This is a genomic window from Aeromonas sp. s9 (assembly GCF_040907765.1).
Classification (GTDB): Bacteria; Pseudomonadota; Gammaproteobacteria; order Enterobacterales; family Aeromonadaceae; genus Aeromonas; species Aeromonas caviae.
Window position 1 is genome coordinate 1 of sequence record NZ_JBFOCK010000063.1, and the last position, 40,861, is coordinate 40,861.

Below are 40,861 nucleotides of genomic sequence, written 5' to 3' on the forward strand. Positions count from 1 at the left end.
TAAATAGCTGTTCCGAATAGTAGATCACCGGAGGAAGGGAACTCAGTCCAGTTTGTGCGATCTGATTAGTCGCTAAACAAAACAAGCCACACCCAAAGGACTGAGTTGATGCCTATCCTACCACCTCTGCCACGACCACAACGGCGCCGCATTCACAAAATCATCCATGCCACCCGTGATAAAGGACATGCTCGTCGCTTGATGGCCATCTTGCTGTTACATGAAGGACGCACGATCACCGATGTTCATCACCTTACCGGCGCTGCGCGCTCGACCATCGGTCGTTGGCTTCGGTGGTATCGAGATGAAGGCATAGATGCGCTAGAAGCCTTACCGGCTGGCCGTGCCCCAGTCTTACCTATCGCCAAGATTGTCACCCTACTGGTGCTGCTCATGCAGTTTTCTCCGCAAGATTTTGGTTATCAGCGCAGCCGTTGGTGTACTGAACTATTGGCTATAAAAATCAATCGGTTAACAGGGCTCAATGTGGCAGCCTCCACGCTCCGCCGATGGTTACCTCGTATGGGCATTGTCTGGCGCAGGCCCGTGCCGACCTTGCGGATAAAAGACCCAGCCTATCAGGAAAAAATGGCGAATATCGACGCCGCGCTGGCCCGCTGTGATGCCGATAATCCGGTGTTTTATGAGGATGAAGTCGATATAGACCTCAATCCCAAATTAGGAGCCGACTGGATGTTCAGAGCGCAGCAAAAGCGGGTTGTCACACCGGGGCAGAATGCCAAGCATTATCTGGCAGGCGTTCTCCACGCAGGCAACGGAAGGGTACTTTACGTCAGCGGGATCAAGAAAAACTCATCGCTGTTTATTGCCATGCTGGAAAAGCTGCGCCACCACTACCGACGAGCCAAAACCATCACGTTGATCCTCGATAACTACATCATTCACAAAAGCAAACAGACCGAGCGATGGTTGAAGAAGAATCCCAAGTTCTGCCTGGTGTTCCAGCCAGTTTACAGCCCTTGGGTTAATCACATAGAACGGCTATGGCACAAGTTACATGAAACCATCACGCGCAATCATCAATGCAGAGGGATGGCAAACCTGCTGGCCCGAGTGAAACACTTCATGGATACCGTGTCTCCTTTCCCGGGGAATGGCTATGGCACAGCGAAGGTGTAGCACTATTGGGATCAGTTATTTAGTAATAAAAAGCAATGTGTCAATGAGTTATTTGTATTCTGAGAATCATCTGTTGGCCTTCAAGGGCCGCAGGTTCGATTAGCGAAGCCTAATCGGACTTTCGCGATGGCGATAAAAAGGACGCCATCAGGCGTCCTTGAAAACAAAATAGGGTTAACTCCCCAGATGCAGTGCCAACCACACCGCAAGGGGGATCACCACCACAGAGAGCGCATTGCCGCCGAGCACGATGCTGGCCACCTTGTCGGGCTGGCACTGATACTGCTCGCACAGCATGTAGTTGAGCACCGCCGGGGGCAGCGCCACCGACAGCATCAGGAGTGGTATCCAGTCAGGTTCGAGGGGCAGCAGCCAGACGGCGAGCCCCAGGGAGAGGCCCCCCGCCAGCAGGTAGAGCAGGTTGCACTTGATGGCCAGCCCCAGGTGATCCAGCTCCCCTTCCATCAGCCTAACTCCCAAGGCAAACAGCATCAGGGGCACCGCTATCTGGCCGAGCAGAGCGGCGCTGGTCACCAGGTATTCCGGCAGCGGGATATGCAGGTTGGCCACCAGCAGCCCGGCGAAGGCGGCCCAGAGCACGGGGCTTCTCAGCCAGAGCCAGCGGGAGCTGCTGGCCGAGAGGATGAACATGCCCACCGAGAAGTGGAGCAGGTTGGAGAGCACAAAGAGGATGACGATGGCGCCGAGCTGCTGCTCGCCAAAGGCGAGCACCATCAGCGGAATGCCGAGGTTGCCGGTGTTGCGAAACATGGCGGGCAGGATCAGTGCGGCCCGCTCTATCTCCTTGAGTTTGAGCAGGGAGAGCAGCAAGCCGGGCAGCAGGATGACCAGGGCACCGGCCCCCACAAGGGGCAGGTGCGCCGCGAGATCCAGGGGGTATTTCACCAGGGCCGAGAAGACCAGCGCCGGGGTAAAGAGCTCGATATTGGCCCGGTTGACATAACCCAGGGCCCCGCCCGGTCGCAGCCGCCCATAGAGGGCGCCAAGGCCCACCACCGCAAACACGGGAATGACGATATTGAGCAGGGCGCTGAACATGGGTATCCCGTTTACAGTTCGCGGGCCGGGCGTCCCATCAGCACCACGGGGTCCAGCGTCACCTCCTGGCTGCCGTTGCTGACCCAGAGCTGGCCGTCGGAGATGGTACAGGTGAGCTGCATGGTGCGCTCCACCATGGCCGCCAGGGGCAGGGTCTGGCTGTCGGAGAGTTCGATGACGCTCAGGTTGTCGTGCAGACCGAGCTTGCCCTGGTTCTGCTTCCACCAGACGCTGGTGCCACGACCGCCATAGAGGTAGAGCACCACCTGGCGAGAGCGGTTACATGCCTTCTTGAGGCGGCGCTCGTCCGGCTGACCCAGCTCAATCCAGAGTTCAATCTCGTCGGAGTAGTTCTTGCACCAGAGCTCGGGCTCGTCGTCGGCAGAGAGCCCCTTGGTGAACTCCAGCCGCTCGGCGGCATGCCAGGCGAAGGCCGCGAGGCGGATCATCATGCGCTCGTCGGTCTCGGAGGGGTGACGGGCCAGGGTGAGGGAGAAGTCCTGATAGAGATTGCGATCCATGTCAGACAAGCTGATCTGGGCCTTGAAGATGGTTGCCTTGAGCGCCATAGAAGTCGTGAAAACCTGATAAAAGAGAAGGGGGCGGACATGCCGGGCGTCAGTGTAATCAAAATGGCCGCCGGGTTCGACCGTCTTGCGCTCCCTTTACCCCATCAGGGGCGGGCAAGTGCTTCAGAAGACACAAAAAACAAATGCCAGTCGTGAGACTGGCATTTGGCGGCATGAACGAGAGTGACTCACTTCTCGGCGGACTTGACCCCGAAGGCATTGAGCAGCAGGCAGCAGGTCACTGCCACTGCCACGAACCCGCTCAGGAAGATAAAGGGCATGGCCCCATACCCCAATACAGTCCAGATGGTGTGTTCAAGCAGACTCATAGTGTGTCCTTCATCCAGTGAAATGGGTGTCCCTTTCGTGACGGGGTCGCCCCCGTTCCTGATAAGACTATTTGACCTCAACCCGCGCCTGAGTCCTATGCCACCAAAGTAATAAATGGGGCACCAGTTTGCGCCAGATCAAGGTTTTACCCCTCCCCGCCCCGTTTTTCTTCGCCCCTCGCCCCAAACCGGAAAGGTACGCCCAACAAAAAGCGAGGCGACCTTGGGGTCGCCTCGCTAGATGCATGCCGTCGAGAGCCATCAGTAGAAGGTCTGCTGCTCCGCCGCCATCGCTTTCAGCCGCGCACAGGGGGCGAAGCGGTCGCCAAAGCGCTTCTGATGGTGCTCAAGACGCCCCACCAGATAGTCGATGCCGAGGCTGTCCATGTAGCGGAACGGACCGCCCAGGAAGGGAGGGAAGCCGATACCGAAGATGGCGCCGATGTCGCCGTCCCGGGCCGAGGCCACCACGCCGCCATCCAGGGCCATGGCCGCTTCGTTGAGCATCAGCAGCACGCAGCGCTCGGCGATCTCCTGCCTGGCCAGCTTGGCCTGGGGCTTGACGCCAAGCACGTCGTAGACGCTCGCGTCCACCGTCTTCTTGCCCTCCTTGCCGGTGAGCTTGTTGCGCGGGGCCGCCTTGCCATAGAGATAGAAGCCCTTGCCGTTCTTGCGCCCCTTGCGATCGTCCTCCAGCAGCTTGTCAAAGGCCTTGGGCGCCTGGAACTGCTCGCCACCCAGCTCTTTTTCGAGGATGGGGGAGATCTTGGCCCCCACGTCGATCCCCACCTCGTCCAGCAGGGTGATGGGGCCGACCGGGAAACCGAAGTCGAGCAGAGCGCCGTCCAGTACCTCCACCGGCTCCCCTTCCAGCACCAGGCGCGCCGCCTCGTTCATGTAGGGCGCCAGGATACGGTTGACGTAGAAGCCGGCCTCGTCCTTCACCACGATGGGGGTCTTGCCCTGTGCCCGGGCGAAGGCCAGGGTGGTGGCCACCGTCTCGGCGCTGGTACCCGCGTGGGGAATGATCTCGGCGAGCGGCATCTTGTCAACCGGGCTGAAGTAGTGCAGCCCCACCACCCGCTCCGGATGCGTCGCCGCAGAGGCGATCTGGTGGATGGGCAGGGAGGAGGTGTTGGAGGCAAACACGGTGTGCTCGCCGCACTCGCGCTCCACGTCCTGCACCATCTGGTGCTTGAGGTTGATGTCCTCGAACACCGCTTCCACCACCATGTCCACCCGGTGGAAACCGGAATAGTCCAGGGTGCCGGTGAGCAGGCTCATCTGTTTTTCCAGCTCGCTGCGCAGCAGTTGGCGACGCTTGAGCTTCCTCGCGAGGAGGTCGTAGCTGTAACGCATGGCATTGCCGATGCCGGCGCTCGCCACATCCTTGATCCGCACCGGTACCCCCGCCTTGGTGGCGGTGACGAAGGCGATGCCCCCCCCCATCAGGCCGCCCCCCAGCACGGCGGCATGACCCACCTTGCGCGGCTCGGCCCCCTGATAGCTCACCTCTTTTTTCATCTCAGTGGTGGCGAAGAAGAGGGAGCGCAGAGCGGCGGATTCCGGCGTCATCACCAGCTCGCCGAAGTGGCGGGCCTCGGCCAGCAGGCCGGCCTGCATCCCCTCCTCCACGCCGATGCGCACCACCTCGATGATGCGCTCCGGCGCCGGGTAGTTGCCCCGGGTCTTGGCCTTGACCCCCTTGCGGGCCTGATCGAACAGCACCTTGCGACCAAATTTGTTGGTCTCCAGCACCTTGCCCTGCAGATCCCGTTTCAGGTGGTGGCGCGGCTTGCCCTTCTTGGCAAGCTTGATGGCAGCTTCCAGCAAAATGGACGGGGGCACCATGTCATCCACCAGCCCGAGCTTCCTGGCCTGTTTGGCCCGCACCTGCTTGCCGGTCAGCATCAGATCCAGTGCCTTGGCCACCCCGATGAGGCGCGGCAGGCGCTGGGTACCGCCGGAGCCCGGCAGCAGGCCGAGCTGCACTTCCGGCAGGCCCAGCACGGTTTTACCGTGATCGGTCACCACCCGGCCATGACAGGCGAGCGCCAGCTCCAGCCCGCCGCCAAGGCAGGGGCCGTGAATGGCGGCGATCACCGGGATCCCCAGGGCTTCGATCTCGGCGAACACCTCCTGTCCGGCCCGGGACAGCGCTTCGGCATCCTGGGCGCTGGTGCAGGCCGCCAGCATGGCGATGTCGGCCCCGGCAACGAAGGAGTCCTTCTTGCCGGAGACGATCACCAGGCCGATCAGATCCCCGTTCCCCTTTACCTCGGCCAACAGAGTGCGGATCTCGTCCGCAAAGGAGGCCTTCAGGGTGTTCATGCTCTCACCGGGCACATCCATGGTGAGGATGCCGATGCCGTCTTTGCGAATATCCAGAGAAAAAGTCTTGGCACTCATCATTCCACCTCCAGCACCATGGCCACACCCAGCCCACCCGCCGCACAGGCGGTGTTGAGCCCCAATCCCCCACCCCGGCGCCGCAGTTCATGCAGGGTCTGGGTGATCATGCGCGCCCCGGTGGCGGCAAAGGGGTGACCAAAGGCCAAAGAGCCGCCGAGCACGTTGAACTTCTCCATGTCCACCTCGCCGATGGCCTGATCCCGGCCCAGCTTGTCACGGGCAAATTCGGCGCTTGCAAACATCTTGAGGTTGGCCAGCGTCTGGGCGGCAAAGGCTTCGTGCATGTCGATGAGGGTCAGATCCCCAAGGGTGATGCCGGCACGGTCCAGCGCCAGCGGCGTGGCATAGGAGGGGCCCATCAGCATGTCCTGCCAGACATCGATGGCGGAAAACGCGAAGCTGCGGATGTAACCCAGCGGCTCCAGACCCAGCTCGCGGGCACGCCCTTCACGCATCATCAGCACGGCGGCGGCGCCGTCGGTGAGCGGGGTGGCGTTGGCGGCGGTCACCGAGCCGTGAGCCCGGTCAAAGACCGGTTTGAGCTTGGCGTAACTCGCCAGATCGGAGCTTTCGCGGATGTTGTTGTCCCGCTCCAGCGGCGACTTGTAGGGGGGCACGTGGGCGGTGAACACCTCGCCACTCAATTTGCCCTGGGCCCAGGCTTCGGCCGCCAGGGTGTGGGAGCGGTGGGCCAGCGCATCTTGCGCCTCGCGGCTGATCTGGTGGGTCTTGGCCATCTGCTCGGCGGTCTGCCCCATGGAGAGACCGGTGGAGTACTCGGCCACGGCCGGGGGCACCGGCAGCAGGTCCTTCAGGCGCAGACGGCGCAGAATATTGAAACGCTGCTGGAGGTTGCGCGCCTTGTTGAGATCCACCAGGGCGCGGGCCAGAGACTTGCTGACCCCGATGGGCAGCACGGAAGAGGAGTCGGCACCGCCGGCGATGGCGATGTCCACCGTGCCGGCCATGATGGATTCGGTGACATTGGCCACCGCCTGGAAACTGGTGGCGCAGGCGCGCGACACGCTATAGGCATCGGTGCTGACGCTCATGCCGGTGCCAAGCACGATCTCCCGGGCGATGTTTGGCGCTTCCGGCATCTGCACCACCTGGCCGAACACCAGCTGGTCGATGAGCTTGGGGTCGAGATCGGTGCGGGCGAGCATCTCGCTCACCACCAGTTTGCCCAGATCCACCGCAGGCACGCCGTGAAAAGCGGTGGCCTGCTTGGCAAAGGGGGTGCGCAGACCCGCCACGACGGCTATCCGTTCGCCCTGGCGAGTCGTCAGTTTCAATGGCTGTTTCATCCTGGCTCCTTGGGTTAAAAAGGCAGAGGTCTGACCTCATTGCGCCACATCTTAACAATCCAATCACAACTTTCATACGGCTGATTGAAACTAAATTGTCCCCATCTTGCCACCCTCCCTCGCCCTTGTGAGCCAACTGGGGTATAAAAAGATCAACTTCCATAAAAACAACGGGTTTATCGCATGGCAGCGGCCGAGTTCAGAGCACTTGGAGACTATCTGGGCAGCCAGATCCTGGGACAGGACCCCCTCATCGAGGGGCTGCTGATCGCCCTGTTATGTGAAGGACATGTGCTGATCGAGGGGGCCCCCGGTCTTGCCAAGACCCGGGCGGTCAAGGCACTGGCCGGCGCCGTGGAGGGGCGCTTTGCCCGTATCCAGTTCACCCCAGATCTGCTCCCTGCCGATCTCACCGGCAGCGAGGTCTTCCATCCCCAGGATGCGAGTTTCGTGTTTCAACCCGGCCCCCTGTTCAATCACCTGGTGCTGGCGGACGAGATCAACCGGGCGCCGGCCAAGGTGCAGTCCGCCCTGCTGGAGGCCATGGCCGAGCACCAGATCACCGTGGGCAAGAAGAGCTGGCGCCTGCCCTCCCTCTTCATGGTCGCCGCCACCCAGAACCCTATCGAGCAGGAAGGGACCTATCCCCTGCCAGAGGCCCAGCTCGATCGCTTCTTGCTCAAGCTGCTGGTGGATTACCCCAGCCCCGCCATGGAGCTGGCCATCCTTCAACTCAACGCCCGTGGCGACGCCCTGCCGACGCCGCCAATCACCCTGAGCCAGTCCGACCTGATGAAAGCCCGCACCGCCGTTCAAGGGGTACAGATGCAGGGGCGCCTCGAGCACTATCTGGTGCAACTGGTGTGCGCCACCCGCCCCGGCAGCGGCCTGTGCCCCGAGCTAGACCCCCTGGTCGCGGTGGGGGCCAGTCCCAGAGCCAGCATCGGCCTCGCAAGAGCCGCACGGGCCCGGGCCTGGCTCGCCGGGCGCGACTTCGTATTGCCCGAAGACATCCAGCAACTGGCGCCAGCCGTGCTGCGCCACCGCCTCATCCCGAGTTATCAGGCGCTGGCGGACAACCTCGATAGCGAGGCGCTCATCGCCCTGCTGCTGGATGCCATTCCATGCCCCTGAGCCGGCCCCCACAGGCAGCCCTATCGCCATGACCCCCGTCGCCGAGCCCCGGGATCACCCCGACATCGCCCTCACCCTCGAGCGGCTGCTGGCGGTGCGCCTCTGGACGCGCCAGGGCGAGCGTGCCCGCATTCATCAGGCGGCCCAGGGGCGTATCGGGCGCCAGCCCGGGCTGCATTTCAGGGAGCTTCGCCTCTATCAGGCCGGTGACGAGGTGCGTCACATCGACTGGCGGGTCACCGCCCGCCTCGGCCGCCCCCACACCCGCCTCTACGGGGAAGAGCAGGATCAGGCCCACTGGTTGCTGCTGGATCTCTCACCTGCCATGTACTTTGGCTCCCGCGCCCAGCTCAAGGCCCGCCTTGGCTGCGAGCTGGCCGCAGCCCTGTTCTGGCAGGGGGAGAAACAGGCCAATACCTTGATCTGCCAGGGCGCAGTCCCCCACACAGAGCACCAGCGCGGCTCTCTCATGCCTCTGCTGGAAGCGCTCTGCCGCCATTACGAGGCTGGGCTGGATCGCGCCCCCCCACCCTGGACGCTGGCCCAGACCCTGGCACGACTCACCCTGCCCCACGGGGCCAGATTGACCCTGATAAGCCATCACCAGGCACCGGACCAGGCCCTCTGCCAGCAGTTGCAACGCCTTCGCCCGCGCCACGACATCCACTACTGGCAAATCCGCGATCCCCTGGAAGCCGCCCTGCCCGAACAGGGGCAGCTGGCAGTGCAGGCAGGCAGACACAGCGGTTGGCTCGCGGGAGAAGATCCCCGCTTTCGCGCCCGCTATCAGAGGGCGGCCGACGAACAGGCCGAGGCCTGTCGCCAGCAGTTGCTGCCCCTGGTGACGCGCCTCTATCGCCTCGACAACGGCGCCACCCTGCAACGCCAGTGGCAGGAGGGCGGATGCCGTCTATTTTGAGGGGGGAGCAGGGCGTGCCCGCACCGGATGCATATCGCCAGCCCTCGTCCAGCGAGTCCTTGCAAGCCATCCGTGCCGAGCTGCGTGACATCCACCAAGGCCCCGCTCTCGAGCCTGCACAGGATCCTCGCCTGATGGCCCTCGGGGGGCTGCTGATCGCGGCGATCGCAGCTTGCTTGATCGCCACGACGGCCCTCACCCTGTTGCGCCAGCGCCGCTGGGCGCACCGGATAGACTGGCAGGCAGACGATCTCGTCCCTAGGCTGCAGGATGCCCTGCGAGAAGCGGCCATGGCCCGCTGGCCCGAGGCGGCCCCCCTGCAAGGGGAGGCCTGGCTCGCCTGGCTGGACAGCAAGGGGGGGTGTGATTTTTCCCGGTTTGCCGCCCAGTGGCCACTCTGGCTCTATGGGGGCAGCGTGCCCGATGAGGCGCAGCGCAAAAGATTGCGCCTCGCCTATCTCGCCTGGGGGCGACGCTGCGTCAGTGCGCCGCGATTCCCGGCAAGCAAGCGAGGGGCACCTCCCCCGGAGGGTACGCGATGATCCTCGCCTGGCCCTGGTTTTCCCTCGCCCTCGCCTTGCCGCTGCTGGTGCGCTTCGGCCTGCCTCCCATGAAGGGGCGCAAGGGAGGAAACCGGCTCGTTCACGGAGGTTTTCCCCTGCTCCAGCCCCAGGCGGGGCAGCCCTTGTGGCGCATGATGATCTGCTGGTGCGCCCTGGTACTGGCCCTGTGCCGCCCCCAGTGGCAGGAGCCCCCGATCATTCACTACCAGAGCAGCCGGGACCTCATCCTGGCGGTGGATCTCTCCGACAGCATGCGCACCCAGGACATGCTGGATGACGGAGAGCAAACGGACAGGCTTGCCGCGGTGCGCCAGCAGATAAGCAACCTTGTCGCCTCCCGCCCGGGGGATCGCATCGCCCTCGTCGTCTTTGCCGATCACGCCTATCTGCTCTCCCCCCTCACCCAGGAGACCGGGGCCCTGCTCACCCTGGCCAGGGAGCTCGATTTCGATCTGGTGGGGCGCACCACGGCCCTGGGGGAAGCCATCCTGCTGGCACGCCAGCACGCCGACCCCACCCGCCCCACCGCCCTGCTGCTGGTGACGGACGGGCGCAATACCTCGGGCAATGCGGATCCCCTGACCGAGGCCCGGCTCGCCGCCAAAGCCGGCATCCGTCTCTATACCCTGGGGGTAGGCGCCGACCCCGACACCTTCGCCGCGCCCGCAGGGGACGCCGATCCCAGTGCCGAACTGGATGAAGCCCTGTTGCAGCAGTTGGCGACACTGGGAGGAGGCCGCTATTTTCGCGCCCGCAACCGGGGCGATCTCGCCGCCATCAACCAGGCCATCGACACCCTGGAGCCCCTCGCCCGGCCCCAGATCCTCTCTCGGCCCCACCAGGAGCTCTACCCCTGGCCACTGGCCCTGGCCTGGCTGCTGCTCTGCTGGCCAGCCCGCTGGCACATCTCCCTGTCACGGAGGACATCCCATGAGTAGGCAGGTCATGATGGTGGCACCATGGAGCTGACCTTGCTGCGCCCCCTCTGGTTGCTGGCCCTGCTCCCCTGGCTATGGCAGGGGTGGCGCCGCCGCCGCGATCCCGGCTTGCTCTCCCCGGCCATGCAGGCCTATCTGCTGCCGAGCCGCCATCGGGCCATCCCCTGGCGCTGGCTTGCTTGTCTGCCGGTGATCCTGGCGCTCTCGGGCCCCGCCCTGCGCCAGCAGAGTCTCCCCATACAGAGCCCGGCCCTCGATATCTGGCTGCTGGATCTATCCGACTCCATGCTGGCACAGGATCTGGCACCGGACCGGGCAACCCGGGTGAGGCTGGGATTGCAGGAGATGCTGGCCGACATAGCGCGGCAGGACGCGGCCCATCCCATCGCCCTCATCCTGTTCGCCGGGGATGCCTACCTCGCCATGCCTCCCACCCGGGATCATCAGGCCATCGCCCTGCTGCTGCCGGACCTGCGCCCGGCCATTATGCCTGTCCAGGGCAGCGCCCCCGAGCGCGCCGTGGCCCTGGCCCTCACCCTGATCCCGCCGGGCCAGTCCGCCCGTCTGCTGCTCGTGACCGACGGCCTCTCCGGGACAGCGCGCGATCGCATCGCCGCCCTCTGGCCCTGCCTTAATGACCTGTTCTGCAAGGCAGGCTCGGCCCCGCAGCTCGACATCCTGCTGGCCAGCGGGGGCAAGGAGACCCGGCTGCCCGGCGTGGCCGCCGAGCGCTGGCAGCTCGGCAGCCCGATCGGCCACACCTTGCCGGCACCCGACGAGGAGGCCATGGCCACCCTTGCCGCCAGTACCGGAGGCAGGCTGGCCTGGCTTGATTCCGGCCAGCCCCGCTTTGCCCCCCTGCCCATGGGCCAGGCCCTGACGCAGGGGCAATCCCGGGATCTCGGCCCCTGGCTGCTCATCCCCTTGCTCCCCCTGGCGCTGCTGGCGCGGATCGGCGCCCACTGGCTGCTGGTGATCCTCGTCATTGGCGTCGCGCCCCCTTCCCTGCAGGCGGCCTCCCGACAAGATGAAGCAGGCTGGCAGGCTTATCGCCAGGGACACTATCGGGAAGCGGCCAACGCCTTCCAGGATCCGGTCTGGCAAGGCAACGCCTGGTATAGAGCCGGGGATTACGCCAGGGCCGTCGCCGCCTATGGCAGGGCAAACAGCGCCACCGCCCACTACAACAGGGGCAATGCCCTGGTCTGGCTCGGGGATCTTGCCGCCGCGGAGCAGGCCTATCTGAGCGCCCTTCGCCTTGAACCTGGGCACAGGGATGCCTTGCACAACCTGGCCCTGCTGCGGGCCAACCCGCCGCAGTCGGCGCCCTCGGCAAATGCCCCGGAGCAGGCCGACACTCCCGACCCCGCCCGCGCCTCAGAGGCTCCCCGCCCCCCGGCGCCCCCCGTGCTGCTGCTGGAGCAGCGCCTTCGCAAGGAGGCCCTGCGCCGCCCCCTGATCAAGGTGGAGGAGCCCTGGTGATCCTCGTGCTGCGCTTGCTCTCCCCCCGGATCGGCTGCTGGCTGCTGCTCGCCCTGTGCGCCATGCGGGTGCAGGCCGCTCCTGTCGAGGCCGAGCTGTTGCCGGGGGCGAGCGAGCGCGACTGGCTGCTCGTCATCGAGGCCGACGGGCTGCACCGCGATGAGGATCTCAACCTGCAACCGCTGCTGCGCCAGTTTGCGGTCGGGCGGGTCAGTATCCAGCGGGTCAGTGCCCAGAGCCGCAGCCTGACCCGCTGGCAGATCCCCCTGCACCTGCTCGATACCAGCCCGCGCCAGGTGCCCTCCCTGCCCCTTGGCGCCGATCTCACCCCCTCCCTGGCGGTACCGACACGTTCCCTGGACGGCACCCTGATGCCGGCACAAGACCCGGTATTCTCTCCGGTCGAGCTGCAGGCCCGGGTGCTCCATGAGGGGAATCTCTATCCCGGCCAGCCCTTCATCTATGAGCTGACCCTCTGGCTGCCTGCCAACCTGGAGGCCCCCAACCTCGGAGAGCCCATCACCCCGGCCTTTACCATTCGCCGCCTTGGCGAGGACCGCTGGGACTCTCCCGCCAGCCCCGGCCTGCCCGGGCGTCTCACGCGAAAATGGCTGCTGCAGGCCAAAGGACCCGGACTCCATCCCGTCGAATCCCCCCGCTTCCAGGGGCGGTTGCCGCACCAGGACCAGGCCGGTGCGACCGCGCCGGGCAACGCGGGGGATCTGCTGTCCGCCAGGGCGACGACCCTCTTCATCAAGGTGGACAAGGCCCCCCTGGAGCCGGTGGCGAGCAGCCTGGTGCTGCGCCAGCAGTTCAGCCCGGCGCAGGCCAGGGTGGGTGAGCCGGTGATCCGCACCCTCACCCTGGTGATGGATGGGGGGGATGGCAACCGCCTGCCCCCCTTGCCGGCCCCGCCCCTGCCCGCCGGCCTCTCCATGAAGCCGGACGGCGAGCAGCAACAGGAGCGATTCGTGGCCGAGGGGGCGCTTCGCTTCGAGCGCCAGTGGCGCCAGGCCCTGACCACCGACGAGGCGGGGCGCTATGTGCTGCCCCCCCAGACCCTGCGCTGGTTCAACACCCAGAGCGGCCGCATCGAGGAGGCGCGCCTGCCCGCACATTCTCTGGTGTTCACGGCAAGGGAGAGCGCCACTCCCGCCTCCCCCGCACCAGGGGGCCAGTATCTCTATTGGGTGCTCCTGGCCATCCTGCTGCGGGCATTCATGCGCCGCTGGCCGCGCTGGCGCGCCTTTTATCGCCTGCAACGGGCCCTCGCCACGGGCTCTCCTGACGAGGCCAGGGAAACCCTGCTGACCTGGGCCGTCCTGCGCTGGGACACCCCCTGTCTGCATCTGGCCAGGCTGCCCTGTCACCGCGACCCCGCCATGGGGGCGCTGCTGGACGGCCTGGATCGGGCCTGTTTTTCCCCCAAGCGAGTCCCTGGCGAACACCTGCCCAGGCAGGCGCTCGCCAGGGAGTTGTGCACCTGGGAGAGCTTTGCGATAGCCTATGGTCTTCGAATACTGGCGTGGATGCGTGCATGATGCGCCCCTCATGAAACAGGACACCCCTTTATGGCGTTAGGTTTTTTCAGAAGAAAAAGGGCCGACACGGGAAAGGATCCCTGCGCTTCTCCGGTCTATGGGGAGATGGCAGACAAACAAACCAAGTACGAAGCCCTGGTGCACGCCCTGCACGGGGACATCTACCGCTACGCCTACTGGCTGTGCCGGGATCCGCAAATCGCCGAGGATCTGGTGCAGGAGACTTTCCTGCGCGCCTGGAAGGCGATAGATACCCTGCTGGACGACAAGGCTGCCAAGGCGTGGCTCATCACCATATTGCGGCGGGAGAATGCCCGCCGCTTTGAGCGAAAGCAGTTCGATCTCGTCGACCTCGACGAGCACCCCCTGCGGGATCAGGGTGTCCTGCCAAGCGAGCAGGAGATGGAGCACGAATGGCTCAGGCGCCACATCGCCCGCCTGCCTGCCGAGTATCAGGAGCCGCTGCTGCTGCAGGTTCTGGGGGGATTCAGCGGGGAGGAGATCGCCGAGCAACTCGGCCTGAACAAGAACACCGTCATGACAAGGCTGTTTCGCGCTCGCAACCAGATAAAAGAGGCCATGGAGTCTGCGAAACAACAGAGAGGACACACCAATGGATGAGCTTGAATTTCGCCGCCGGGCCATCACTCACCCCTCGGACAGGGATCCCGCCTTCTTGAAAGCCGCCGAGGCGTCACCGGTCAATCGCAAGCATCTGGACGAGATGCAGCAGCTCGAGCGCCAGGTGCGCAGCACTCTGGATGTGGACGTACCGGCCGGTCTTGCGGAGCGGATCCTGCTCAGGCAGGCGATGGCAGCCGAAGAGGAGCAGGTGGTCTCGCTACCCGCCACTCCTGCACGCACGCAATGGCGCGCTCTGGCCATCGCGGCCTCGGTCGCCTTCCTGCTCGGCATGAGCACCCGCTGGATCAGCTGGCCTGTGGCACCGGACACCCTGTCGCTGGCTCAAGTCGCCATGTCCCACGTTTATGGGGAAGAGCCCTTCATTCATGCGGTGGATGAGCGGGTCAGCCTGCACACCATCAACGCGAAAATGGAGAAATATGGCGCCACCCTGAGCGAGATGCCGGGCATGAAGGTAACCTATGTCAACCACTGCGCCTTCTATCAGGGACCGGCCCTGCACATGGTGCTGCAGGGCAAGATGGGACCGGTCACCCTGTTCCTCGTCCCCAAGCACCTGCCACTGACGATCCAGTCCGATTTTGCAGACGGGACCCTCAAGGGGGAGATACTGCCGCTCAAGGGGGCCAACATGGTGCTCATCGGAGACATGCAGGAGCCCCTCGCCCCGGTTGCCCGCCAGCTTGAGTCACGCCTGCACTGGTCCATTTAACAGACCTTGACCCAGGCTGACTCGTCCTCCGCCTCAGCCACATCACAGGCAGACATCCTCATTGTCTGCCTGTTCATCCCCACATCCCCGCATGTTCCCGCCCATTGCCCGCGCGAAGTCACATTTCTACGATTTATTTTAAATGACGCAAATGGCACCACTTGTGCTTTATTTATCCAACAATAGATAAATCAGCCTAATAAAACGGCAAGTTAAAACAAATGATTAACACAATGGAAACTTTTATGTATTCTGCTGTCACTGGTCTGATTTCTTACCTCCTACCAGATCCATAGAATCACGCCAGCAATGAATGGGAAGAAGCTGACATAACAACAGATCATGTCGTCAATAGCCGCCAAAGAGCCGCGATGTCGACAGAAAATCTGCTTACAAAGAGAGAACACTATGACAACTGCCTTTTTCAAGAAAAGCCTGATCGCTGCGGCCGTGACCCTGGCCAGCACCCAGACCTTCGCCGCCGCGTTCCAGCTGAACGAGCACTCGGCCTCCGGTCTGGGTCGCGCCTACGCAGGTGAAGCAGCCATCGCCGACAACGCGGCCGTGCTGTCCCGCAACCCGGCGGCCATGACCACCTTCGACAAGATGGCACTGTCTGTATCCGGCACCTACATCAAGCCCGACGTGGACGTGGCTGGCGACATTTATGCCGGCCCCACCAAGCTGGCTCCGTCCAGCGAGAGCGACATCGCCCCCGATGCCTTCGTGCCGGCCACCTACTTCATCCAGCCCCTGAATGATCAGTGGGCCTGGGGGATCGGCCTCTTCTCCAACTACGGCCTCTCCACCGAATATTCCAAGACCTTCGCGGCCGGTGCCGGCGCCGGTGACACCGAGCTGCTGACCTTCAACATCAACCCCAACATCGCCTATCGCATCAACTCCAGCTTCAGCGTCGGTGCCGGCATCAATGCCGTCTACGCCGCCGCCGAGCTGAACCGTTATGCCGGTGCGCTTTCCGCCGCCATTCCGGGCGCCAACTCCGATACCCGTCTGGCTCACCTGAAGGGTGACACCTGGGGCTTTGGCTGGAACGTCGGCACCCTGTACGAGATCAACGACAACAACCGTCTCGCCCTGACCTACCGCTCCCAGGTGGACTTGAGCTTTGACGGCGACTTCCAGGGTGCCACCTCCGGCAACCGCGTCGTCGATGGCAACCTGAAGCTGGATCTGCCGGCCCAGGCCGAATTCGCAGGCTACCACCGCCTGAACCAGCAATTCGCTGTCCACTACTCCGTGAACTGGACCGACTGGAGCGCCTTCCAGGAGCTCAAGGCCACCAGCAGCAACTGCGCCGGCGGCGTGTGCCTGCAAAAAGACGAGAAGTTCAAGGACTCCGCCCGTTACGCCCTGGGCGGTACCTGGTACGTCAACCCGTCTTGGGAAGCCCGTATCGGCTTCGCCTACGACAACAGCCCCATCGAGCCGGAATACCGCAGCCTGAGCATTCCTGACTCCGACCGTATCTGGTACAGCGCCGGTGCCACCTACCACATCAATCCGGACATGAGCCTCGACTTCGGCATGGCCTATCTGGACGGCAAGGAAGTGGACGTGAACGAAGGCCTGCGCAACCACAGCGATGCGCTGCGCTGGAAGGGCACCTCCCATGGCAACGCCCTGCTGGCTTCCGCCCAGTTCAACATGAAATTCTGATTTTCATGTCATCATCGAGAGCGCCTCTGGGCGCTCTTTTTTTATCCAACTTCGCCATCTGAGCGCACAGCTGTAGTAAACAACTGTACTCTTTTCTTTTTTTATCAAACTGTTATGGGTATTCCTTTCAGCATTTAATCCCGTTTTGCCCCACGTTCCCCTCTCCCCGTTGCCTTGCTGGTCATACCATATAAAATCCCGGCCCCAACCGAATAACAGAATGAACACCCAGTTCATCCCGAGGAAAGACCATGCATCCGACGTTCAAACCCTCCCTCATTGCCCTCTTGCTGCTGTCGAGCCAGGTGCAGGCTGCCGGCTTCCAGCTCGCGGAGCAATCCGCCACCGGCATGGGGCGTGCCTTCGCGGGTGAAGCCGCCATCGCCGACAATGCCAGCGTGCTCTCCCGCAATGCCGCCGCCATGACCCGGTTCGATACCCTGGCCTTCTCCGGCGGCGTCATCCACGTGCACCCCGACGTCAACATCGAGGGCTCCACCCGGGTGCCTACCCCCCAGGGGCCGGTCAGCCTGGATGCCGGAGCCCACGACATTGCGGGTGACGCCTGGGTACCCAACGCCTATCTCATCGTGCCCCTCAGCGAGCAATGGCGCCTCGGGCTTGCCGCCACCTCCTATTACGGACTCGGGGTCAAGATGCCGGAGAACTACAACGCCGGTCACTTCGGCAACGTCTCCGACATCAAGACCATGGATCTGGGGGCCTCCCTGGCCTATCGCATCAACCGTGTCTGGTCCGTCGGGGCCGGTCTCTCCGCCATTCAGGGGGAAGGGGAAGTGGGCGGCACTTTCCCCTCCAACAACCAGATAGCCAAGCACCTGAAAGGGGATGGCTGGGCCATGGGCTGGAACCTGGGCACCCTGCTTGAGTTGTCGCAGGCAACCCGCATCGGTCTCTCCTATCGCCACGACGTCACCCTGACCCTCTCCGGTGACGCCATCGGCATCGATCAAAGGGGCCAGCCATTCGCCGATACCGGCAGCCTGGATCTGCCCCTGCCCGCCACCGCCGAGCTGGCTCTGTTCCATCAGCTCACCCCGGCCCTGGCGCTGCATTCGAGCATCAACTGGACCAACTGGAGCAAGTTCGTGCAGCTCGAATCCGAGCTCGACCACCACGGCACCATGCACATCAAGGAGGAGCACTGGGAAGACAGCTGGCGCTATGCCCTGGGGATGACCTACCAGCTGGCCCCCCAATGGCAATTGCGCTCCGGTATCGCCTACGACCGCAGCCCGGTCCCGGCGGATCGCCGCACCATCTCCATCCCCGACTCGGATCGGGTCTGGTACAGCGCCGGCGTGGGCTATCAGATTGACCGCCACCTCTCGCTGGATCTGGGGCTGACCCTGATCGACGGCAAGAAGGTGGACGTGAGCGAAACCATGCAGCTCAGGCCGGGCATCCCCCAGACCACCTCCACTTTCAATGGCACCTCGGAAGGGGATGCCTGGCTCGCCGGCCTGCAGCTCAACTACCTGTTCTGACACCCCGGGTTTCCTGACAAATAGTATGCCAGTTGTTGACCTTCCCGACCGGTCGGCACTGGCATAGTGATCCGCTTCACCATAGAATCAAGCCTGTAACCATGGTGGAGAGATGCATGTATTCCTATGTAGCAAGGCAGCCCATTCTGGATCGGGAGTTGAACACCCAAGCCTATGAGCTGCTGTTTCGCGACAGCCTGGACAATGTATTTCCCTCCGTCTCCGCACAGCAGGCCACTTCCAGGCTGGTTGCCGAGCAGTTCTTGCAGCAGAACATCGATCAGCTCATCGGGGATCACCCCTGCTACATCAATTTCCCCCACTCCCTGTTGCTGGACGGATTGGCCGAATGCCTCCCCCGTGACAAGGTGGTGATCGAGATCCTGGAGGATGCCGAGCCCGACGATGCGCTGCTGGAGAAAGTGATCCAGCTCTATGGGCTGGGCTATCGGTTGGCGCTGGATGACTTCACCATGGTCTCAGACTGGGACAGGTTCCTCCCCTACATCCATATCATCAAGTTCGACCTGCGCAGCACGCCGCAACCCTGCATCGAGCACTTCATGGCGAATCATCGCCACCTGCCCCTCACCTATCTGGCCGAGAAAGTCGAGGATCAGGCCGAGTTCGAGCGGATGAAGCAGCTCGGCGTCACCCTGTTCCAGGGATTTTTCTTCAGCCGCCCCCAGATGGTGCAACAGCCCACCATACCGCCGGCCCAGCTGGTGGTGATGCAGCTGCTCGAGGTGGTCAATCAGACCGAACCGGATCTGGACAAGATTGAGCAACTGCTCAACCAGGATCTCACCCTATCCCTCAAGCTGTTGCGCTACATCAACCACCTCAAGCGCTTCCCCCAACCCATCGCCTCGTTTCGCCAGGCCGCAAGTTCCCTGGGGCACGCCCAGCTCAAGCGCTTCGTCGCCCTGATCGCCGCCACCAGTGCGGGGAGTGAAAAGAGCGCCGAACTCCATCAGATGTCCCTCATCAGAGCCCGGTTCTGCGAACTGCTGGCCCAGACCCATGCGCCCGCAGAGCAGGCACAGCAAGCCTTTGTCACCGGCCTCTTCTCCCTGCTGGACGTGCTCATGGGAGAACCGCTGGATCAGCTGCTCGGCTCCATTCCCCTGACCGATGACATTCGTGCCGCCCTGCTCACCCGCAAGGGCAAGCTCGGGTTCTACCTGGCGTTCTGTGAAGATTTCGAGAAAGCCGACTGGCAGCGGGTCGCCGCGAACACCGTCCGGCTCGGCCTCAACGAAGAGAAGGTCAGCCACCTCTATCTGAGCGCCACCGCCTGGGTCAACCAGCAGCTTCAGGCCATGGAAGAGCAACCGGTCCACTCCCGCCAGACATGACAACGTCCCTCTTGAAGGGACGTTGTCATGTCATCAACCCGCAGCAATCTCACCCACGCATTCAGCCTGCCTCGATGGCGATGGCCGTTGCCTCCCCTCCCCCGATGCACAGGCTCGCCACCCCTCGTCTGAGCCCGCGGGCACGCAGGGCATGGATCAGGGTCACCAGGATGCGGGCGCCACTGGCGCCAAGAGGGTGCCCCAGCGCACAGGCCCCGCCGTTCACGTTCAACTTGTGATGGGGAATGCCGCACCCGGCCATCGCCAGCATGCTCACCATGGCGAATGCCTCGTTCACCTCGAACAGGTCCACCTCCTCCACCGACCAGCCCACCCGGGCCAGCAACTTGTCAATGGCGCCGACGGGGGCACTGGTAAACTCCGTCGGCAGGGCGGCATGACTCTGGTAACCCACTACCCTGGCCAGCACCGGCAATCCGAGCCGGGCAGCGGTCTCCCCCCGCATCAACACCAGGGCTGCCGCCCCATCCGAGATGGAGCTTGCATTGGCCGCCGTGATGGTGCCGTGCTTGCTGAAGGCCGGCTTGAGGCCGGGGATCTTGTCGGGCCTGGCTTTGCCCGGTTGCTCATCCTCGGCCAGCAGCAGGGTATCCTCAGAGGTCATGACGGGAGCCAGTTCCGCGGCAAAGGCACCGCTGCGCTGCGCCGTCAGCGCCCGCTCCAGGGAGGCGATGGCAAAGGCATCCATGTCGGCCCGGGTCAGTCCGCTGCGATCGGCGCTCAACTGGGCGTAATGACCCATCAGATGGCCTTCGTAGGCATCCTGCAAGCCGTCCAGGAAGATGTGATCGAGCACGCTCTGGTGCCCCATGCGAAAACCGCTGCGCGCCTTGTCCAGCAGATAGGGGGCGCGGCTCATGCTCTCCATGCCCCCCGCCACCACGACCTCGGCCTCCCCCAGGCGCAGGCTGTCCGCCGCCAGCATCACCGCCTTCATGCCGGAGCCGCACACCTTGTTGATGGTGGTACAGGGCACGCTGTCCGGCAGCCCCCCCTTGAGCGCCGCCTGGCGGGCTGGCGCCTGGCCGACCCCTGCGCTCAGCACGTTACCCATATAGACCTCATTGACCTGCTCCCCCGTCATCCCGGCCTGCGCCAGCGCGGCGCGAATGGCGCAGGCGCCAAGCTCGGGGGCACCGAGCGCGCTCAGGGCCCCCTGGAAGGCCCCCATGGGGGTACGTTTGGCCGCCACAATCACGATATCCATCGATAGCACTCTCCTTGTTACATCGGGATAACATATGCCGCGACCGCGACAGGAACAAGACTTGCGGGGAAGTTGACGTTTGGGTAAGGTGCCAGCCTGCATTGACAACCAGATGGCAGCCAAGACAGCCCCATGACCAAATCCAGGGACGACACCCGCACCTTCAGCATCAGCGAACTGGCTCGCGAGTTCGATGTGACCACCCGCAGCATCCGCTTCTACGAGGATCAGGGCCTGCTCAACCCGACCCGCCAGGGACAGCACAGGATCTACAGCCGTCAGGACAGGGTGCGGCTCAAGCTGACCCTGCGTGGCAAGCGTCTGGGCTTCAGCCTCGCAGAGATCCGGGAGCTGTTCGATCTCTACGATGCGGACAAGAGCAGCCGCTCCCAGTTGCAGACCATGCTGGGGCTGGTGGCCGACAAGCGGGAGACCTTGCAGCAGCAGCTGGAAGATATCCAGATGGTCCTGTTGGAGCTGGAGGCGGCCGAACAGCGCTGCCGCCAGGCCCTGGCACACCTCTCTCCCTGAGTTACGCAGACGGGCGAGGCGAGCGGGGAACACCGCCAGCAAATAGACACAAATGAAAGAGGGAGGCTTGAAGCCTCCCTCTTGTCATGCACGGTGGTCGACCCGATATCAGACCTCCTTGCTCCAGCGGTTCGGATCGTAATCCGGGCTGTAGCGATCGACGATGATGGCACAGGCCGCATCGCCGGTGATGTTGAGCGCGGTCCGGATCATGTCGAACAGACGATCCAGCGCGAACAGCAGCGGCAGACCCTCGATGGGAATCCCGGCCGCCAGCAGCACGGCAACCACCAGGAAGCTCGGGCCCGGTACACCGGCCTGACCGATGGCACCCAGGGTGGAGGTGACGATGATCGCCGCCCAGGCACCCATGGACAGATCGATGTTATAGACCTGGGCGAAGAAGATGGCGACCAGGCCGTAATAGATGGCATTGCCGCTCATGTTGATGGTGGCGCCCAGCGGCAGCACGAAGGAAGCGGTGGCGTTGGTCACCTTCAGATCGCGCTCGCAGGTCTCCATGTTGACCGGCAGGGTCGCCATGGAAGAGGCGGTGGAGAAGGCCACGATCTGCGGTTTCTTCATCGCGGAGAAGTACTTGCGTACCGGCGTGTTGGAGAAGAACGCGATCAGCAGCGGATAGACCACGAAGCCGAAGATGAGGATGGCGGCGACATAGACGACGAACAGCTTGAGCACCAGGGTCAGCACGTCGAAGCCGTAGGTGCCGATGGCGTCGGCCATCAGGCCGAAGACGCCGATGGGGGCGATCAGCATCACCTTGTTGATCATCCAGACGAAAGCGTCCACCAGGGTGTTGAGCCCGTCTACCAGCGGCTTGGCGCGCTCACGGGGCTGCTTGGCCAGGGCGATGCCGAGGAACATGCAGAACACCAGGATCTGCAGGATGTTGGCCTCGTTCAAGGCGCTGAACACGTTAGTCGGGATCATGCCAAGCAGGGTGGCCACCGCATCGGGCAGTGCACCCTTGTCGGCGTAGTCGCCGGAGAACATGGCCGCAGTGGCGCCAAAGTCAACGCCCACACCAGGTTTGAACACCTGACCCATCACCAGCGCCAGGAACACCGCCAGTGCGGAGGTGCCGAGGAAGAAGGCGAGCGTGGTGACGCCAATCTTGCCAGCAGCGGGGCTGGCCCCCAGGTTGGCGGCCCCGGACAGGATGGCCACCGCCACCAGCGGGATCACCAGCATCTTGATCAGCTGGATAAACAGGGTGCCAAGCGGCGCAAACACTGTGGCTTGCTCTCCCATGAGCGCCCCGACCAGCGCGCCCAGCACCATGGCCACCACTACCTGGAAGCCGATGTTTTTGATTAATCCTTTTGTTAACACAGAATGTTCCTTTATTTAGCAATTACTCACACTTTTACAGCGTAAATGACCACCCAGAGCGTCAAATCCTCTCCATTGCTCTGGCGGTGCGCTTTATCTCATATTTGCACCCCGTTTTACATCAGAACCCGTTAACGAAATGCATTGATAACTTTATGAGAAAGTAAAGCCTCAAAAGAGACACGGCTGTTTTTACTCCTTTTACCATGACAACATCCAAAACAGTGTGCTACGTTGGCTCTGCAAACGTGCATACAGGGAAGAAAAGATGCTGAAAGTTAACGAGTATTTTGACGGAAATGTTAAATCCATCGGTTTCGAGCAAAAAGGCGAGAAAGCTACCGTTGGTGTGATGGAAGCGGGCGAGTACCTGTTCAATACCGCCGCCCCGGAGCGCATGACGGTGATCAAGGGCGCCCTCACCATCCAGCTGGCCGACGAAGATGAGTGGCACACCTACCAGCAGGGGGAATCCTTCGACGTGGCCGGTCACTCCTCCTTCAAGCTGGAAGTGAAGATCGCCTCCGCCTATCTGTGCGAGTTCCTCGACTGATGTATCACGGGCGCCATGGGATGCCGAGCGGCTCCCCCATGGCGCGCCTCTCCCACGCCCATTTCCCTACCGCCATCACACCCCGCTATCTCCCCCCTTTTCAACGACTACAAAAAATTTACAATGTTTAGACGAAATCCATAATTGGAGTACGTCATGATCAGTGTCTTCGACATGTTTTCCATCGGGATAGGCCCCTCCTCCTCCCATACCGTGGGACCGATGCGGGCCGCCTGCGCCTTCATCCAGACCCTCAAAGCGAACGCACTCCTCTCCCGTACCAGACGCGTCGTTGTCGAGTGCTACGGCTCACTGGGCCAGACCGGCAAGGGGCACGGCACCGGCAAGGCCATCATCCTGGGACTGGCCGGATTTGAACCCGAATCCGTGGACATCGAGGCCATTCCCGCCTTCCTCGCCCAGGTAGAGCAGACCCAGACCCTCTGCCTTGGCGGCGAGCAACCCAGCGAATTTCCCCGCATCGGCGCCATCCTCTTCAACCGGCGCAAGACCCTTCCCGCCCACTCCAACGGCATGACCTTACGCGCCTATGAGGGTGACACCCTTGTGTTCGAGCAGACCTACTACTCCATCGGGGGCGGTTTCATCATCGAGGAGAGTCACTTCGCCAACGCCCGGGAAGAGGCGGCCCGCTTCGATGCCGCCCACCCCATCCCCTATCCCTTCGAGAGCGGCGCCGAACTGCTGGCCCAGTGCCAGGAGAGCGGCCTCTCCATCTCGGGGTTGATGCTGGCCAACGAGAAGGTGTTTCGCTCGGAAACGGAGATCAAGGCCGGGCTTCGCAAGATCTGGCAGGCGATGCAGGGGTGTGTGGAGCGTGGCTGCAAGAGCGAGGGGGTGCTGCCAGGCGGCCTCAAAGTCAAGCGCCGGGCTCCCGCCCTCTATCGCCAGCTCTGTGGCGAGACCAATTTCAACAAGGATCCGCTGATGGTGATGGAGTGGGTGGACCTCTTTGCGCTGGCCGTCAACGAGGAGAACGCCGCCGGAGGCCGGGTGGTGACGGCGCCGACCAACGGTGCCGCCGGTATCATCCCCGCGGTGTTGCACTATTACGATCGCTTCGTACGCAAGGTGGATGACGAGCTGCTGATGCAGTACTTCCTCACTGCCGCCGCCATCGGCATCCTCTACAAGAAGAATGCCTCCCTCTCGGGGGCCGAGGTCGGCTGTCAGGGCGAGGTCGGCGTGGCCTGCTCCATGGCCGCTGGTGCCCTGGCCGAGCTGCTGGGCGCCAGCCCCGCCATCGTCGAGAACGCCGCCGAGATCGGTATGGAGCACAACCTGGGACTGACCTGCGATCCCGTCGGTGGTCTGGTGCAGGTGCCCTGCATCGAGCGCAACGCCATGGGCGCGGTCAAGGCGATCAATGCTGCCCGCCTCGCCCTGCGTGGCACCGGCGAGCACAAGGTGTCGCTGGACAAGGTGATCAGAACCATGTGGGAAACCGGCAACGACATGAAGACCAAGTACAAGGAGACCGCCCGGGGCGGCCTTGCCGTCAACATCACCGAGTGTTAAGCCTCTGTGATAAAGCCGCATATGGCACTCGAATACCCGGCATCGCCGGGTATTTTTTTGCAAAACGTTTGTCTGGCGCTTAACAAAATGGATAACCATCAAAATAAATTTTATACTCGCGCCACGAATTCAACAAAAATAGATCTGTTTCAACTTTTTTTAGGCATTGAACCGTTACACTGTGGTTATCCGGTTCCCTGGCCTTTGTGACGACAGACCCGTCCCATGGATCCCTTTTCTGCGAGTGGGCATGGCGCCCCCTTCTACCCTGAGGTAATTGTTACATGATCAGCGTTTTTGATATCTTCAAAATCGGTGTTGGCCCCTCCTCTTCCCACACTGTCGGCCCCATGAAGGCAGCCAAACAGTTCGTGGATGAACTGCGTGCTGGCGGCAAGATCCGTGACATCACCCGGATCCAGGTCGATGTCTATGGCTCCCTCTCCTGGACCGGCAAAGGCCACCACACGGATACCGCCATCATCATGGGTCTGGCGGGCAACCTGCCGGAGAACGTCGACATCGACGCCATCCCCGAATTCATCTCCCGCGTGGAGCAGACCGGTCGTCTGCCCATCGGCCTGCACTGCCACACCGTCAGCTTCCCCAAGGGCGCCATGATCTTCCATGACGAGGCCCTGCCCCTGCACGAAAACGGCATGAGGCTGACCGCCTTCATCGAAGATGACGCCGTCTACAGCAAGACCTACTACTCCATCGGCGGTGGCTTCATCGTCGACGAAGAGAACTTTGGCAAGGGTGACAGCGGCGACATGTCCGTCAGCTATCCCTTCAAGAGTGCCGCCGAGCTCATCGCCCACTGCAGCCAGAGCGGTCTCTCCATCTCCGCCCTGATGATGGAAAACGAGAAGTGCTTCAACACCCCGGAAGAGATCTACAAGAAGCTTGGCAAGATCTGGACCACCATGCGGGAAGGGATCGAGCGCGGCTGCCGCACCGAGGGCGTCCTCTCCGGCCCGCTGCGCGTACCGCGCCGCGCCGCGCCGCTCTACCGCCAGCTGACCACCAACGAGAACCTCTCCAACGATCCCATGAACATCGTGGACTGGGTCAACATGTTCGCCCTGGCGGTGAGTGAAGAGAACGCCGCCGGTGGCCGCGTCGTCACCGCGCCGACCAACGGCGCCGCCGGCATCATCCCCGCCGTGCTGGCCTACTATGACAAGTTCATCCAGCCGGTGGGCCGCGACGAGTACACCCGCTTCTATCTGGCCGCTGCCGCCGTCGGCATGCTCTACAAGATGAACGCGTCCATCTCCGGCGCCGAAGTGGGCTGCCAGGGTGAAGTGGGCGTCTCCTGCTCCATGGCCGCCGCCGGCCTGACCGAGCTGATGGGCGGCAGCCCCGAGCATGTCTGTGAAGCCGCCGAGATCGGCATGGAACACAACCTGGGTCTGACCTGCGACCCGGTGGCCGGCCAGGTACAGGTACCCTGCATCGAGCGCAATGCCATCGCCGCCATGAAGGCGGTCAACGCCTCCCGCATGGCCCTGCGTCGCACCTCTAAGCCGCGTGTGTCGCTGGACAAGGTGATCGAGACCATGTACATCACCGGCAAGGACATGGACTCCAAGTACCGCGAGACCTCCCGCGGTGGCCTGGCCATCAAGGTGATGCAGGTTGCCTGCGACTAACGCCGAGTCGCGATGACATGAAAAAAGCGGGATATATTCCCGCTTTTTTTTTGGGTCGCGATTTAAAGGGCAGCGTTCGTGGATAAAGGGAGGCCGACAAGGGATAAAAAGAGACGGGCATATCACCTCCACCCGTTCGCCGTGACAGGAGAACGGGGGAGAGCTATTTCACGATGCGATCGGCCAGGGTACCGACGGCCACCACGAAATAGGGGGAGCGATTCCAGTGACGCAGTACCCGGTAATTGTCATAGGCAAGGTAGCTTCGCCCGTGAATATCGTCGGGGCGGATGAGGGAGGCCTGCATATCGACCGCAGGCAGAGGTGAGCCGTCCTGCTGGCGAACCCCGAGGGCCTGCCAGGTCGCCAGGGACTTGCGGGTCTCAAGCCCCAGCAAGGCGGGGTCCAGACGCTCTGGCACCCTCACCCGCCGTCCCCAGGTCTGGTCTTCGCGCCAGCCGTTCTGGCTCAGATAATTGGCAGCCGATCCAAATACATCCGCCAGATTGCCCCAGAGATCCTTCTTGCCGTCCCCGTCCTGATCCACCGCGTATCGCAGGAATGACGAGGGCATGAACTGCACCTGCCCCATGGCCCCCGCCCAGGATCCCTTGAAGTTGGCGGGGTTCACATGTCCCTGCTCCAGAATGCGCAGGGCATCGAACAACTCGCCTTTGAAGAAGGCCTCACGGCGACCGTCCCAGGCCAGGGTCGAGAGAGAAGAGATAAGGGGATAATGGCCGGTTATTTTGCCGAAATTGGTTTCAATTCCCCACAAGGCAACAATAAAGCGGGGTTGAACCCCATATTCCCGGCCTATTTTTGTGAGCAGCGGCAAATGCTGGCGATATAAGGTTTGGGCTTGCTTGACTTTCCATTCCGGCACCGCCCGGGGAATATATGTGTCCAGGGTCAGTTTGAATTCCGGCTGATTTTTGTCGTGCCTGATGGCGGCATCGACAAGGTGGACATCCGCAAAGGCCGCACTCACCGTCTCGGGCAACATGCCCGCCGCCAGCGCCTGCTCTTTGAGGCTCGCCACGTACTGGTCAAAATCGGGGCCGGCCTGCACCGGCGATCCCGACAGGGCGCCTGACAACAGCAGTGCCAGCCGCCCCGCCCTCATCGTGCGCCCTTTAATTGCGCCTTGTGCTGCTCCAGCAGGTTTTCCGGTGGCGGTGGCACCTGCAGATAAAAGCCCTGGCTCTTCAGGGCGGCCATCACCCGCTCCGTGGAGGCCAGCCCCAGGGGCTTGGCCGGGTCCAGCTTGGTCATCAGGACCAGTTCGGGACGCCCGAAGGTACTCATCAGCACCTCGGGAACGCGGGAAAAGTCCTCTCTTCGTTCAATAAAGAGATAGGTCTCGGCTTTTTTGCGACTTTTATAGACTGCACACAACATGGAAATTGATATAATCCGACGGGTTTATTGCCTCTGGTGGTGGCAAACTATAACATCAGGAATTGAATAACAATAACGTATTACCGTCTCGGTTCGGGGAAGATTCATGGTTGAACGCGATAACGAATTGAAAGGGACCACCTTCACTATTTCTGTGTTGCATCTCAGCGATGGCAATCCGGCCCGGATCCGACAACTGCTGGAGGCCAAGGTCGCGCAGGCCCCCCAGTTTTTTAATTGTGCCCCCCTCGTCCTCAATGTGGAACGCCTCGAAGCGATCCCCGATTTCGAACAGCTCAGGGAGCTGGTCGAGTCGGAAGACTTCGTGCTGGTCGGGATCACGGGGGCGCGGGACGAGGCGATGAAGACGGCCGCCAAGGCGGCAGGCCTCGCCGTCATGGTGTCAGGCAAGAGCCGCAAGGCAGAACCTGAGCCGACGCCGCCAGTGCCTGAGCCCAAGCCAGTGGAGGCCGCACCGGTTCCCCCGGTGCCAGCACCCGTGGAGGCAAGCAAGGTCCACGTGGGCCCGGTGCGCTCCGGTCAGCAGATCTATGCAGCCGGCACCTCGCTGGTGGTGCTGGGCTCGGTGAGCCCTGGCGCCGAAGTCATCGCCGATGACAGCATCCATGTTTATGGTGCCCTGCGTGGCCGAGCCATCGCAGGGGCCAAGGGCAATCCCAAGGCCCGCATTTATTGCCAGCAATTGCAGGCCGAGCTGCTCTCCATCGCGGGCACCTTCCAGCTCAGCGATGCATTGCCTGCAGGCGTGATACAAGAGCCGGTCCATATCCGGCTCGACAATGAACAACTTCGTATAGACCGAATCAAATAGAGTTACAAGGAAGCGAGAATGGCGCGAATCATAGTCGTTACATCGGGCAAGGGTGGCGTTGGCAAGACGACAACCAGCGCGGCACTGAGCACCGGTCTGGCCCAGCGTGGCCACAAGACCGTGGTCATCGATTTTGACATTGGTCTGAGAAACCTGGACCTCATCATGGGTTGCGAGCGGCGCGTGGTCTATGACTTCGTCAACGTCATCAACGGGGAAGCCAACCTCAACCAGGCCCTCATCAAGGACAAGCGTTGCGAAAACCTGTTCATCCTGCCCGCCTCCCAGACCCGGGACAAGGATGCCCTGACCCGTGAAGGGGTGGAGAAGATCCTGGATCAGCTGGCGGAGATGCAGTTTGACTACATCGTCTGCGACTCCCCCGCCGGTATCGAATCCGGCGCCCTGATGGCGCTCTATTTCGCCGACGAGGCCATCGTCACCACCAACCCGGAAGTCTCTTCCGTGCGTGACTCGGATCGCATCCTCGGTATCCTGGCCTCCAAGTCCCGCCGTGCCGAGCGCGGTGAGGACCCCATCAAGGAGCACCTGCTGCTGACCCGCTACTGCCCGACCCGCGTCAACCGCGGCGACATGCTGAGCGTGCAGGACGTACAGGAGATCCTGGCCATCAAACTGCTCGGGGTGATCCCTGAGTCCCAGGCGGTGCTGCGCGCCTCCAACTCCGGCGAGCCGGTCATTCTGGACAAGGAGTCCGATGCCGGTCAGGCCTACGAGGACGCCGTCGCCCGTCTGCTGGGTGACACCAAGGATTTCCGTTTTCTGGAAGAAGAGAAGAAGGGCTTCTTTAGCCGACTGTTCGGGAGTTAAGCATGTCATTATTGGATTATTTTCGTTCCAACAAGAAACAGAACACCGCACAACTGGCCAAAGAGCGGTTGCAGATCATCGTGGCTCACGAGCGTTCATCCAGAGGGGGGCCGGATTACCTGCCCCAGCTCAAGCAGGACATCCTCGAGGTGATCCGCAAATACGTGCAGATCGACCCGGACAAGATCACCGTCCAGCTTGATCAGAAGAGTGACGAGTTGTCGGTGCTGGAGCTCAACATCACCTTCGCCGACGACCAGAAGAAGGGATGAGCTGACGCACCATGCGCGACCCCTTCCCCCAATGAAGACCGGATCCTTTCCCAGGATCCGGTTTTTTAATGCCTGGCGTCCCGGCATCTCGCCAAGGGCATCAGGGCCAGCTAGAATACCGCGCACCCCGAGGCGCTGCCGACGGGCTTTCCCTCCCCCCTTATCTGGAACACGGTTCTTATGTCTTTGAATGACGAAATGCACAGCGTCGAGGAACTGCTCGACACCGCCCTCGAACTCTTCATGGAGCTGGCCTCCGACAACCTGCCCGAGCAGGAGATCGTCCGCTTCAATCAGGAGTTCAACGACCGCGGCCTGCTGGCGGAGACCGATCCCGCCGACGACTGGGCGGCCGACGTGGGATTTGAGGTGAGCGACGCCGACTATGCCGAAATCTGGGTCGGCCTTGGCAACGAACAAGAAGAGTACGAGCACCTGTTTGCCCGCATGCTGCTCTCCCGCCGCGTCGACGAGAAGTTCTGCCACATCGAATGGCTGCCCCAATAATTCCGGATCCCGATGATCCTGGCCACTATGACTGGGACGGCGGGCCCGCGCCCGTGAGGCCTTCGCGCAGACGGCGACTGCTGGGCTGGCTCGGCAAGCTGCTGCTGGCCGCCTTTGCGAGCACCATCGTCTCGGTCGCGCTGCTGCGCTTCATCGACCCCCCCATGTGGACCTGGCGCCTCGAACGCGCCCTGTTTCCCCCTGCCAAGGTGGCCGAGGTGAAGCACGACTGGGTGCCGCTTGAGCAGATTTCCCGGGAGCTGCAACTGGCGGTGATCGCCGCCGAGGATCAGCGCTTTGCCGAACATCACGGCTTTGACATGGACGCCATCAGCTCGGCCCTCAGGCACAACCAGCACAGCGGGCGGGTGCGCGGTGCCAGCACCCTCAGCCAACAGACCGCCAAGAACCTCTTCATGTGGAGCGATCGCAGCTTCCTGCGCAAGGGGATCGAGGCCTGGTTCACCCTGCTGATGGAGCTGGGCTGGGACAAGTCCCGCATTCTCGAGGTGTATCTCAACATCGTGGAGTTCGGACCCGGCATCTATGGCGCCGAGGCAGCCGCCAGGCACTACTTCGGCAAACCGGCGATACGCCTCACCCGCTACGAGGCCTCCCTGCTCGCCGCCGCCCTACCCAACCCCTGGCGTTATCGGGTCAAGCCCCCCTCACCCTATGTGCAGCAGCGCTCGGCCTGGATCCGTCGTCAGATGGGTCAACTCGGGCAAGTCACCCTGAACCGGGTCCACGGCACAGAGTAACGCCATCCTGCGGATCAGAGGCGGGCCCCAGGTGGCCGCCGACGGTTTCCCGATGAAGGGGCAGATAGTGCCACCACCAGGTTTCGCGCCGCCGCTTGATCTGCCTTCTGTACTGTCGTCGCTTCATCTTGCCAGGCCGCCCCGTCACGCCGCCCCTGCTGGCGGCTCTGTTAACCTTATCCCCTGATCCCGCCATTTGACAGCACGGCGTCACCGCCCCCGGGCTGGCTGCCCATCCCAATACTTGTTAAAGTGGCGAACCTGGACGTATCTGGAGTGATTTCATGGAACAACGTAGCCCGGATCAGCTGGTCGAGTGGGCCTATGATCAGTTTCTGGAGCAGGCCGCCGACATGCTGGCCCCCGAACAAATCGTCGACATCACCCTCGAGTTCGAGCAACGTGGCGCGGTGGAGGCAACCCTGCCCAATGCCGACTGGTCGACCGAACTCGGCGAGCCGGTGGACATGGCACGTTGGGCCGAGGTCTGGGTCGGCTTGCTGGATCATCAGGACGAGTTCGAGGTGATCTACGCCACCTTCCTGCTCCCCCGGGATCAGAGCGAGCACGACGTGCATATCCGCTGGCACCGCCAGCAACAAGCATAAGAAAAGGCGCCCCAGGCGCCTTTTTCGTTTTTTGCGATGCCCGAGTCAGGGGCGTGCCGCGATGGCCTTGGCCAGACAGCGGCGACACCAGCAGGCGCTGGCATCGCTCATGGGCAGCGCGGGAAGCTGGTTGCACCAGCAGCGCTCGATGGGTTCCCCCGCCGACACGGCGCAGAACGCCGGCTCGCCGCAGCCCGGGCAGGCATGGGTGCTCTTAGAGCCATCGAGCTCGGCCATGCGGGCCAGCTGGGTCTCGCTGTCCATGACGGACCACTGGCATATCTCGGTCAGGGTGCGGCCACAACCGAGGCAGAGCACCTCCTTGGCCCGGCAGTCACCGATGCAGGGACTCGGCACCTTATTCGTCCCCTGCCGGCGTGTCGGAGCCCACGAGGCGGATGCTGTGCTCCTCGATGACGATCTTGCCCTGCTTGTAGAGGCCGCCGATCGCTTTCTTGAAGGTGCCCTTGCTCATGCTGAACATCTTGTAGATGACGTCAGGATCGCTCTTGTCTCCCACCGCAAGGCTGCCCCCCTGCTTTTGCAGGCGCAGCAGAATGCGTGCACCGGCGTCATCCATCCGGGCCAGCCCCGGCTTTTGCAGGGTCAGGTCCAGCTTGCCATCTTCGCGCACCTGCTTGACCCAGGCGGTCAGCGGTCGGCCCGTCATCACGCGGCCGAACACCTCGTTCTTGAACAGCATGCCGGCGTACTGGCCATTGACCACGGCCTTGATGCCAAGGGGGGTGTGCTCCCCCGGCAGCACCGTCACCTCGTCACCGCTCTTGAAAGGAGGGTCGATGCGCAGGAAGCGCTCCAGACGGCTGGTGCCGACCATGCGCCCTTCGTTGTCCAGCATCAGGTGCACCAGATAGACATGGCCCACCTGCATCGGCTTGTTCTGCTCGCGGCTTGGTACGAAGAGATCCTTTTTCATGCCCCAGTCGAGGAAGGCACCAATCTTGTTGGCGTTGACCACCTTGAGACCGACGATGTCCCCCACCATGGCGAAGGGCTTGTCGGTGGTGATCACCGGCTCGCAATCCGCATCCAGATAGAGGAAGACGGACACCTCGCTCTCCTCGGCGACGCCTTCCGGCAACTGGCGCCTGGGCAGCAGCAGCTCGCCGTATTCCCCCGCCGCCAGCCAGGCGCCGCGCTCCTCGATCTCGACGACGGTCAGGGTGTTCATCTTGCCAATCTGTAACATGGTGATCTCTTCTTTCAATATCCGGATGGGCCCATCTCATGGAAGACCCGTCATATAGAGGTGCATCGCCGCCGTCGGATGAGAGAGGACGGGGCCGATTTATGTCATGCAGGCGCGCATGTTACCCCAGAGCGGCAGCAGGACCTAGCCCCTCCCCCCTGTGTCTGACCTCTTTTCCCGCTCCCGGGCGGCCAGATTGACGATATTAGCAGCATTCAGTTCCCCCTTTGCTGCAAATAACCCCACTTTTAGGTAGACTTCGCGGCCGTCAAATCCAGAGGAAGCGTCGATGAACCCAGCCACTCGTACCCGTCATCTCAATCAATGGATCCAGACCCACAGCCAGCAGGAGATGAGTTACCCCGCCCTACACGGCTTCCTGTGCGCCCGTCTGACGGGGCCCGTTGCCCCCGACTGGCAAGATCCGCTGGCCAGCCTGCTGCCTCATGATGCAGCGCTGGACGAGAAGAGTGCCGAGGCGCTGCATCACCTGATCGCCGAGCTGGAAGCCCAGGCTGACGACGCGCAGCTGGCCCTGCCGAGCCAGTGTCGCCTCTCTACCGACAACCCGGAGCAGGTGTTTGACAAGCGCCATCCTCTGGGCCAATGGAGCTATGGCTTCAGTCAGGGGGTGGCCTGCTGGCCGGCGCCGACCGACCTGAACGATCCGGCGACCCGCCATCGCTTCAGCCTGGTGGCCGAGCTCTGCCTGTTTCGCGACAAGCCCATGGCCATGATGCTGCACCAGGCTGCGGCCAGCGAGCTCCCCTTCCTCGATTTTTGCAAGCGTCAACGCCAGCAGATGAAGACGGCCCTCAACCTCCTGCTCGGCCAGGATCACTACGAGGCCGAGCCTGAAGAGAGCCCGTCCCTGGACAACGAGCAGACTCGCCAGTGGCAGCAGTGGTTCGAGCTGGCGGCAGAGAGCCGCGATCCCCTCCCTCGCCTTGGCTGGTTCGAGCGCATCATTGCCGATGCCAACCTCCTGTTCGATGAGGCATTCTGGCAAGCCCACGCGGGCCATGGCTGGCAGGTCCCCGAGGCACGCCCTCTGATCGCGGCCAGGGCCGGTCGAGCCGATTGCCTGCTGCGACTTGGGCAGCTTGGGCAGGCTCGGGATGAGTACCTGGCCCTGCTCGCCCTCTGCCGCGCCGACGAGCCCGCTTGCCGCCACCCCCTCTCCACCCTCTATGCCTGGCAAGGGGAATGGGATGCCCTGCAACAATTGCTGGTGCGCTTTGATGAAGCCTCCTGCTGGCTGCTCTACAACAAGGCCTTGATGAGCTTTGTCTGCGAAGGGGAAGCGGCGGCGCGCCCTCATCTGGCGGCGGCAATGGGGGTCAATCCCCATGTGCCCGCCACTTTGCTGGGCCAGCGCCGCTTGCCCAAGCAGGAGCCTCGCCGCTGGCAGGGAGGCAGCCGTGACGAGGCGGCGCTCTACGCTTTGCAGAGTCGCGAGGCCTGGCTGACCCACAACGCATTGATATGGCTGCGAAAGAGTGCGGGCAAGCAGGCCAGTTGAGACCCCAATAGCCGATTCGATGACAGAACACGTGCGCAAACGCACATTTTTCTGGTGACTGGTCAGACAAATGCCCCTGTGTTACGTATCATCAAGGCCAAAGTATCAAGAGAAACTGCACCCGATGCAGCCGCCACAGCAGGATGTCATATGTCTAAGATCATTGAGCTGCTCGCGCACTACCCTCCTTATCAGCTGGTTCACGCCGCTGAGATGGTGCGCGATACCTTTGAACAGTTTTATCAGCAGCGGTACCAACTCACCGTGCCCCAGTGGCGCCTGATGATGGTGCTCGGCCCCCACTACCCCATCAGCCAGAAGGAACTGGTGGAGGCGAGCGGCATGGACAAGGTACGGATCTCCCGCGAGATCCATCGTCTGGTGGAGAAAGGCATCCTGTTCACCGAGAACAGCGTGCAGGACAAGCGCATCAGCCTGGTCTCCTTCACCCCGGCGGGGCTCACCCTGTTCCAGCAGCTCAAGACGGAGGCGGGAAGCTGGCAGCACACCCTCACCGACTATCTGCCGGCCGAGGCGCGTCAGAGCATTCGCCTGCACCTGCAGAGCGTCAGCGATGCCATCGAACAACTTCACCTGCTGGACAACGAGCAACCCTCATGAAGCTGAACAACTTTGCCACCATGGATGTCAACATGCTGCTGAGCCTGGTCAACATGCAGCTGCGTGATCACTACGAGGATCTCGATGATCTTTGCCGGGCGCAGGATCTCGACAAGGAGGCCCTGGTCGCCAGGCTGGCCAGCGGCGATTTCCACTATCAGGAAGATCAGAAGCAGTTCAGATAGGGATCCGGATCACAACCCGACCCATGCCGCTGGCTCCGTCGGCAAAAGCTGCTAAGGTGGTGGCTACCCGGTCAGTTGATGTTCGCAAGAGGTATGGATACATCTTGTTGTCACAGACCGCGGTTAGCCTCTTGTTCACCACCCGCAGCCAAGGATGACCCATGATGCGCCTCATTCGACCAACCAGCCTGATCACCCTCTGCTCATTGCTGGTGATCAGCCTCTTCCTCCCCCAGGTCCCCAACAGCGCCGAGCAGTGGCTCACCACCCTGCTGCTGGCCTCCCTCGTGGCGGTCTTTCTGATGGTCGGCAGCGGCTGCCGCCACTTCCTGCGCGAATAACGACGCCAGAGCGCGATGACTGCCCAAAAACAACAACGCAGCCCGAGGGCTGCGTTGTTGTTTCAGGATACTGGGGAGGCCCCGAGTCGCATCAGTAAGCCAGGGTTTCCAGCTGCTCCTTGGCCTGCTCGATCCCCTTGGCTTGCGCCTCCGGACCCATGCCCATGCCTTCGGCATAGATGAAGTCCACTTCGGTGATGCCGATGAAGCCCAGCACGGTACGCATGTAGGGGGTCACCAGGTCGGTGGCATTGCCCACGTGCATGCCGCCACGGGGGCTGACCACCAGGGCGCGGGTGTTCTCCACCAGGCCGACCGGACCGGTCTCGGTGTAACGGAAGGTCACGCCGGCACGGGCCACCAGATCGATCCAGTTTTTCAGCTGGGTCGGGATGTTGAAGTTGTACATGGGGGCCGCGATGATCACCAGATCGCTCGCCTTGAGCTCGGCGACCAGCTCGTCGGACTGGGCCAGCACCGCTTGCTGACGCTCGTTCAGGTTCTCGCCACCACGCAGGCCCATGGCCAGCTCGCCGTCCAGCACCGGCAGGTTCAGGGTCGCCAGATCGCGTACCTGGATGGTGTCACCCTGGCGCTCGGCCAGGTAGCCGTCGATCAGGGCGTTGGATTGGGAATACTGGCCCAGGATGCTGGACTTCAGAACGAGGATATTGGCCATGGTGAAACTCCATTTGATTGTCAATTGAACAGCCAGGCTGTCGATGGAGGTCACTATAAAGACTGGCATTAAAGCCTGATAGCGAAAATAGATGCTCAAGTCATTCAAAAAATTTGATGCCTGTGCATTTCCTCGGCAGAGAGGGGCTCATCAAACTCCGCACCCTTGGCATGACAAACGATTGCCGTTATGATCCGCCGCACTTTTTGTACGTGATCCGGATCTCATGACCTCCTCCCGCAGGCATTCCCCCTTTGCCGGCGCCGTCTGGATGATGGTGGCAGGCCTTTGCTTCGCCGCCGTCAACAGCCTGAGCCAGTATGTCAGCTTCACGCTCGGCCTCCCCTCGACCCAGGTCGCCTTTCACCAATATCTGATAGCCCTGGTCTGCCTGCTGCCCTGGCTGGTGCGCCACGGTCTGCGCCAGTCCCTGATGACGAACCAGCTGCGCCTGCACCTGCTGCGGGTCGCCCTGGCGGTGACCGGCATCCAGTTCTGGCTCTGGGCCCTGGCGGTCCCCGTCCCCATCTGGCAGGGGATCGCGCTCTTGATGACCTCCCCCCTGTTTGCCACCCTGGGATCAGCCCTCTTTCTCAAAGAGCAGGTGAGCCGGGCCCGCATCCTGGCCACCCTGGCCGGCTTTGTCGGCGCCATGCTGATCCTGGCCCCCTGGACCGACGACTTCACCCTGGCCTCCCTGCTGCCGGTGGCGGCCGCCCTCTTCTGGGCAGGCTACTCCTTGCTGGTGCGCTATCAGGCAGCAAGCGAGTCGTCCCACACCATCGTCGTCTACCTGCTCGTCTTCAGCACCCCGTTCAACGCCATGCTGGCGATCCCTGAATGGCAGTGGCCGAGCGAAACCCAGTGGCTGCTGGTGGCCGCCTCGGGCGTACTGTCGGCACTGGCCCAGATGTCCATCGCCCGCGCCTACAGCGTGGCGGAGGCCTCCTTCGTGCAACCTTTCGATTTTGCCAAGCTGCCCATGAACGTGCTGGCCGGCTGGCTGGTATTTGGCTGGGCGCCCCCCGGTCGCTTGTGGCTGGGGGCGGCCATCATCATCGGCGCCATCACCCTGCTCACCCATCTGGAGCAGCGCGCCCACCCACCCACTTCCTGAGGTACGCCATGCGTGCCTCTTTTTTTGCTCACCCGGATCAGCCCTGCTGACCACCGACCTCAGGAGAGATCAGATGTTTGGAACCGCCACCCGCCCCACTGCGACCCGTGCCCTGCTGCTGGGATCAGGCGAACTCGGCAAGGAGGTCGCCATCGAGCTGCAGCGGCTCGGTATCGAGGTGATCGCCGCCGACCGCTATGCCAACGCCCCCGCCATGCAGGTGGCCCACCAGGCCCGCGTGCTGGACATGCTGGATGGCGCCGCCCTGCGCGACCTGGTGGCCGAGGTCAAGCCCGACCTCATCATCCCCGAGATTGAAGCCATCGCCACCGACACCCTGGCCGCCCTCGAGCAGGAAGGGGTCAAGGTGGTGCCCAATGCCCGCGCCACCCAGCTCACCATGAACCGGGAGGGGATCCGTCGCCTCGCCGCCGAAACCCTGGGGCTGCCCACCTCTGCCTACCGCTTTGCCCAGAGCAAGGAGGAGTTTGTGGCCGCCGTCGAGACCATCGGCCTCCCCTGCGTGGTCAAACCGGTGATGAGCTCCTCCGGCAAGGGGCAGAGCCTGCTGCGCGATCTCGCCAGGCTGGATGAAAGCTGGACCTATGCCCAGGAGGGGGGCCGTGCCGGTCGTGGCAAGGTGATTGTCGAAGGCTTCGTTCCTTTCGAGTACGAGATCACCCTGCTCACGGTGCGCGCCGTCGATGGCATCCACTTCTGCGAGCCTATCGGCCATCGTCAGGAGGATGGCGACTACCGCGAATCCTGGCAGCCCCAGGCCATGAGCGAGCTGGCCCTGGCCCGCTCCAAGGAGGTGGCGGCCAAGGTGGTTGAAGCCCTTGGCGGCTACGGTCTGTTCGGGGTCGAGCTCTTCATCAGGGGTGACGAGGTGTGGTTCAGCGAAGTCTCCCCCCGCCCCCACGACACCGGCATGGTGACCCTGATCTCCCAGGATCTCTCCGAGTTCGCCCTGCACGTGCGCGCCATCCTGGGGCTGCCCGTCGGCACCATCACCCAGTACGGCCCGAGCGCCTCTGCCGTGGTGCTGCGGGAAGGCCACAGCCAGGATATCCGCTATCAGGGGATCGGCGAGGCACTGGCCCTGGTGCCCGGTGCCCAGTTGCGTCTCTTTGGCAAGCCGGAGATCGCCGGTCGTCGTCGCCTCGGGGTGGCGCTCGCCCGTGGGCAGGATTGCCAGGAAGCCGTGGAGCAGGCCAAGACGGTGGCAGCCCGAGTCGAGGTACTGTTCTAGGCACTCCGCTTTACCACGCAAAAACAAACGTTTATCTGCGTGATCCGGCGCAAGGGGCAGGTGACTGCCCCTTTCCCATTGAAGCACCGGGCTTATAATCCCCCCTTCACCTATGTCAGGAGTACAAGATGTTAACTGCCGTGATCTTCGATATGGATGGTGTTCTGATCGACTCGGAACCCTTCTGGCAACGGGCACAGATGGCCGTCTTCGCCGAACTGGGCCACTTCCACACCGAGGAGGACTGCAACTCCACCATAGGGGTGCGCATCGATCAGCTGGTGGCCCACTGGTACCGGATCCGCCCCTGGAACAGCCCCAGCCAGGAAGAGGTGGTACAGCGCATCCTGGATCAGGTGATCGCGCTCATCCTGCAAGAGGGGCAGCCCAAGGCCGGGGTGCTGGAAGCGCTCGACCTCATCGAGGCCCAAGGGCTCAAGATCGGGCTCGCCACCTCCTCCCCGTTTGCCATGGTCGAGGCGGTGCTCGGCAAACTCGGCATCCAGGACCGTTTCATGGCGGTCCACTCCGCCGAGGTGGAGCGCTTTGGCAAACCCCACCCGGATGTCTATATCCACGCCGCCGAGAAGCTCGGCGTCGAGCCTGTGCACTGTCTCGCCATTGAGGACAGCTTCACCGGCCTGCTGGCGGCCAAGGCAGCCTCCATGACGGCGCTGATCGTGCCGGACCCGGCGCTGGTCGGCGATCCCCGTCTGGCCATCGCCAACCACGAGTTGCGCTCTCTTGCCGAGCTGAACACAGAGATGCTGGCCGGCTGGGTCAAGTAGGCAACACGGACTGACCTCCTGCCTCGCTTGAGCCCGCTCATAAACGTGCGCTTGCTCGCGGTTGCGCCGCCTTGTGGCGACTAGAATCAGCAGGAGCACAGAGACGGCCCACGGGCCCGAGGAGGTCACCATGATCGAGTACACCAGCAAGCGTATCGTCTGCCCCCACTGCGGCCACCACACCCGGGTCGAGCTGGATGCCAGCCAGGGGGATCAGGAGTTCTACGAAGATTGCATGGCCTGCTGCAACCCCATCCACCTGCGGCTGCACCGGGATGAAGCCCGCGACTGCCTGCAACTCTTCGTGGATGCCGACGACGAGCAGCTGTTCTGAATACCCCTGTCCAGACACATAGATGGTCGCCCCGGTTTGCCAAGCCCTCAATCAATGAAAGTGAGTCAGGTTGAGATTGCAGCCATAGATCCGGATTTCACCGAGGCAACAGCCTCTATCCCTGATGGAATTCGCTGACTGGCTCCTCTATCAGCTAAACGCACTTATTAGTGCCCTGTGTCTGTCGGGTTTTGCCAGTCACGGTCTGACCTGCCTCGCCATCACGTCATGATCGCCCGTGCAATCGGTGGTACTTTCTAACGCTGGTTGTTAACTCGATACTTTGTCACGCTTGCTATGAAACACCGTTCCTGTGCTAGCTATTGCGCTCAGGCCGCTACTGCGTGATCAGCATCGTACTCGCGCTCATGGGCAAGTAATGCCCAGATGATGCGTGCATTCTTGTTGGCCAGTGCCACTACCGTTACATTATGGTTACGTCGCTCCATGACCCCCGAAAGCCAGCTTCCTGCGTACTCTGTCTTACGCTCAGCGACCCGGAGCACGGAGCGGGCCCCGTGGATCAGCAGTGTGCGTAGATAGATGTCACCGCGTTTGCTTATCCCCAACAGGGTCTGCTTGCCGCCGCTGGAATGTTGCTTGGGTACCAAGCCCAGCCAGGCTGCTAGCTGGCGGCCATTTTCGAACTGCTTTGCATCGCCGATAGACGCTACCAGTGCACTGGCCGTGAGAGGACCAATACCCGGCATCTTAGCCAGCTTCTGGCTTGCCGAGTTTTTTTTGTGCCAACACCAGATCTGCTCTTCCAGTTCATTCACCTGCTTGGCGAGCTCTTTGAGGTGCTCCCCTAAACGCTCAATTAATTGACGAAACGTTCCGGGTAGGTTGTTCTCTGCATCCTCCAGGAGCTTGGGCAATCGTAGGCTAATGTGTGCAATACCTTTAGGGACAATGATGCCATGTTCAGCCAGCAGGCCCCTGATTTGATTAGCTTGTGCCGTTCTGGCTTTGACGAACCCTTGCCTTGCGCGATGTAGCGCCAACACGGCTAACTGCTCGCCATTTTTTATTGGCACAAACCGCATATTGGGTCGGGTGACGGCTTCGCAGATAGCTTCTGCATCCGCAGCATCGTTCTTGTTGGTCTTCACATAGGGCTTAACGAACTGCGGCGCCATCAGTTTGACGGTATGCCCCATTCCTTGCAGTTTATTGGCCCAGTAATGGGCACTGCCGCATGCCTCCATGCCGATCAGGCTAGGAGGAAGATTGGTAAAGAATGAGAGCATCTGATCCCGCTTCAACTGTCGCTTGAGGACCGTCTTGCCATGTTGATCAACGCCATGTAATTGGAAGAGATGTTTTGCCAGATCAATGCCGATAGTCGTAGCCTTCATGGTGGTCGCCTCTCTCATCAGTGGGAACTTACATTCGCCACTTTGGCACTCAGATGCCGTTTTGGGGAGGGGCGACCATCCCATTAG

General features: G+C 62.4%; 43 protein-coding genes. 30 read left to right on the top strand and 13 right to left on the bottom strand.

Annotated elements, in window-relative coordinates; all coding sequences use genetic code 11:
* Positions 1-108: 108 nt before the first annotated feature.
* The gene (locus AB5Y54_RS11450; protein ID WP_001809438.1) at positions 109-1,140 is read left to right on the top strand and encodes an IS630-like element ISAhy2 family transposase; all 1,032 of its coding nucleotides are present in this window, start codon (positions 109-111) and stop codon (positions 1,138-1,140) included.
* Between the two features lie 174 nt (positions 1,141-1,314).
* On the opposite strand, the gene AB5Y54_RS11455 is transcribed toward AB5Y54_RS11450, so the two are convergent.
* The 5 genes from AB5Y54_RS11455 to fadI form a co-directional block, all read right to left on the bottom strand.
* A complete protein-coding gene (locus AB5Y54_RS11455) occupies positions 1,315-2,199 on the bottom strand; it encodes an AEC family transporter (protein ID WP_109113036.1) in 885 nt (294 codons plus the stop codon).
* A gap of 11 nt (positions 2,200-2,210) precedes the next feature.
* Positions 2,211-2,768, bottom strand: a complete 558-nt coding sequence (locus AB5Y54_RS11460; RefSeq protein ID WP_010674671.1) for a YaeQ family protein — start codon at positions 2,766-2,768, stop codon at positions 2,211-2,213.
* Positions 2,769-2,956: 188 nt separating this feature from the next.
* Entirely contained in the window at positions 2,957-3,097 is a 141-nt protein-coding gene (locus tag AB5Y54_RS11465; RefSeq protein WP_010674670.1) for a TIGR02808 family protein, read from the bottom strand.
* A gap of 261 nt (positions 3,098-3,358) precedes the next feature.
* On the bottom strand, positions 3,359-5,506 hold the full coding sequence (gene fadJ, locus AB5Y54_RS11470; protein ID WP_103244636.1) for a fatty acid oxidation complex subunit alpha FadJ: 2,148 nt from the start codon (positions 5,504-5,506) through the stop codon (positions 3,359-3,361).
* Entirely contained in the window at positions 5,506-6,816 is a 1,311-nt protein-coding gene (fadI, locus tag AB5Y54_RS11475; protein WP_010674668.1) for an acetyl-CoA C-acyltransferase FadI, read from the bottom strand. The genes fadJ and fadI overlap by 1 nt, the downstream gene beginning before the upstream one ends.
* Before the next feature lie 183 nt (positions 6,817-6,999).
* Between fadI and AB5Y54_RS11480 the strand changes: the two genes are divergently transcribed.
* The 11 genes from AB5Y54_RS11480 (at position 7,000) to AB5Y54_RS11530 (ending at position 19,296) form a co-directional block, all read left to right on the top strand.
* On the top strand, positions 7,000-7,950 hold the full coding sequence (locus AB5Y54_RS11480) for an AAA family ATPase (RefSeq protein WP_368153797.1): 951 nt from the start codon (positions 7,000-7,002) through the stop codon (positions 7,948-7,950).
* Between the two features lie 28 nt (positions 7,951-7,978).
* Complete coding sequence (locus AB5Y54_RS11485) at positions 7,979-8,869, top strand: DUF58 domain-containing protein (RefSeq protein WP_368153799.1); 891 nt, start codon at positions 7,979-7,981, stop codon at positions 8,867-8,869.
* Entirely contained in the window at positions 8,854-9,411 is a 558-nt protein-coding gene (locus tag AB5Y54_RS11490; protein WP_368153801.1) for a DUF4381 family protein, read from the top strand. The genes AB5Y54_RS11485 and AB5Y54_RS11490 overlap by 16 nt, the downstream gene beginning before the upstream one ends.
* Positions 9,408-10,370 (top strand): VWA domain-containing protein, encoded by a 963-nt coding sequence (locus AB5Y54_RS11495; protein WP_368153803.1) that lies wholly within the window; start codon positions 9,408-9,410, stop codon positions 10,368-10,370. The genes AB5Y54_RS11490 and AB5Y54_RS11495 overlap by 4 nt, the downstream gene beginning before the upstream one ends.
* Before the next feature lie 21 nt (positions 10,371-10,391).
* Positions 10,392-11,852 carry a tetratricopeptide repeat protein gene (locus AB5Y54_RS11500; protein ID WP_368153805.1) on the top strand — a complete coding sequence of 487 codons (1,461 nt, stop codon included), beginning with the start codon at positions 10,392-10,394 and terminating at the stop codon, positions 11,850-11,852.
* A gap of 62 nt (positions 11,853-11,914) precedes the next feature.
* On the top strand, positions 11,915-13,393 hold the full coding sequence (locus AB5Y54_RS11505; RefSeq protein WP_368153827.1) for a hypothetical protein: 1,479 nt from the start codon (positions 11,915-11,917) through the stop codon (positions 13,391-13,393).
* Positions 13,394-13,423: 30 nt separating this feature from the next.
* A complete protein-coding gene (locus AB5Y54_RS11510) occupies positions 13,424-14,014 on the top strand; it encodes a sigma-70 family RNA polymerase sigma factor (protein ID WP_080769901.1) in 591 nt (196 codons plus the stop codon).
* Positions 14,007-14,750, top strand: coding sequence for a DUF3379 domain-containing protein (locus AB5Y54_RS11515; protein WP_368153808.1), 744 nt, complete (start codon positions 14,007-14,009; stop codon positions 14,748-14,750). Before AB5Y54_RS11510 ends, AB5Y54_RS11515 begins: the two co-directional genes overlap by 8 nt.
* A gap of 408 nt (positions 14,751-15,158) precedes the next feature.
* Positions 15,159-16,430: an outer membrane protein transport protein gene (locus tag AB5Y54_RS11520; RefSeq protein WP_041211385.1), complete on the top strand. Its 1,272-nt coding sequence runs from the start codon at positions 15,159-15,161 to the stop codon at positions 16,428-16,430.
* 251 nt (positions 16,431-16,681) lie between these two features.
* Positions 16,682-17,938, top strand: a complete 1,257-nt coding sequence (locus tag AB5Y54_RS11525; protein ID WP_368153810.1) for an outer membrane protein transport protein — start codon at positions 16,682-16,684, stop codon at positions 17,936-17,938.
* Positions 17,939-18,054: 116 nt separating this feature from the next.
* On the top strand, positions 18,055-19,296 hold the full coding sequence (locus tag AB5Y54_RS11530) for an EAL and HDOD domain-containing protein (RefSeq protein ID WP_042878931.1): 1,242 nt from the start codon (positions 18,055-18,057) through the stop codon (positions 19,294-19,296).
* A 61-nt stretch (positions 19,297-19,357) separates the two neighbouring features.
* Here the strand turns inward: AB5Y54_RS11530 and AB5Y54_RS11535 are convergent, their stop codons facing one another.
* Positions 19,358-20,524 (bottom strand): acetyl-CoA C-acyltransferase, encoded by a 1,167-nt coding sequence (locus AB5Y54_RS11535; protein ID WP_368153812.1) that lies wholly within the window; start codon positions 20,522-20,524, stop codon positions 19,358-19,360.
* A gap of 132 nt (positions 20,525-20,656) precedes the next feature.
* On the opposite strand from AB5Y54_RS11535, the gene AB5Y54_RS11540 reads away from it, so the two are divergent.
* Positions 20,657-21,055 carry a MerR family DNA-binding transcriptional regulator gene (locus AB5Y54_RS11540; RefSeq protein ID WP_010674655.1) on the top strand — a complete coding sequence of 133 codons (399 nt, stop codon included), beginning with the start codon at positions 20,657-20,659 and terminating at the stop codon, positions 21,053-21,055.
* Positions 21,056-21,163: 108 nt separating this feature from the next.
* Here AB5Y54_RS11540 and AB5Y54_RS11545 read toward each other — a convergent pair whose 3' ends face one another.
* On the bottom strand, positions 21,164-22,408 hold the full coding sequence (locus tag AB5Y54_RS11545; protein ID WP_322131180.1) for a dicarboxylate/amino acid:cation symporter: 1,245 nt from the start codon (positions 22,406-22,408) through the stop codon (positions 21,164-21,166).
* Positions 22,409-22,676: 268 nt separating this feature from the next.
* Between AB5Y54_RS11545 and AB5Y54_RS11550 the strand changes: the two genes are divergently transcribed.
* The 3 genes from AB5Y54_RS11550 (at position 22,677) to AB5Y54_RS11560 (ending at position 26,155) form a co-directional block, all read left to right on the top strand.
* A complete protein-coding gene (locus AB5Y54_RS11550; RefSeq protein WP_010674653.1) occupies positions 22,677-22,961 on the top strand; it encodes a pyrimidine/purine nucleoside phosphorylase in 285 nt (94 codons plus the stop codon).
* A gap of 156 nt (positions 22,962-23,117) precedes the next feature.
* Positions 23,118-24,500, top strand: a complete 1,383-nt coding sequence (locus AB5Y54_RS11555) for an L-serine ammonia-lyase (protein WP_201888691.1) — start codon at positions 23,118-23,120, stop codon at positions 24,498-24,500.
* Between the two features lie 284 nt (positions 24,501-24,784).
* Entirely contained in the window at positions 24,785-26,155 is a 1,371-nt protein-coding gene (locus AB5Y54_RS11560) for an L-serine ammonia-lyase (RefSeq protein WP_039039104.1), read from the top strand.
* Between the two features lie 163 nt (positions 26,156-26,318).
* Here the strand turns inward: AB5Y54_RS11560 and AB5Y54_RS11565 are convergent, their stop codons facing one another.
* Complete coding sequence (locus tag AB5Y54_RS11565) at positions 26,319-27,281, bottom strand: lytic transglycosylase domain-containing protein (protein ID WP_201894042.1); 963 nt, start codon at positions 27,279-27,281, stop codon at positions 26,319-26,321.
* The gene (locus AB5Y54_RS11570) at positions 27,278-27,556 is read right to left on the bottom strand and encodes a YcgL domain-containing protein (RefSeq protein WP_029314494.1); all 279 of its coding nucleotides are present in this window, start codon (positions 27,554-27,556) and stop codon (positions 27,278-27,280) included. The genes AB5Y54_RS11565 and AB5Y54_RS11570 overlap by 4 nt, the downstream gene beginning before the upstream one ends.
* 106 nt (positions 27,557-27,662) lie before the next feature.
* Here AB5Y54_RS11570 and minC point away from each other — a divergent pair, with 106 nt between their 5' ends.
* The 6 genes from minC (at position 27,663) to AB5Y54_RS11600 (ending at position 31,367) form a co-directional block, all read left to right on the top strand.
* Positions 27,663-28,388 carry a septum site-determining protein MinC gene (gene minC / locus AB5Y54_RS11575; RefSeq protein ID WP_039039101.1) on the top strand — a complete coding sequence of 242 codons (726 nt, stop codon included), beginning with the start codon at positions 27,663-27,665 and terminating at the stop codon, positions 28,386-28,388.
* 18 nt (positions 28,389-28,406) lie between these two features.
* Positions 28,407-29,219: a septum site-determining protein MinD gene (gene minD / locus AB5Y54_RS11580; RefSeq protein ID WP_010674647.1), complete on the top strand. Its 813-nt coding sequence runs from the start codon at positions 28,407-28,409 to the stop codon at positions 29,217-29,219.
* A gap of 2 nt (positions 29,220-29,221) precedes the next feature.
* Positions 29,222-29,491: a cell division topological specificity factor MinE gene (gene minE / locus AB5Y54_RS11585; RefSeq protein ID WP_125117255.1), complete on the top strand. Its 270-nt coding sequence runs from the start codon at positions 29,222-29,224 to the stop codon at positions 29,489-29,491.
* 180 nt (positions 29,492-29,671) lie between these two features.
* Positions 29,672-29,998: an HI1450 family dsDNA-mimic protein gene (locus tag AB5Y54_RS11590; RefSeq protein WP_029314491.1), complete on the top strand. Its 327-nt coding sequence runs from the start codon at positions 29,672-29,674 to the stop codon at positions 29,996-29,998.
* Between the two features lie 53 nt (positions 29,999-30,051).
* On the top strand, positions 30,052-30,759 hold the full coding sequence (gene mtgA, locus AB5Y54_RS11595) for a monofunctional biosynthetic peptidoglycan transglycosylase (protein ID WP_368153829.1): 708 nt from the start codon (positions 30,052-30,054) through the stop codon (positions 30,757-30,759).
* Between the two features lie 284 nt (positions 30,760-31,043).
* Positions 31,044-31,367 (top strand): HI1450 family dsDNA-mimic protein, encoded by a 324-nt coding sequence (locus AB5Y54_RS11600; RefSeq protein WP_010674643.1) that lies wholly within the window; start codon positions 31,044-31,046, stop codon positions 31,365-31,367.
* Between the two features lie 45 nt (positions 31,368-31,412).
* On the opposite strand, the gene AB5Y54_RS11605 is transcribed toward AB5Y54_RS11600, so the two are convergent.
* Both AB5Y54_RS11605 and AB5Y54_RS11610 read right to left on the bottom strand, forming a co-directional pair.
* Complete coding sequence (locus AB5Y54_RS11605; protein WP_368153818.1) at positions 31,413-31,724, bottom strand: DUF1289 domain-containing protein; 312 nt, start codon at positions 31,722-31,724, stop codon at positions 31,413-31,415.
* Position 31,725: 1 nt separating this feature from the next.
* A complete protein-coding gene (locus tag AB5Y54_RS11610) occupies positions 31,726-32,595 on the bottom strand; it encodes a S1 RNA-binding domain-containing protein (protein ID WP_042014378.1) in 870 nt (289 codons plus the stop codon).
* Positions 32,596-32,866: 271 nt separating this feature from the next.
* On the opposite strand from AB5Y54_RS11610, the gene AB5Y54_RS11615 reads away from it, so the two are divergent.
* The 4 genes from AB5Y54_RS11615 to AB5Y54_RS11630 all read left to right on the top strand — a co-directional run bounded on the left by AB5Y54_RS11615 (position 32,867) and on the right by AB5Y54_RS11630 (position 35,246).
* Positions 32,867-34,099, top strand: coding sequence for a UPF0149 family protein (locus AB5Y54_RS11615; protein ID WP_368153820.1), 1,233 nt, complete (start codon positions 32,867-32,869; stop codon positions 34,097-34,099).
* A gap of 150 nt (positions 34,100-34,249) precedes the next feature.
* Entirely contained in the window at positions 34,250-34,720 is a 471-nt protein-coding gene (locus AB5Y54_RS11620; RefSeq protein ID WP_010674639.1) for a MarR family winged helix-turn-helix transcriptional regulator, read from the top strand.
* Complete coding sequence (locus tag AB5Y54_RS11625; RefSeq protein ID WP_043155974.1) at positions 34,717-34,905, top strand: DUF4250 domain-containing protein; 189 nt, start codon at positions 34,717-34,719, stop codon at positions 34,903-34,905. Before AB5Y54_RS11620 ends, AB5Y54_RS11625 begins: the two co-directional genes overlap by 4 nt.
* 161 nt (positions 34,906-35,066) lie before the next feature.
* Positions 35,067-35,246, top strand: a complete 180-nt coding sequence (locus AB5Y54_RS11630; RefSeq protein WP_368153822.1) for a hypothetical protein — start codon at positions 35,067-35,069, stop codon at positions 35,244-35,246.
* A gap of 91 nt (positions 35,247-35,337) precedes the next feature.
* Here the strand turns inward: AB5Y54_RS11630 and AB5Y54_RS11635 are convergent, their stop codons facing one another.
* Positions 35,338-35,925, bottom strand: coding sequence for an FMN-dependent NADH-azoreductase (locus AB5Y54_RS11635; RefSeq protein WP_010674635.1), 588 nt, complete (start codon positions 35,923-35,925; stop codon positions 35,338-35,340).
* Between the two features lie 226 nt (positions 35,926-36,151).
* Here AB5Y54_RS11635 and AB5Y54_RS11640 point away from each other — a divergent pair, with 226 nt between their 5' ends.
* The 4 genes from AB5Y54_RS11640 (at position 36,152) to AB5Y54_RS11655 (ending at position 39,416) form a co-directional block, all read left to right on the top strand.
* A complete protein-coding gene (locus tag AB5Y54_RS11640) occupies positions 36,152-37,042 on the top strand; it encodes a DMT family transporter (protein ID WP_041211382.1) in 891 nt (296 codons plus the stop codon).
* Between the two features lie 73 nt (positions 37,043-37,115).
* A complete protein-coding gene (gene purT / locus AB5Y54_RS11645; RefSeq protein ID WP_053288219.1) occupies positions 37,116-38,294 on the top strand; it encodes a formate-dependent phosphoribosylglycinamide formyltransferase in 1,179 nt (392 codons plus the stop codon).
* A 128-nt stretch (positions 38,295-38,422) separates the two neighbouring features.
* Complete coding sequence (gene hxpB, locus AB5Y54_RS11650) at positions 38,423-39,082, top strand: hexitol phosphatase HxpB (protein ID WP_368153825.1); 660 nt, start codon at positions 38,423-38,425, stop codon at positions 39,080-39,082.
* Positions 39,083-39,212: 130 nt separating this feature from the next.
* On the top strand, positions 39,213-39,416 hold the full coding sequence (locus tag AB5Y54_RS11655; RefSeq protein WP_005336871.1) for a CPXCG motif-containing cysteine-rich protein: 204 nt from the start codon (positions 39,213-39,215) through the stop codon (positions 39,414-39,416).
* A 329-nt stretch (positions 39,417-39,745) separates the two neighbouring features.
* On the opposite strand, the gene AB5Y54_RS11660 is transcribed toward AB5Y54_RS11655, so the two are convergent.
* Positions 39,746-40,774, bottom strand: coding sequence for an IS110 family transposase (locus tag AB5Y54_RS11660; RefSeq protein WP_368153785.1), 1,029 nt, complete (start codon positions 40,772-40,774; stop codon positions 39,746-39,748).
* Positions 40,775-40,861 lie beyond the last annotated feature (87 nt).

Bases quoted from the DNA above. Each gene is read 5' to 3' on its own strand.
- AB5Y54_RS11450 (WP_001809438.1), top strand. From the start codon at position 109: ATGCCTATCCTACCACCTCTGCCACGACCACAACGGCGCCGCATTCAC.
- AB5Y54_RS11455 (WP_109113036.1), bottom strand. From the start codon at position 2,199: ATGTTCAGCGCCCTGCTCAATATCGTCATTCCCGTGTTTGCGGTGGTG.
- AB5Y54_RS11460 (WP_010674671.1), bottom strand. From the start codon at position 2,768: ATGGCGCTCAAGGCAACCATCTTCAAGGCCCAGATCAGCTTGTCTGAC.
- AB5Y54_RS11465 (WP_010674670.1), bottom strand. From the start codon at position 3,097: ATGAGTCTGCTTGAACACACCATCTGGACTGTATTGGGGTATGGGGCC.
- fadJ (WP_103244636.1), bottom strand. From the start codon at position 5,506: ATGAGTGCCAAGACTTTTTCTCTGGATATTCGCAAAGACGGCATCGGC.
- fadI (WP_010674668.1), bottom strand. From the start codon at position 6,816: ATGAAACAGCCATTGAAACTGACGACTCGCCAGGGCGAACGGATAGCC.
- AB5Y54_RS11480 (WP_368153797.1), top strand. From the start codon at position 7,000: ATGGCAGCGGCCGAGTTCAGAGCACTTGGAGACTATCTGGGCAGCCAG.
- AB5Y54_RS11485 (WP_368153799.1), top strand. From the start codon at position 7,979: ATGACCCCCGTCGCCGAGCCCCGGGATCACCCCGACATCGCCCTCACC.
- AB5Y54_RS11490 (WP_368153801.1), top strand. From the start codon at position 8,854: ATGCCGTCTATTTTGAGGGGGGAGCAGGGCGTGCCCGCACCGGATGCA.
- AB5Y54_RS11495 (WP_368153803.1), top strand. From the start codon at position 9,408: ATGATCCTCGCCTGGCCCTGGTTTTCCCTCGCCCTCGCCTTGCCGCTG.
- AB5Y54_RS11500 (WP_368153805.1), top strand. From the start codon at position 10,392: ATGGAGCTGACCTTGCTGCGCCCCCTCTGGTTGCTGGCCCTGCTCCCC.
- AB5Y54_RS11505 (WP_368153827.1), top strand. From the start codon at position 11,915: ATGCGGGTGCAGGCCGCTCCTGTCGAGGCCGAGCTGTTGCCGGGGGCG.
- AB5Y54_RS11510 (WP_080769901.1), top strand. From the start codon at position 13,424: ATGGCGTTAGGTTTTTTCAGAAGAAAAAGGGCCGACACGGGAAAGGAT.
- AB5Y54_RS11515 (WP_368153808.1), top strand. From the start codon at position 14,007: ATGGATGAGCTTGAATTTCGCCGCCGGGCCATCACTCACCCCTCGGAC.
- AB5Y54_RS11520 (WP_041211385.1), top strand. From the start codon at position 15,159: ATGACAACTGCCTTTTTCAAGAAAAGCCTGATCGCTGCGGCCGTGACC.
- AB5Y54_RS11525 (WP_368153810.1), top strand. From the start codon at position 16,682: ATGCATCCGACGTTCAAACCCTCCCTCATTGCCCTCTTGCTGCTGTCG.
- AB5Y54_RS11530 (WP_042878931.1), top strand. From the start codon at position 18,055: ATGTATTCCTATGTAGCAAGGCAGCCCATTCTGGATCGGGAGTTGAAC.
- AB5Y54_RS11535 (WP_368153812.1), bottom strand. From the start codon at position 20,524: ATGGATATCGTGATTGTGGCGGCCAAACGTACCCCCATGGGGGCCTTC.
- AB5Y54_RS11540 (WP_010674655.1), top strand. From the start codon at position 20,657: ATGACCAAATCCAGGGACGACACCCGCACCTTCAGCATCAGCGAACTG.
- AB5Y54_RS11550 (WP_010674653.1), top strand. From the start codon at position 22,677: ATGCTGAAAGTTAACGAGTATTTTGACGGAAATGTTAAATCCATCGGT.
- AB5Y54_RS11555 (WP_201888691.1), top strand. From the start codon at position 23,118: ATGATCAGTGTCTTCGACATGTTTTCCATCGGGATAGGCCCCTCCTCC.
- AB5Y54_RS11560 (WP_039039104.1), top strand. From the start codon at position 24,785: ATGATCAGCGTTTTTGATATCTTCAAAATCGGTGTTGGCCCCTCCTCT.
- AB5Y54_RS11565 (WP_201894042.1), bottom strand. From the start codon at position 27,281: ATGAGGGCGGGGCGGCTGGCACTGCTGTTGTCAGGCGCCCTGTCGGGA.
- AB5Y54_RS11570 (WP_029314494.1), bottom strand. From the start codon at position 27,556: ATGTTGTGTGCAGTCTATAAAAGTCGCAAAAAAGCCGAGACCTATCTC.
- minC (WP_039039101.1), top strand. From the start codon at position 27,663: ATGGTTGAACGCGATAACGAATTGAAAGGGACCACCTTCACTATTTCT.
- minD (WP_010674647.1), top strand. From the start codon at position 28,407: ATGGCGCGAATCATAGTCGTTACATCGGGCAAGGGTGGCGTTGGCAAG.
- minE (WP_125117255.1), top strand. From the start codon at position 29,222: ATGTCATTATTGGATTATTTTCGTTCCAACAAGAAACAGAACACCGCA.
- AB5Y54_RS11590 (WP_029314491.1), top strand. From the start codon at position 29,672: ATGTCTTTGAATGACGAAATGCACAGCGTCGAGGAACTGCTCGACACC.
- AB5Y54_RS11600 (WP_010674643.1), top strand. From the start codon at position 31,044: ATGGAACAACGTAGCCCGGATCAGCTGGTCGAGTGGGCCTATGATCAG.
- AB5Y54_RS11615 (WP_368153820.1), top strand. From the start codon at position 32,867: ATGAACCCAGCCACTCGTACCCGTCATCTCAATCAATGGATCCAGACC.
- AB5Y54_RS11620 (WP_010674639.1), top strand. From the start codon at position 34,250: ATGTCTAAGATCATTGAGCTGCTCGCGCACTACCCTCCTTATCAGCTG.
- AB5Y54_RS11625 (WP_043155974.1), top strand. From the start codon at position 34,717: ATGAAGCTGAACAACTTTGCCACCATGGATGTCAACATGCTGCTGAGC.
- AB5Y54_RS11630 (WP_368153822.1), top strand. From the start codon at position 35,067: ATGATGCGCCTCATTCGACCAACCAGCCTGATCACCCTCTGCTCATTG.
- AB5Y54_RS11635 (WP_010674635.1), bottom strand. From the start codon at position 35,925: ATGGCCAATATCCTCGTTCTGAAGTCCAGCATCCTGGGCCAGTATTCC.
- AB5Y54_RS11640 (WP_041211382.1), top strand. From the start codon at position 36,152: ATGACCTCCTCCCGCAGGCATTCCCCCTTTGCCGGCGCCGTCTGGATG.
- purT (WP_053288219.1), top strand. From the start codon at position 37,116: ATGTTTGGAACCGCCACCCGCCCCACTGCGACCCGTGCCCTGCTGCTG.
- hxpB (WP_368153825.1), top strand. From the start codon at position 38,423: ATGTTAACTGCCGTGATCTTCGATATGGATGGTGTTCTGATCGACTCG.
- AB5Y54_RS11655 (WP_005336871.1), top strand. From the start codon at position 39,213: ATGATCGAGTACACCAGCAAGCGTATCGTCTGCCCCCACTGCGGCCAC.
- AB5Y54_RS11660 (WP_368153785.1), bottom strand. From the start codon at position 40,774: ATGAAGGCTACGACTATCGGCATTGATCTGGCAAAACATCTCTTCCAA.